Below are 57536 nucleotides of genomic sequence, written 5' to 3' on the forward strand. Positions count from 1 at the left end.
GCAACGCTTGCGATCCACACGCTGAACGATCCCGCGAAGGGGACGACCATCAACGTCGACGTCGTTGCGGGCGGTACGGTTCGCAATACGATTCCGCCGTACGCGCGCGGTGAGATCGACATGCGCGTCGCGACGAATGCGGAGGCCGAGCGCATCGAAAAAGCCATGCGGGCCTTGCATCCGCATCATCCGGAGGCGAAATTCACGATAACGGGAGGACTCAACCGTCCGCCGATGGAGCGCACGCCAAAGATTGCCGCGCTCTACACACGCGCACGCGAAGTCGCTTCACGCCTGGGTTTCACGCTCGGCGAAGCCTCGGTCGGCGGTGGAAGCGACGGCAATTTCGCGGCCGCAGTCGGCGCGGCCGTCCTCGACGGCATCGGTGCGCTCGGAGAAGGCTCGCACGCCGAGCACGAGCACGTCATCGTCGATGGGCTGGCCGAACGTACGGCACTGGTCGTCGAGCTGCTGCGCTCGTTACCCTAAGCTGATCGCCGGCGTCAGACTTTGTACGAGTGCAACCCGCTGATCCAGATGTTCACGCCGAGATAGCAAAACATAATTGTCGCGAATCCGAACACGGACAGCCACGCCGAGCGCATGCCGCGCCACGCGATACGCGTGTGCAAGTGCATGTACGACGCGTAGACGATCCAGGAGACGAGAGCGGCCGTCTCTTTTGGATCCCACTGCCAATAGGCGCCCCACGATTCTTTCGCCCACATCGCGCCGGTGATGATTCCGATCGTGAGCAGCGGCAAGCCGACGCCGACGACCCGATAGATCATCACGTCGAGCTTGGCGAGACTCGGCAATGTCGCGAGCCACATTGCAACGGCGTCGCCGTTTTCTGCGGCGGCTGCGATCGCCGGCGTATCGCCGCGCGGCGTACCAATCACAATCTCATCATCCGCAAGCGCCGAGTACGTACTTTGCACCGTCACCGGGATCGAACCCGCCGGTGTTGCGGCGGCAGCTTTCACGGAAGAACCGCTGGCGAAGCGCCGTTCGCCATAATATTTGATCAGATACAGTACCGAGACGACAAACGAAAGCATGAACGACGCATACGACGAGACGACCAGCGGAACGTGAATTTTGATCCAGTAGGATTGTAGCGCCGGAACCGGCGGCATGAAGCCTTCATTCCAGGTCGTCGCGTAGCCCAGTGCGATCGCCGCGATCAACAACACAAATCCGCCCGCAAACCACAACCGGTAGCGGAAGGCGAAGATCAGGAAAATGAGGACGCCCATCGCCGAGAAGAGCGACAGCGAGCCGTACAGGTTGGTGAGCGGCCAAATGCCCGAGATGGCCCAACGCGTGCCGAGCTCGGCAAATTGTGCGAGGCATCCCACGATTGCGAGCGGCATTCCAAAGCGCTGCATCAGCTCGCTTCGAGAGAGGAAGTACGCGATCAACACGAGTGCGCCGGTCACGTACGCGGCGAGCGCGATCGCGAGCAAAATTTGATCTAACTGCATGCGTTCGTTTCTCCTCGAATGGCCGCGCGGCGTAATGCCACAACGAGCTCACGGAACTGATCTTCGAAAACTTCGTAACCCTTGACCGTCGTAGCCGCGATGCCGAGCGTCCATTTGCGGCCGCTGCCGTTTAGTTTGACGTACAAGCGTGCGGGCAGAAAATAGAACGCGGTGCACAAGCCGGTCAACAGCACGAATGCACCGATCCCTACCAGACCCATCCCCGGATCGTAGCGATACTGAAAGCCGCTATAGATTTTGTAACGCGGAACGGAAAGCCGGTAACCGCCGCCGAGATCGATCGACGAACCGACCGGAATCAAACCCGACGCCATCGCCGTATCGCCGGCAATCATTCGCACGACCACAGCCGGATTGTTGGGACGCGGATCGGCGGTCGGACGTCCGGTTTTGGGATTGAGGGTTCCGATGAACTGATCGTACTCGAGCGCGCGGTCGCCGCCCACTGAGAACGAGTCGCCTTCCTTTAAAAGGTCCGTCGGCGAGTTCGGCGTGACATGACCGTCCTTCGTGAGAACGAACTGCGCGCCGAATCCGTAGGCCGCCTGATAGTAGAGCGTCCCATCGATATCGAGGGGATGATTGACGCGGATCGTCGCCGAGCGCGCGATGCCGTCCTTACCGACGTATTCCACCTGCGAGACGTAATCGATCGGCTGATACACGAGGCCGGCTTTGGTTTGAATCGGATCGAAGCGATAATTGAAGCGGTCGAGCTTGATCTGCGCACCGGTCTGCGCGATCTTCGCGGTCGAACCGGTGAGGATTGCCGTCTCACCACTGAACCCACGCGCCCAATACCAGGTTGTGCCGGCTGCGATAATGACGAACCCTATGTGGGCGACGAGCACGCCGCGCCGCGCCCAGTTGTGCCGATCCGCAAACGTCCATTCCTCGCCCCCCAGCTCGCGTTTGCGCACGAACCATCCCGTTGAACGGAAGAACCCTTCGATCCGCTGGCGAATCTCGCGTTCGTCGCCCTCTAGCGGAATCGTAGCGTGAAGCGGGATTCGATCGATTGATACTGCGCGCAAAGGTGGAAGCCGCGCCGGAATGACGCGCTTGAACGTGCAGACGGCAAGCGAAGTGAGTATGAGCGCAATGATTCCGACGTATGCCGCACTGTGATAGATGTTGTCGAGGTCGAGCCGCAGGATCAAGCGCGCGAGCGGTGGGGCATAGTTCGCCCAATAGAAATCTTGCGTCTTGCCTTGCTCGACGATCACGCCGATCAGCGTGAGAAAACCCCACACCGCGAACAGCGAGACGGCGAAATAGACGCTCGCGAACAAGCGTAAGAAATCTTGCGCGGTCTCCCGCAGTCCGGCCCGCAGATGCTCGGCGGCTGTCGCCATCGATATTAGCCTACGTGAGAGCGCTCTCGCGCTGCCACGACCGTTCCAGCAAGATGATGATCCAAATGCTGACTTCGTAGAGGATGAAGAGCGGCGCCGCCATCAGCATCATCGTCGTCGGCTGGCCGTCGGGTGCGGCGACCCCGCCCGCGAGGAGCGAGCCCATGATCGCGTAGCGCCGGAAGGTGCGCAGCGATTTCGAGCTGACGAGGCCGATGCGGGCCAACATGATCAGGATCATCGGTAATTGGAAGATCAACGCGAATGCGAGGAAGAGTAGCAGCACGAGATTCAGCGTCGAGCCGATTCCGTACGTCTCCGTCGCGATCAAGCTCGTCAAGAGCGTCGTCCCTTTGATCACAACCGGGATGACGACGAAGTGCGCAAACAAAATCCCGACGATGGCGAGGCCGATCGACGGTACGATCAGCTTGTAAACCATGTTCCGGGTCTTCGGATGAATCGCCGGTACGATGAACATCCAGATCTGATGCATGATTACCGGCAGACCGATGATGATTGCGCTGTAGAGAGAGAATCGAAACATGGTGCCGACCGCGTCGACGGGTCCGAACGCGTGCAACGTAACGTTCGGATAGTATTGGTGCTTCATCCAGTTGATCACATAGATCGACGGATAGAACATCCCGATCCCGATCACGGTTATCGTGATCGCGCAAACCATAAGACGAGTACGGAGCTCCCGCAGGTGCTCCGTGAACGTCATCTCCTTTTGGTCCCACTCGGATGGTTCGCCGTCGCCCGCGGGACGGCGGCGTTCAAGCAACAAGCTCGACTACGGGGTCGTCGTGGTAGTGGTCGTCGTGCCCGCGGTCTTTTCATCGGATTGCTTCCGCGCTTCTTCACGAGCGCGTTCGGCAGCGACGTCGGCTTCAGCCTGACCGACCACGAATTCTTTTTTCGCGTTTCCGAGACTGCGCGCAAGCTTCGGCAACTTGTCGGCTCCGAAGAGCAGAACCGCCGCGCCGACTACGAGCGCAATCTCCATTGGACTCCCAAACATGTTTTAAAAAACCTCCGGTTTCACGGCGCTTTCGGTCTTAAAGGGCGCTCCGCCCCCGGCTGCGCGCCCCCCACGCTTCGCGTGGGGCCCCCGAGCCGACCTCGCAACGACGCCGGTGTCACAGCACGATACCACTGTGCTCGGTCCATGACCATTACTCTAAAAGGGATTTAAGAGTTCCGAGAAAGGCGATCGGCGAGCGAGGCAAGCTGGTCGCGGGCGTCGTTTTGGTCGGTTCCCAAGCCGCCGAGGGCCAGCTTTGCCCGCTCGACATACGTGTGGATCGCGTCGTGGGTAGCCTCGAAGGCGCCGATGCGACCCATGCGCGCGATCAAGTCGGCAATCGCAGCGGACTCCGCCTGCTCGTCGACCTCCGCGTCGAAAAACTCCTCGACGCGCGCGCGAAACTCGGCGTCCCCCTTTTTCAGTGCACAGATGAGCGGAATCGTGACTTTCCGCTCGCGCAGGTCGTTGCCGACGGGTTTGCCGAGGGCCGCCTCGTCCGAGGTGACGTCAAGCAGATCGTCCATCATTTGGAACGCGATCCCGTAGTGAATGCCGAACTCGCGCAACGCGCGCACGCCCGCGCCCTGACCGCCGCAGATCGCACCGCACTCGGCCGACGCGCCGAATAGCGTCGCAGTCTTTTTTTCGACGATCTCGACGTAATCGTCGAACGGCAAATCCAAATTCCCCATCGCGCGCAGCTGGAGCACTTCGCCGTCGCAGATCGCCGCGAGCGTCGCGGAGAGAATGTGAGGAATCGGTGCATCGTAACCGGCGGTGACATTCTTGAAAATCCAGGCGAACAGGTAATCGCCGGCCAGGACGCTGATGCGATTGCCGAAGTCGACGGCAGTCGCGTTGACGCCGCGACGCGTCTGTGCGCCGTCGACGACGTCGTCGTGAATCAACGTCGCAACATGGATCAGCTCCATGTACGCCGCAAGCGCAAGATGGTCGGCCGCATTTCCGCCCATCGCTTCGGCCGCGAGCAACGTGATGCGCGGACGCAAGCGCTTTCCGCCGGCGGCCAGCATGCGACGCACTGCTTCCGTGATTAACGGATTGTCGGTTTGAAAACGGTGCCTGAAGAAATCCTCGACGAGCGCGTAGAGATCGCGCTCGCTCGCACTACGGGGTTCGATCACGGTGCGACCCCGACGTGGATTGCAATCGCGCCCATTCCAAGACGGATAATGCGCACGTCGCGGAACCCGGCGTCGCGGTAGCGCGCGGCTAACCCCTCGGCGTCCGGATAGTTGGTGAGCGACTGCGGCAGATAGCTGTATGCCGCGCGCGATCCGCCAACGAGTCCGCCGATGAGCGGAACGAGCCGGTAGAAGTAGATATCGAACAGTTTCTTGATCAGCGGGTTGCCGGCTTTGGAAACGTCGAGATTCACGAAACGCGCGCCGGGACGTAGCACGCGGCGGATTTCGCGAAGGGTGGCCGTAATGTCGACCACGTTACGCATCGAGAAACCCATCGTCGCGCCGTCGAAGGATACATCTTCAAACGGCAACTCCAGCACGTCGCCGCAAACGAACGTCGTGCGATGCTGCTGATCTTCACTCAGGGCGCGTTCGCGCGCAGCGGAAAGCATCGGCTCGCAAAAGTCGATGCCGGTCACGTGCATCGCTTTGTCTCTGCGAAGCAGATGAAAAGCCAGATCGCCGGTGCCGGTGCACAAATCGAGGATGGTTCCTCCCGGCGGCGCTGCAAGCTCGCGCACGGCTCGGCGCCGCCACGACTCGTCAACGCCGGCGGTGAGAATGCGGTTCGCGGTGTCGTAGCGGGGTGCGATCGCCGCGAACATCTCGCGGACCGCGGTGCCTTTTTGCAAGGCGACCTGCTTAGTCATAGGGAGAGCAATTCCCGCGCGTTTCTGCTGGTAACGCCGAGCAGCTCGATACGATCGTAGACCAGTACTTCGCACAAGCGGTCGAGCGTGTAGCTCATGAACGACGGTTCGTTGCGCTCGCCGCGCTTCGGTTGCGGAGCCAGATAGGGGCAATCCGTTTCGAGTACGATGTGCTCGACGCCGACCGTTCTCACCGCTTCACGCAATCGATCCGCGTTTTTGAACGTGACCACGCCGCCGATTCCGAGAAAAAAACCAAACTCGCTCGTGAGCGTTCGCGCCTCGGCGGCCGTCCCGCTGAAGCAGTGCACGATTCCGCGCATGCCGTCGAACTTGTGCTTGCGCAGTGTTTCAACGAAGGTCGGAAATGCTTCGCGTTGATGAAAGACAAGCGGCATGTCCCGGACGCGCGCATACGCGAGCTGTGCTTCCATGATTTTCACCTGTACGTCACGCGGACTATGATCGTAGTGAAAATCGAGGCCGGTCTCACCGATTGCCCGCGGCTGGACCGGAGCCCGTGCCAATAGCGCGTCAAACGCCTCCGTAAGGTTGGCCGGAGCATCCTTTGCTTCGTGTGGATGGACGCCCATGGTCCATGCCAGGCCGGCCTGGTCGGCAAGCTGCATAGCTCGCTCGCTGTCGTCCAGATCGCAGCCGATCGTGACGATGGTTTCGACGCCCGCGTCGCGCGCGCGCCTGAGCACGTCGTCGCGGTCTTCGTCGAACTGAGGATCGTGGATGTGTGCGTGCGTGTCGATCACTCAGAGCCGCTTCGCAACAATCCGTGCCCATTCCCAGGTTCTTTTAAGGCAAAGGCCGCTTGTTTATCGGAGGCGCTTCGGCGCGAGGGTGCCGAACCACGCTAAAGTTCAGATGATTTCCCGCTCCGACATCAAGAAGCGCAGCTACCGTCTCCTCGAGATCGCAGTCGTGGTCTCGTTTGTATTGCATTTGCTGTTCGGTGGCCTTGCGATGTTTCATCGCACCACGATCGCCAAGCTGTTGCAACAGGTGGAGAAGAAGGAAGAAAAAGACGTCGCGCTTTCAACCTCGATCACGATCGAGAAGCGAACGGCGCCTCAGCCGAAGCCGAAACCGGAGCCGAAACCGGAGCCGATGAAGCCGCAGCCCGTGACGCGACTGGTTCCACGCACCGTTCCGGTCCCGCGCTCGGCGCCGCAGGAGATTTCGAAAGTCGTTCCGCGTGCAAAAGAGCACATCGCCGTCAACAAGCCGCAGGTTGTGGCGCGCATCGCCGTACCCAAGACGAATCCGAACAGGTTGACGCAAGCGCAGCTCAACGAAATGACCGAGCGTTTCACGGAAACGATCGATGCGGCGCGCGCCGCCAACGATCCCACGCACGTCACGTCGACGGCGCCTCCAGCAACGATGAAGCATGCCCATCTCGACATCTCAGGTATCAACTATTTGCTGACGCACGGCGAAGGGATACTCTCGCCGCAAAGCTATTTTGCAGTTGCCGGCGGCGAGTGCTATTACGTCAACTATCAGATCAATTTCGGCGACGGCGGCTTCGATACGGGTCCCGTATATTGGCCCATCTGTTACACGCGGCGAAACGACCCGTTTGCTAATAACTGGTCGCATTTTCCGTTACCGCCCCCGCAGCCGGGCTGGTCGCCGACACCGGCCCAGTGGGCGGTTATCAGCTCACACCGATTGCTGCGTACGTATTTTCCGGGTCGATTCCCGGACTCAGACAACGGAAACTAGGCGCCGGCTTCGGGCGTCTCGATTCGCGGAAACAGCGCATCGCCCGGACGCGTGACCGTCCCAGCTGCAAGCCGTCCCCATGTCAGCTCGTCGCTCCACGAGCCTTCTGGCTTGCCTTCGAGTCCAAGCTGCGACCACATCGCTTCGGATTTTTCCGGGATGAACGGATGCAGTAAAAGCGCGAGCCAGCGTAAGCCTTCGCACAGTTCGTAGAGCAAGGCATCGAGATCGACGTCGCGGCCTTCCTTAAAAAGAACCCATGGCTTGTGCTCTTCGATCGCGCGATTCAGCTCGGTGACCAGTTCCCAAATACGATCGAGCGCACCGCGAAAATCTAGCTCGAAGATGCGGGCTTGTACGTCGTCGCCGAGCCCGGCGAAACGTTCCGCCAGCGTCGACTCGACCGCGGCCGGGACGATGCTCTCGCGATAACGCGCCAGCATCGCGAGCGAACGGCGCAAGAGATTGCCGAGATCGTTGCCGAGGTCGCCGTTGTGCCGATGACGGAATTTATCGCGCGAGATCGAGAAGTCGTTTCCGAATGGTGCTTCGCGCATCAGAAAGTACCGGATCGAATCGGCGCCCAGCTCGGTGGCAACCTCGAACGGATCGATGACGTTGCCCTTGCTCTTACTCATCTTCTCGCCTTCGACCGTGATCCAGCCGTGTGCGTAGACGAGTCGCGGCTCTTCGAGTCCAAGCGCCCATAACGTTGCCGGCCAGATGATCGTGTGAAAGCGCGCGATCTCGCGGCCGATCAATTGAACGTTTGCGGGCCAGAACGTTTTGAAGCGTGCACCGTCATGTTCCCAATCGAGCGCCGTGATGTAGTTCAAAAGCGCATCGAACCACACGTACATGACGCCGCCCGACGGCAAGGGAATTCCCCACGCAAGATTTGCACGCGAGATCGAGAGATCGTGCAAGCCCTCTTCGAGTAGCGAGACCATCTCGTTGTAAACACGCTGCGGCCGCACCCAATTCGGGTTGGCGCGAAAGTGCGCGAGCAAACGGTCGCGATAATGCGAAAGGCGGAAGAACCAATTTTCTTCCGCGACCCATTGCACTTCACGGCGGCATTCGGGATTCGGACAACGGCCGTCGATCAGCTCGGATTCGAGCCAGAACGTCTCGTCGTTGGTGCAATACCAACCTTCGTACGTGCCAAGATAAACGTCACCGCTTTCCTTGAGTTTCTCGAAGACTTTGATGCATGCCGAAATGTGGCGCGGCTCGGTCGTGCGGATGAAATCGTCATACGAGATCTCGTACGTCGATGCCAGGCTTTGCCACCGCTCGATCAACTGATCGGTCCACGCTTTGGGACTCAAGCCGGCTTGCGCCGCAGCATTCGCGACCTTGCCGCCGTGCTCGTCGGTGCCGGTCAGAAAGAACGTCTGGCGGCACGTGCGCGCGGTCCGGGCCATCACGTCGGCCGCAACTTCGGTATAGGCGTGCCCGATGTGCGGATTGCCGCTGATGTAGTAGATGGGGGTCGTGACATAAAACGGCGGGCGCGCTTTGGGGTCGGTCATCGCGCGCTCAGTTCGCTTGCTTTCGTCGCGAGGCCCGCGCATAGAGGTCGCGCCGCTCGCCGAGGCCCCTCGCCGCGAGATCCTTCGCGATGTCCGTGACCGAGTGGCCGGCTGAGAGCGCCTTGTCGATCGCGCGATCGATTTCGTCGTCGGACGGAGCAGCCGGCGTCGCGTCGATGCTCACCGGACCGACCACGAGGACGATCTCACCGCGGACGGGCTTCTCGAGGGCCGCGAGCACTTCGGCGGCCGTGCCGCGCAAGTGCTGCTCGTGCAGTTTCGTCAGCTCGCGCGCAACAAAGATCGGCGTGCGCGGCGCGAGCTCGGCCAGCGCTTCGAGCGTAGCCGCGATGCGATGCGGCGCGTCGTACCAGACCGTCGTAAGCGACGAAGCGAGCGCGCGTGAAAACGCGTCGCGACGGCTGCGTTGCGTCCGCGGTACGAAACCTTCGAATGAAAACCGTCCGAGATCGAATCCCGAAAGCACCGCGGCTACGACGAATGCGCTCGGTCCCGGCAGGACTTCAACGCTGATGCCGCTGGAACGCGCATGGCGCACCAGCTCGATTCCCGGATCCGAGACGCCGGGCATCCCGGCATCGGTTACGACTGCTACCTTTTCAGTTCGCGCCCGTTCAACGATCGCTTCGAGCGTACTGCGCGCCGAATGTTCGTCGTAGTGCAAGAGTTTCGGAGCGGAAATGTCGAGTGCGCTCAAAAGCCGTCGCGCGACCCGTGTATCCTCGGCGACGATCGCGTCGGCTTCGCGCAGCACGTCGAGCGCGCGTAGCGTGATGTCGCGCAAATTGCCAAGCGGGGTCGGCACGAGAATGAGGCTCATGCGATTGCGTGCCGCCGTTGCGTTACGCCGATCGCAATTGCGACCAGCCCGCACATGACCGGAAGGATGCCGACGTAATGCACGTTGATCGTGAGGATGCTCGTCGAGACGAGCGGTCCGAGGATAAACGCGAACGAGTTCAGCGAGTCGTTCACGCCCATGATCGTTCCGCGCCGGTCGGCCGGTGCGCAATCGGAAACGAGCGCACTGAGCGTCGGCCGGACGAATGAATTCGCGAGTGCCCATAAGACGAGTGTAATAAAAAACGTCGGCAAATCGTGGACGAACCCGACGTACGACATTGCGATCACGCCGAGAGTTAGCCCCGTGAGCAAGATGTTCCGTGGACCGAACCGGTCGGTAAGCCGGCCGATCAGGAAGAGTTGCACGCTGACGCCGATCACGGCAAATGCGGCGTAGAGCAGGCTCGTTTGCGATGGTCCGAAACCGAGTACGCGTTCCGAGAACAGCGCGAAAACGGTTACCCACATTGTAAAGAACAGCGCGAAAAAGAGCACCTGTAAGAGCAACGTACGTAACGCAGGCTCCGCTAGCGACGTGAAAATGTCACGCAGCGTCGGCGGGTGTTCGGGAGGTTGGTGCGACTCGGGCAAAATCACGACCGTCAGCACGATCGTGACGACTTGCAGCGCGGCCGCACAGAAGAACGGAACGGGATATCCGTAGCGTACGAGCAGACCACCGATGACCGGCCCGAACAAGAATCCCAGACCGAATGTTGCGCCGACGAGACCGAACGCGCGTGGCCGGTCCTTCGGTTCAGTGAGATCCGCAACATAGGATCCCGTGACGCCCATCGTCGCCCCCGCGATTCCCTCGATCGCGCGCGCGATGAAGATCATCGCCAGCGAGCCTCCGATTCCGAGCAGGACGTACGACAATACGGAGATACACTGCGCAGCGATCAAGACGACGCGCCGGCCGGCGCGATCGCTGATTCGTCCCCATACCGGAGAGGCCAGAAAACCGAACACCGCGACCGTCGCGACGATGGCGCCGACCACAAAAGGCGTCGCGCCGTAATGCTCCGCGTAATACGGAAGCAGCGGGATCAACAACGTGAATCCCAATACGTCGACGAACGTGATGGCGAGGATCGGAAAGAGCTTGGTCACGGACTACGTCCGCAACACGGTCCAAATCTGTGAAAGTTTCGGTGGGCGGCCATACAGGAGCAACCCTACACGGTACAGCCTTCCGGCAAAAGGCACGATCACGGCAAGCGCAGCGATGTTGAGCAGCACCGCTATCCCGACTTGCCAGAGCGGAATCGTCGCGACCATATAACGCGTGAACATCACGAACGGTGAGAGCAGCGGGATAAAGCTCGTCACCACGACCGTTTGCGAGTTCGGAGCTTCGAGTGCGAACTGCGCGATGAAAAACGCCGCGATCACCGGTAACACCAGTGGAAACGTGAACGAACCCAGATCTTCGGTGCGGCTGATGAGCGACGCCGCGGCGGCGTATAGCAGCGAATATTCCAAGAAGCCGATCACGAAGAAGATCAGGAAAACAATGACCAGCTCGGGTGTAATCGCGCTGGTAAAGGCTTGGAAGTTTTCGATTGCGCCGGCTTTCGTGCCGACGATGATCTCCGTTAGCGACCAGATCACGAGTTGCAATATTCCCGCAAGACCGGTCGCGAGCACCTTGCCGCCCAGCAGTGCGGCGGGCGAGATTGCAGCGACCAGCAGCTCTGCGATGCGGCTCGTTTTCTCTTCCGCGACGGAAGCCATCAGCATCTGACTGTTGAGCAGCGTGATGAGATAGAGGACGAAAACGAGAAACATCGTTACGCCGCGGGTTGCTTCGGCCCGCGTCGCATTGTCGAATCGGCCGCCGACTCCTCGCACGTCGATCCGGATCGATCTGAATTTCTCGACGAGTTGGGCCGGGATACCGGTTCCCAGCGCGATGTTGAGTGGCGCAAGATTGCGCGTGATGCGCGCTGCCGGAAACGTTCCGGGATCGTCCGCATAGACGACGGCACGCAAGCCGGCTTGATCCTTCTCGACATCAACGAGCGCTGCGATGTCGCTGTGCTCGTGAAGAAACGCACGCGTCACCTGTGCCGGCGCGGTGTCGACGTCTACGATCGTGAAGTTGTCGGCGCCCAAGAGGTCCTCGGCTTGCGAACGTACGGAGGACGTCCCGGTGACGCCGATATGTTTGCCTGAGTTCGAGACGCCACGCTCCATGAGCGCCGGCAAAACCGAAAAGACCGCGATCATGACCACGCCGATCCCGGTGCCGATCAGGAACGGCCGCGAGCGAATGCGCCAGATGAATTCGGCGGAAAAGACGAGTCCGAAATCTGCGAACATGCTACGCCGTCTCCGTAACCGCGCGGCGGTAGATTTCTTCGAGCGATGGCTCGAGCGGCTCGAAGCGCGTCACTGGTGCGGCCGCAACGAGATTGCGAAGCACTGCGGCGAAATCTGTACCGCTCGGTACGCGGGCGCGCAGCTCGCCGTCCGCAGACGGCAAAATCTCCGCATCGTTCATCATCTCGAAAACGTGACGAAGGCGCGAGTCATCAGGTTGAATGACGATCGTGCGTGTCGGCCAAGTGGACCGCAACGACGCGAGCGTACCGGCGGCGCGTGCAGTTCCGTCCGCGATGATGCAAAAGCTGTCGCACAGCGTTTCGAGCTGCCACATTTGATGACTCGAGAGCACGAGCGTCGTCCCGTTCTTGCGCAACGTTTCAAGCAGTTCGTAGACCGTCTGCGCATTGACGGGATCGAGTCCGGAAAACGGTTCGTCGAGGATGAGCAAGTCGGGACCGTGCGCCGCAGCGCACGCCACTTGGACTTTTTGCTGGTTGCCCTTGGAGAGCTCGCCGCAGGGTCGCTGGGTGTACTCGGCTAGCCCCAGATCCGCGATCCAGCGATCGGCCTTTTCGGCCGCTTCGGACGCGCGCAAACCGTGCAGCCGCGCAAAGTAGATAATCTGTTCCTTAACCTTCAGCTTCCCGTACAGTCCGCGTTCTTCGGGCAGATAGCCGAAGTGCCGCCGGCTGCCGCGATCGATCGGCGCTCCGCGCCAACGCACGCTGCCTCCGTCGGGGACGAGGATGCCGAGGATCATACGCATCGTCGTCGTTTTACCGGCGCCGTTGGGTCCGAGCAGCCCGAACGTCGTCCCGGACGTCACCGAAAAGTTAACGTCTCTTACTGCCGGGACGGAGCCGAAAGAACGGCGGACGTGGTCGACCTCAAGAGCCATAAGGAGCCATTACCTGATTAGCGAAGGTGCGCCCTATGAGGCTAGTAACACGAGCCGATCTAGACGGCTTGACTTGTGCGATTTTGCTCTCCGAAGTCGAACAGATCGACGAGGTTGATTTCGCGCATCCCAAAGACGTACAAGACGGCAAAACTACGCTCACGAAAAACGACATCCTGGCGAACTTGCCGTTCGACGAACGTGCCGGATTGTGGTTCGATCACCACATCAGTCAAGCCGATGCATCATGGAATGATTTTGCGGGTGCATACGACGTGGCACCGAGTGCAGCGCGCGTGATCGCGAATCACTATAAGTCGCCGAAGTTTGCGCGCTACGAGAATTTGCTCGAAGCGACCGATCGCATGGACGCAGCCGAGCTGACGCGTGACGACATCGTTTCGCCCAAGGGCTGGATTCTCGTCGGTTACACGCTCGATCCGCGCACCGGTCTCTCCGATTTCCGTCCGTACTTCCGGCACGTGATGGAGCTGGTCAAGCACAAGAACGCAGACGACGTGCTCAAGGATTCTCAAGTCCAGGAACGCGTCGTAAAGCTGCGAGCCGAAGAAGCCGCTTTTCTCGAATCGCTCAAAGAGAACTCGAAAGCCGACGGCAACGTCGTGGTCACCGATTTTCGTGGTAAAGGCGAATTACCGCACGGAAATCGCTTTCTGATATACACGCTCTTTCCCGAACAGAACGTGTCGATACGTGTCGCCGACGGTTTCAACAAACAGTTCACGAGCATTCAAGTCGGGCACAGCATTTTGAATCGCACGTGCAAGACGAACGTCGGCGAGCTGTTGCTCGAGCACGGCGGCGGCGGTCATTTCGGCGCGGGGACATGCCAACCCAAATCCGAAGAGGCCAGCGATGTCCTCGCCTCAATCATCAGCGTCCTCAAAGAGAACGGCTAGCAGCTTTATAACGCTCGATGGCCGCGTCAGCGTCGTAACAGGCGCGAGTCGTGGCATCGGTGCGGCCGCATCGCTCGAGCTGGCAAAAGCCGGCTCTGCGATTGCGTTGCTCGACATCGACGAGAAGCTCGCATCCGAGACCGCGCGCTCGGTTGCCGAGCAGACCGGCGTCGTCACCCGCGCGTACGCATTGAACGTCACCGATCGCCCGGCAATTACGCGTGTCATCGCAAAGGTCGCTGAAGATTTCGGTGCGATCGATCATCTGATCAACAACGCCGGCATTCAATTTATTAGTCCTATAGAATCGTTTCCGGACGACAAGTGGGACCTCGTACGCGGGATCGATTTGGACGGCGTGTTCAACATGACGAAGGCGGTCTGGCCGCATTTAAAGGCGCGCGGCCGCGGACGCATCGTCAACCTCGCGAGCGTGCAAGGCATCATCGCAACGGAATACAAGCCCGCGTACGTCGCATCGAAGCATGGTGTCATCGGGCTCACGCAAGCGACGGCGCTCGAAGGCGCACCGATCGGGACGACGGCGAATGCAGTTTGCCCCGGTGCGGTGCTTACCGATCTCGTGAAGAGTCAGGCGGCCGATCTCGCGCGCTCCTACGGCGGAATCACGGAAGAGGAAGCGCTCAAGCGTGCATTTCTCGTCAACATGCCGACGCAGCGTTTCATCATGCCCGACGAAATTGCGCAGCTCATTACGTACTTGTGCACGGACGCAGCAAAATCAATTACCGGCTCCGCTATCGCCATCGACGGCGGCTGGACGGCGCACTAGTCCGGGTTGACTTTACGCACTCGCTCTGATAGCCTGATACGCACACCAAGAAAGGAGGTAACATACGATGTCGACTTGTCTCAATTACGGCGTTCCGTTCGGCACGAATCTTCTTTCGCGGGTGCTTTCCGCAGTCTATTAGCTCAAATTTAGACTGACGATGGGCCTCCGCGAAAAGCTGGAGGCTTTTTCATGAGCGCATAGCGCTCACGGCTCTTGCCTTCAGCAGAGTATTTCTTACTGCGTTCTCATGAAAGGCACGGAGATGTTTTCGCATTCCCTCTCCGCACTTGGCGAAGAGCGTCGCGAAGCGTTGCTCGACGAAGCACGTCGCGCGCGACTCGCCCGTGCGGCAAATTCCGGCGTTCGAAAACGACGACATCGTCTCGCAGGCGTACTCGTTGCACTCGGGCGTGCAATAATCGCGATCGGCGCACGGCTCGAAGCCGAGGAAGAAATCGCGATTTAGCTTGCGGTCCCCCTGGCTTTGTGCTACAAAGCTAGGGTGGATCGCCAGCAAGCAGCGGCAGATTTGGCCGAAGTCCGTCTGCGCCTCGCGAGCGTACAGCGCTTTCCCGGGTTTTCGGGTGCCGCCGCAATTGCCAGCGGAATCGTCTGCCTCGTGGCCGGCGCTTTCCAGGGCCTCGTGGCCCCGCACCCTACGACGGCTCAGGAGCTGCGCGTATACGAGACGATTTGGTTCTCGACGCTGGCCGTCGCGCTCGCGTTCAACTATGGCGCGGTCGGTTTTTGGCTCTTGCGCAATCACGGCCGCCACGCGGTCGAGCAGAGCCGTATCGCCGCGGTAGCGATTCTGCCGTCGCTCCTCTTTGGTGGGACGCTTACGCTCGCGCTTGCATCCGGCAACGCCTGGAATCTTCTGCCCGGCATTTGGTACGGCGCCTACGCGGTCGGTTTGTTTGCGTCGCGTACGCTGGTTCCGGCGAGCGTAATGACGGTCGCCGGCGGGTTCGGTGTTATCTCGATCGCGCTGCTCTTACCGTTTTCGGTGTTTTCACTCGCGTGGTGGGTCATGCCGCTCGGCTTCGGTTTCGGGCAGATCATCATCGGATGGTGCTTGGCGCGCGATCGCGCGGAGTTCTGGGTATGAGGGAAGCGCCGTTTGCCTATACTGGGCTCGAGCGCATCTTTCACGAGCGCGGACGGCTCGCGGTCTGCACGTGCCTGGTTGCAAACGCGGATGGTCTTTCGTTCGCAGATTTGCAAGCCGCGTGCGGACTGACCGATGGAAACCTGAATCGCCATCTTTTTGCCCTCCGTGAACTGGGAGTCGTCGATGCGCGCCGAGTGCGCGGCGACCGTGGCCGTCCACAAACGATTTATCGCATCACTCGCACCGGCCGTGCGCGCTTCCTCGCATACGTCGATGAGCTCGAATCACTCGTCAATGACGTACACGAACACGCCGCGGCGACTCTTCGGAAGGCTTCAGCTACATGACAACGACCGTACCGCGCCACGTCGCGATCATCATGGACGGCAATCGCCGCTGGGCGCAGTCCAAGGGTCTTCCCGTCAGCGACGGCTACCGGCTCGGCGTCGACGCGCTGCGTCGCACGGTTGAGGCCGCTGCGCGCGCGGGCATCGAGGTGCTGACCGTCTTTGCGTTCTCGGAAGAGAATTGGTCGCGGCCGGCCGATCAGACGCGCGGCATCATGGAACTGTGCCGGCTTGCGGCAATCGGACAGGTGCACGATCTCATTCGCGACGGCGTGCGTGTTCGGCTGTGCGGCAGACTTGCGGCGCTTCCGCTTGCAACGCGCGAAGCGCTCGAACGTCTGTGCGCCTCGACGTCGACCAACTCAGGGATTACGCTCAACCTTGCGATCGATTACGGCGGACGGCGTGAAATCGCAGACGCAGTACGCGCGCTGGCGCGCGAGGTCGAGCGCGGCGTGCGAACAGCAGCCTCGATTGACGACGAGACGATCGCAACGCGTCTCTATACGGCCGGGCTTCCCGATCCGGATCTCGTCATTCGGACCGGTGGCGAACGCCGAATCTCCAACTTCTTGCTGTATCAGTCGGCTTACGCAGAGTTTTCTTGGACCGAGACCTTGTGGCCGGATTTTGGTGAAGCTGACCTTATGGCCGCGCTCGCAGATTTCGAACGGCGTCAGCGCCGCTACGGGACCTAAGAAAACCTAACCTCGGCCGGGAAGGGCTGAGGTAATGGCAGACGTCCTAATCGTAGGCGCGGGGCCTACCGGACTCACGCTCGCGATTCAGCTTGCGCGCTACGGCGTACCCGTTCGCATCGTCGACTGGGTGCCGGAGCCGATGCGCGAGTCGCGTGCCCTCGCGATTCAGCGTCGGAGCATGCAGCTTTTCGAACGCATCGAGGTTGCTGCGCTCTTGGTCGAGCGCGGCTTGCATTATCGCGAAGTGTTCGTGCATACGCCGCAAAAGGCGATCGTGCAACAGGAGCTCGACTTGCTCGCCGTACCGCAGAGCGAGACCGAGCGCATTCTCGGTGAGTGGTTGACGGTCCGCACCGGCACCCAAATCGAGCGTGGCGTGCGGCTCGTGCATCTCGAACAAGAGCCAGGCAAAGTCCGCGTGCATTTTCGCGGGCCTAGCGGCGAGACATCGGGCGAATACTCGTACGTGGTCGGATGCGACGGTGCGAACAGTACCGTTCGACATTTGCTCGACGTGCAGTTTTCCGGCGAGCAAGTCTCGGAGAGCTTCGCGCTCGGCGATCTGCAGATCGACGCGGATTTTCCGCGCGACGCCGTATCGATTCATCAAACGAGTGTGAACCTCGTCGCGATCTTTCCGTTGCCGAACGATCTCACGCGCGTGATCATCGAACGCGCCGCAGGGTTTGAATCCCTGCCGACACTCGATGATTTCCGCTCGGCGTTGTATCTGGCCGGAATTCAAGCGCGCAGCTACGGAGATCCGGTCTGGATCTCACAGCTCGTCACGAATCAGCGGCGCACGTTGACGATGGCAAAGGGACGCGTGTTCCTCGCCGGTGATGCAGCCCACACGCATTCACCACTCGGTGCGCAAGGGATGAACGCCGGCATCCAAGATGCGGAAAATCTCGCATGGAAGATCGCGCTCACGTATCGGCACGGAGCCTTCGCAACGGTCCTCAATTCATACGCGACCGAACGTGAAGCAATCGCAGCCAAGCTCGTTCGCAAAGTGCGTTCGCCTCGGGATCGCATCGCAGCGTTCGTCGAGCAGCCGGTCATCTACGATCGCAGCCCGATTGTGATGCGCGCAGCGACGCCGAAACCTGGTCCGGGCTCGCACGCTCCCGACGGGGCGTTGATTCGAACGCTCGACGGAACGGAAACAACAGTCTCCGCGATGTTCTCGACGCTGCGTCACCTCATGCTCGTGTTCACATACCGGCGCGATCAGTTCACTCACGAGATGCTCCTTGCGATGCAAGTCCACGCCGATCTCGTCGACGTACAAATCGTTGCGCGTGATGATTCGGTAGCGGGCGCGCAGCTGCTGGACGCGGCTGGAAGCGTCTTTCGCGCATTCGGCGCGGACGGTGAACCGCAATATGTGTTGATTCGTCCGGACGGCTACATCGCGGCACGTGGGGCACTACGCGACCACCGTATCGTCACGACGTATCTCTCGGACACTTTCGGGGTAATAACCGCCCAAGCTCCGTGAAATTTCCCAGAATAAGCCGCAAACGGTTCATCGTTCGTGCCGCTGTTCCAACGCTGGCGGCGAGCGCCGGAGTACGTCCCGACTTCGCGCCGGCAGCCGAGCAGCCGCTGGAAGAGCGGGGCCCCGGCCCGATTCCCGTTAGCCTGAAAATCAACGGCGAGACACACACGCTCGCTCTCGAGCCGCGCGTCACGTTGCTCGATGCGCTGCGCGAACGCCTCGGATTGACCGGCACCAAGAAGGGCTGCGATCAAGGCACGTGCGGCGCGTGCACGGTCCTGGTCGACGGCCGCCGCGTCAACGCGTGCCTGACGCTCGCCGTGATGGCCGAGGGAAAAGCCGTTACGACGATCGAGGGTCTCGGCTCGCCGGAGTCGTTGCATCCGATGCAGGCGGCGTTTCTTTCCAGCGACGGCTTCCAATGCGGCTATTGCACGCCGGGGCAGATTGTTTCTGCGGTCGGTCTCGTGTCTGAACGTCGCCCCACGAGCGACGATTCGTCGATTCGCATGTGGATGAGCGGCAACATCTGCCGCTGCGGCGCATATCCCAATATCGTTGACGCGATTCGCAAAGCGGGGCGTCACGCGTGAATCTTTTCCGATTTGCGCGCGCCGGTACGGCCGGCGCTGCGATCGCGACGGTTGAGGGCGATCCGCGCGCTTCGTACATTGCAGGCGGAACGAATATCGTCGACCTGATGAAAGACGACGCGGTCATGCCGTCCCTGCTCGTCGACATCACGATGCTGCCATTCGCGCACATCGACGCCGATGATTCGACCGTTCGCATCGGCGCGCTCTCGCGAATGAGCGATGTTGCAGACGCGAAAGCCGTGGTGCATGGCCTTCCCGCCGTCTCGCAAGCCTTGCTCGAGAGCGCATCACCGCAACTTCGCAATATGGCGACGATCGGCGGCAATATCATGCAGCGCACGCGCTGCGCATACTTCCGCGATGTCGCGACCGCGTGCAACAAGCGTTCCGACGGGACAGGGTGTTCGGCACTTGGAGGCGTCAATCGCATGCACGCAATCATGGGTGGCAGCGACCGCTGCATCTGCGTGCACGCCTCGGACCTCGCGGTTGCACTGGTCGCGTTCGACGCGATGCTGCACTTGCGTGGTTCGGCCGGTGAGCGGACGATGCCGCTATCTGATTTCTATCTGTTGCCGGGTTCGACGCCCGCGCGCGAGACGGCGCTTGCGCACGGTGAGCTGATCGCCGCGGTCGAGGTTCCCCTCGCCGCGTACACCCGTAATTCGACATATTTGAAAGCGCGCGATCGCAGCCAGTACGAATTTGCGCTTGTGTCGGTGGCGGCGGGTCTCGACATCTCCGGCGGACAGATCCGCGCCGCACGGATTGCGCTCGGCGGCGTCGCGCCCGTCCCGTGGCGCGCGCGTGAAGCCGAACGCGCACTGCAAGGTCAAACTCCGTCGCGAGCCGTTTTCACTGCAGCCGCGCAGAGCGCGCTTCGCGGCGCGCGCGGTTACGGTCAAAATGACTACAAGATACCGCTCGCGCAGCGCGCGATCGTCCGCGCATTGCAAACGGTATCCGGGAGCGCCGCATGAGCAAACTCGTCGGCGACCCCATCGCACGCGTCGACGGCGCGCTCAAGGTAACTGGCCGGGCGAAATACACGGCGGAAGTTCCGATCGCAGGTCTTACGTACGCGGTGATGGTGACGAGCACGATCGGCAACGGCAAGATCGTCTCGATCGATCAGTCGCAAGCACGCAAAGAACCTGGTGTGATCGTGATTCTGACGCACGGAAATGCTCCGCGCGTTCACATTGCCGAGCCAAACGGACAAGCGCGCGTTTTGCGCGTGCTCCAGGATGACATCGTCTACTATGACCGCCAACCCGTCGCAGTTGTCGTAGCCGACACGTTTGAGCGCGCCACTCATGCCGCCTCTCTGCTGCGAATCGAGTATACGGCGCAACCCGTAGCAACGCGCATCGAAGCCGGAACTCCTTACGCGCCCAAAGCCATCCAAGGCCATGCGGCGGATTTGAAACGCGGCGACGCGGACACCGCCTTCGCGTCGGCCGCCGTCAAGCTCGATCGGACGTATCGCACGCCGATCTATCATCATAATCCCATGGAACCACACGCGTCGACCGCGACATGGGATGGAGACAAGCTCACGGTCTACAACGCGTCGCAGGGCGTCGATGGTGACCGGCGTGTCTTGGCGAGCACGTTTGGACTTCCGGTTCAAAGCGTGCGCGTGATCTCGTCGTACATCGGCGGCGGTTTCGGCTGCAAGGGCACGCCGTGGTCGCACGTCGTTCTGGCCGCGATGGCAGCGAAGGTTACGAATCGTCCGGTCAAGCTCGTTCTGACGCGACCGCAGATGTTCAGCTCGGTCGGACACCGGCCGGAAACGATTCAACGTGTCGCATTGGGCGCCGACCGTAACGGCAAGATTGCGGCGCAAATCCACGAGGTCACGTCGCACACGTCAACGTTCGATGAGTTCACCGAGCCTTCGGGACGCTTTAGCGTCATGCTCTACAACGTTCCGAACTCGCGCATCACTCAGAGGCTCGTTCGCTTGAACACCGCGACGCCGACCTTTACACGAGCACCCGGCGAGACAAGCGGGTCCTTTGCGTTTGAATCGGCGATGGATGAGCTCGCGTACCAACTCGGGATCGATCCGCTCGAGCTGCGTTTGCGTAATTACGCGGAAACCGACCCGGATTCGCGATTGCCTTATTCGAGCAAATCGCTGCGTGCGTGCTACGAGCAAGGCGCCCAGCGCTTCGGTTGGAGCCGCCGCAATCCAAGAGTCCGCAGTATGCGCGACCGCAACCTGCTGGTCGGCATGGGCGTCGCGACCGCCGTCTATCCGTCAAATCGGAGCGAAGCCGGTGGACTCGTGCGCATCTTCCGTGACGGAACGGCGCTCGTGAACAGCGCGGGCGTCGACATCGGAACGGGTGCTTATACCGTGTTCACGCAGGTGGCTGCCGAAACGTTAGGATTCCCCGTCGAGCGTGTTCGGATCGGACTTGGCGATACGGCGATGCCCATCGCGCCGAATGCCGGCGGCTCGCAGCTGACGGCGAGCGTCGGGACCGCGATCAAGCTCGCGGCGGATGACGCGCGCACAAGGGTCGCGGCGCTCGGCAACGTCTCTCCGGATAGGTTGACGTCGCCGGAAGCCTACGCGGCGATCTTGCGCAAGGCCGGCGTTGCGAGCGTTGACGGAACTTCGGATGCAAAGAAGCCGGATGATTCGCAGAAAAAATTCGCGACGCTCGCGTTTGGTGCGCACTTTGCGGAAGTGCATGTCGATCCGGATCTCGGCCAGGTGCGCGTCGCGCGCTTCGTCGGCGCGTTTGCATCCGGGCGCATCCTGAACGCGCAGACGGCGCGCAATCAATACATGGGCGGCATCGTGTGGGGCATCGGTAACGCGCTGACGGAGATCACGCGCACGGATTTGCGCAGCGGCCGCATCATGACGGCAAACCTTGCCGAATATCTCGTTCCGACGAACGCCGACGTTCCGGCCATCGAGGTCGTAATCGTACCGGAGGAAGATCCGCACATCAATCCGATCGGCGTCAAAGGCATTGGTGAGATCGGCATCGTCGGCGCGGCACCCGCGATCGCAAACGCGGTCTATCACGCGACGGGTGTGCGTGTGCGCGAATTGCCGATTACGCCCGACAAGCTATTGACCTAGCTGCGCCGAAGCCGCAGGCCATGCCGTTCTACGTTCGAGAGGGCAAGCTGCCCGCGCAGCGCCATACGCAGTTCCGCAAGCCAAACGGAGGATTGTATGCCGAAGAGCTGATCTCGACCAAAGGCTTCGAAAGCATCTACTCGCTCGCATACCATGTACGGCCACCGACCGCAACGCTCGACGTGCGCGCTTGGGAACGTCCGTTCGTGCGCTACATGCCCAACGATCCGCTCAAGAACCGTCACTGGTTCACGGCGCGCGTGAAAGCCGAAGGGGACGCCGTCGAGGGCCGCGTCCCGCTCGCCGGCAACGACGACATTGTGATCTCGACTGCGACGGTCTCGAAACCGATGGACTATTTTTTCCGCAACGCCGGCGGCGACGAGCTGCTTTTCGTCCAAGCCGGCAACGGTGTTCTGGAATCGCCGCTGGGCGAAATCGCGTATCGCGCGCACGACTATCTCATCATCCCGTGCGGCGTTGCGTATCGTTTGCAGCCGGGCAACAAGACCGAGCTGTTCGTCGCCGAGTGTAGTGGGCCGATCGAGATCCCCTCAAAATTCCGGAATCCGTTCGGTCAGCTCAAAGAGCATGCACCATACTACGAACGCGATTTTCGCGCGCCGGTCTTACGCGAGCCGCACGACGAACAAGGTGAATTCGAAGTACGCATCAGTGCGCGCGGACGCACCGCGATTCACGTCGTCCAGAATCATCCTTTCGACGTCGTCGGCTGGGACGGATACTGCTATCCGGTCGCCTTCAATGCCGACGACTATGCGCCCGTGACGGGCAAGCTGCATCAACCGCCGTCGACGCACGTCATTTTCGAAGCCGCCGGTGCAGCGTTTATTCTTTTCGCGCCACGGCTATTCGACTATCATCCGCAAGCAGTCCCGGCTCCGTACAATCACGCTAGCGTCGATTGCGACGAGATCATCTACTATGCGAGCGGCAACTTTATGAGCCGCCGCGGCATCGAAGAGCGTTCGATCACGCTGCACGCAGCGGGCGCAATCCACGGTCCGCAACCGGGTGCAGTTGAAGCCTCGCTCGGAAAACAGGCGACGGACGAGCTGGCCGTTGCCGTCGATTGCTTTGCGCCGCTGCGAATCGCGGAGCCGGCGTTCTCAATCGAGGATGCCGGCTACTTCCGCTCGTGGGTCGCGGTTTCGAAACCGTAGCCTACGTCAGAATCCTGTAGATCGAGTCCGCAATCCCAAACAGCGCTTCGTCGTTGCTGCGTCGCGCGATGATTTGTGCGCCGATCGGTAAATTTGAGGGCCCACGAAACACCGGTATCGTGACGACGGGGACCTGAAGAGCCGTCCACATTCCGCAGAGCGATGAATTTCCGGTGTCGCCGAAGCCGACGGGAGCTTCGCCTACGACGGGCGACGTGAGCAAGACGTCGTAGTCGTTAAAGATCGCATCGAGCATCCCGCGCGTTTGCTCGACGTGAAGCTTCGCTTGCGAATAGCGCTCGAACGTGCAGCTTAGGCCGTTCTTGAGTCGTCCTTTCCGCAACGTCTCGCTAATCTGATCCCAGTGATTCTCGATCTCCCAGGTGTAGTTGCGTGTAAACTCATAGCTGGAGATCCATTTGTGCGCTTCTTCCATCTCGTTGAATGCTGTGGGAAGCGTGACGTCGCGCACGTCGATACCTGCCTGCTGCAACCGAAGCACAGCCTCCTCGAACAGCGCGCGCGTCGAGGGCTCGACCTCGTCCCATTTGTGCGTTCGGCAAAAAGCGATGCGAGGCTTGAGTACTTTACTTAACTCGCTTTCACGCTCACGTCCGAGCAGCGCATCTCGATAACGCGAAATGTCCTCGACCGATCGCGCATAAATACCGAGTGTGTCAAGGGACCAAGCGGATTGTTTGACGCCGGAACAGGTGAGCGTGCCAAACGTCGGGCGATAAGCGAACACTCCGCAAAACGAACCGGGTTTAATGGTCGAACCTGTCGTTTGCGTTCCGAGGGCGACGGGAACCATCATGTCGGCCACAGCCGCGGCCGAGCCACTCGATGAGCCGCCTGACGTTCGGGCAGGGTCAAGTGGATGCCGCGTTCGTGCCGGGTGACGATTCGCGAATTCCGTCGTGACCGTCTTACCTAGGAGGACGGCATCTGCCTTACGGCTCAGTGCGACGCACGCTGCGTCCGTTTTCGGCTGATGGCCGGCGTAGATCGGTGAACCGTATTGGCTCGGGATATCCGCGGTATCGATGATGTCCTTTACGCCGAACGGGACTCCCGAAAGAATGCCGCGTGCTCCGCGGACGTCGAGAGATCGCGCAGTCCGCATAACAGCCTCGCGATCGATGTATTCCCAAGCTTGCACCGCATCTTCACGTTCATCGATTCGCTCGATACAGGCTCGTGCTATCGATTCGCAGGTGACCTCGCCGCGACGTACGGCTCGAACGATGTCGGATGCGGTCAGCTCATTGAGGCGAATGCTCAGCATGCTAGCTCAGTGGAATGTTCGCGGCCTTGGCGACTTTCGCCCATTTTGCGACGTCGTTTCGTACAAACTCCGCGAAGCTTTGCGGCGAGCCCCCAACCGGAATCAAGATGGCGTCGCGCAGAGGTCCCTCGAGATCAGGAGCGCGCAGGGCTTTGGTGAAAATTGCGTTGAGCGAATCGACGGCGGCCTTTGGCGTCTTTGCGGGCGCGACGATTCCGTACCACTGATTCACATCGAAGCCCGGGACGCCCGATTCGGCGACCGTCGGCACATCCGGTAACGATTTGAGCCGCTCCGTGCTTGATACCGCGAGCGCTTTGAGCTTGCCGGATTTTACGTAGGGCAGAATGGCGGGAGCCGGTGCCATGACGATCGCGACATCACCACGCAATGCTCCGAGGATCGCGGCGGCGGTGCCGTTGTACGGTACGTTCATGAGATTGATTCCGGTATCGCTGGCGAGCAGCTCAACGCCGAGACGCAGCGGGCCGCCTTGATCGCTCGAATAGTTGATTTTTCCGGGCGACGCCTTCGCAAGCGCTTCCAAGTCCCTCAGCGTCTTGGCCGGGAACGAAGGATTGAGCGCGATGATGTTCGGCGTGCGTGCGAGATACGCGACCGGTGCAAAATCGCTAATAACGTTGAACGGAAGGCTTTTGTAAATGCTTTCGCTGATCGTCCAGTTTGCTGTCGCAAGCAAAACGGTATATCCGTCCGGATTGGCTCGTGCGACCAATTCCGCGCCGATATTTCCGTTCGCTCCACCGTGATTCTCGATTACGAAGTCCTGACCGGCGATCTGGCTTACCTTCGGGCCGATGATGCGCGCCATCGCGTCCGCACCGCCGCCGGGCGGGAAGGGAACGATGAGGCGAACAGGGCCGCTCGGAAAGGAATCTGCATATGCTGGTGATGCCACGATGAGGGATGCTGCGCCGCCGATAAGACCTAAAGCGGTGCTTCGGTTCAATCGCTTCTCGGACATATATTTCTCCGATGTGGGGGAATCGGTTAGTGTGTCTGTGCGATGACCTTTGTAACGGGGACATGGGGAATCTGCTCGTGCGAAAATCCGGGAAGATACACGGTATGAATTCCCGTTCCACCTAGGACGCCGAGATAAATATCCTCGGGTGTATCAACCAGCGACACCTTGCCGTCTTTGATCCGTCCCTTCTTTTCCAAGAACGGGATGTCGCTACTACGGAAGAACGACGTCGGTAACAGCGTGTACTCGTAGATCATCTCTTTCGCTTTCGTCTTAGAGATGCCGGCGTCAGCCAAGAGCTGCACGCGTTCCGGATTGAAGAGCAAGACGGCGGACAAGCTTCCTGCGTAAAGTGCGGTGTTACCCAACGAGACCATTGAGAGCGCAGTGTGCTGCAAGAGACCTTCAGGTGATTGATCCCAATCCAGCGGTGCGAGAAGCCCGATGTACGACGTCACGCGAAAGACGGAGATCGTGCTTTGGTCGGCCTTGAACCCGCGCTCGACGTGGAATGGTTCCCAGGCTGAACTTTCTTCGTCTTCGCCCGTGCAGAACGTGTATTGGAGGGGCGACGCGAAGCACGTGCGAGCGTAGCCTCCCGGTGAAAAGCCGCCGATGTTGATCATCACGAGCCGCATGGCCCGTCCGATCGTCGCATTCGAGCGCCATCCCGGTCCAAGCGCCCCGCGTGCGCAGTTGAGATCGATCTCCTTGCGCACCGGTCCGTTGATCATGAAGAAAGGCGTTTCGGGGCGAAGACCGACTAGCGTTCCGAGCGGAAAAAGCGGATCAGCAATCGCTTCCACGGCCGCAACGACCGTCGGAAAATACTCCGGCAAACATCCTGCCATCACCGCGTTTGCTGCGATGCCACGCACCGTGCACGGACCTTTACGCGGCGGCATGATGTAAAAAACCTCGTCCGGATCCCGGTCAACGGTCGCCAGGAAGCGTTCGATACGGTCGGCTGTCGGTGGTATTACCGGGAGGCCGTCGGTCCAATGGTTGTCGACGGCGTATTGAAAGAAATCCTCATACGGATTTTCCGCGGAGCTAACCGGTACGTCGACCGTTTTGGTCACTTTTGCGCCTCGAACGACGCGACCAATTCCGGCAGAAGCGTATCGATACGCTCGTGGATTCCCGGATCATCGAGGTAGATTACCGGGTTGGCCGTTACGAGCACCGGGATGTGCGGATATCCCAGCGAGGTTAGTAGTTGGTGGGCTCTTGTCTCAAAGACATCCGTGACGATGACCGTCGCGGGGATGCCCCTCTTTTCGAACTCGACACATGCGTGGCAACTCCACAGCGTGCATCCGCCTCAATCGGCGACACCGGATGTCATCAAATCTATGCCGTGTGCGAGCTGATCGATCTCCGGACCAATCTTGGCAACACGCTCGGGATGCGTGAACTGCCAATCAGGATTATGGAATATCGCTTCCTTCACATCGGTATCCGAGTTGAGACGCTTTGCAAACGCCTCCATAAAGGGCGGTGATATTGCCTTCCAGTTAGGCAGGCAAATCACGGTTTTTCCCTTGATGCTGGCAGGCCGTTTCGGCGGCATCGCAGCTGGAGTCTGAACGAGATCTTGATAGTCTGCGACGGGAACGACGACGCTCAACGTATTCATGGCCATGTTACTCGCCTTTCGGGCGCGCAAGGTTCCATCAATTTTACATCGCTTTTCGTCCAAAAAGGAATGAGGAAAATCCTGAGAGAACGCCCTGACTGTCGGTTCAGGGAAAGATCTGTGATCGACGGCGTTGCGCATCACGAACCGCTACGAAGATTTGCGAGACGATGAGCGCGGCGCACAAAATCACAAAGCATTCGCTAATCGGATGCTGCAAGAATATTCGAAGATCGCCGTGCGAAAGCAGCAACGCACGGCGTCCGTTCTCTTCGACGAGCGGGCCGAGAATATAACCGAGTAAAATCGGCGCTGGCGGAAAATCGAGTGCTAACAAGATTGCGCCGGCGATCCCGAAAAATAGCAACTCGTATACGTTAAATAACGAATTGTTCGTCGTGTACACGCCGACACACATGAAGAACAACGCGGAAGGGAACATGAAGCGGTAGGGTACCTGAAGCAGCTTCACCCACACGCGAATCAACGGTATATTGAGCACCACCAGCAAGATGTTGCCGATCCAAAAGCTCGCTACGAGTCCCCAAAAAATGTCGGCGTGGTCGGTAATGAGCTGGGGGCCGGGCTGAATACCTTGGATTAGCAGCGCGCCGAGGATAAGCGCCATCACGGCATCGCCTGGAATCCCCAGCGTCATCGTCGGGATGAAGTCCACCTGCGTCTTCGAGTGTGCCGCAGCTTCCGGTGCGGCTACGCCTTCAATTGCGCCGCTTCCGAAGCGTTCGGGCGTGCGTGAGATACGGCGCTCCACCGAATATGCCACAAAAGTTGTGATATCAGGGCCTGTTCCGGGCATCGCACCGAACATCGTCCCGATCAATGTGCCTCGGAGCATTGGTAAGAATGCTTGTTTTAACTCCGCGAGCGACGGCCGGAGATCGCGCAACCGAACCGCGACTCTAGAGGCGGAAACAACCGTTCGATTTATGCCTCTTAGAAAATTACCGATTCCGAACAATCCGAGCGCCAGCGCGACGAGGTCGGCGCGGTCGCTGAGATCGATGAAGCCGAAGGTAAATCGCTGCGTTCCGCTATTGATGTCCGTGCCGATCAGACCGATGATCATGCCGAGGATCGTCATCGCGATTCCTTTGAGCGGGGATTTGCCTGCCATCGTCCCGCCGGTGAGAAGACCGAACATCATGATCGAAAAGATTTCCGCCGGCCCGAACTTGTACGCGAGCTTCACGAGAAGCGGTGATGCAAAAATCATGACCGTGATGCCGGCCGACGCTGCAAAAAATGAAGAGATGACCGCGATTCCGAGAGCCTTTCCGCCCTTGCCGTTCCTGGTCATCTGATATCCATCGATGCAAGTTACCGCGTGCGCAGCGTGCGATGGAATGTTTAGCAGAATTGCTCCGATCGCACCGCCGTATTGGGATCCGTAGAAAATGCCGGCCAGCATCAGTATTGCCGGTACGGCGTGCATCGTGTGGGTGAGCGGCAGCAAGAGGGACATCGCGGAGAGCGCGCCCATACCGGGCAAAACGCCGATCAAGTTGCCCATCAGGACGCCAAAAAGCGACCAGACTAGATTATGTGGTTCGAGTGCGACACTAAACCCGTAGAGCAGATCGGTGAGGGCTTGGTGCATTGTCGCCTACTGCCAACTGAAAAGCGGGAACTCGACCTTCAATGCAACGGCGAAGAGAAGTATGCAAACGACGACGATCGCCAGCGCGAGGAGGAGTGCATCCTTGAGCGTGTTCTGACGATCGCCGAGTGCGGAAATCAGGACGACCGAAAAGCTGCCGCCCGCAAGTCCAAGATGCTTTCCGACGATCGCGAAGGCGAGGACGCCGCCGATAATTGCGATCCAGCCGCGCCATTCCGGGCGTTCCATCGTTCCGGGTGACGTACGCGTACGCAGCCCATTGATCGCAATTGCGGCACCGACGAGCGCAAGCGCGACTCCAAGAGTCACGGGAAAGAAGCCGGGCCCCATGATCTCGAGCGTTCCGACTTGATACGAAGTGCCTTGATAAGCAGCCCCGGTGCCGATCAAAAACATAAGCGCGCCGCCGATGATATCAGTCGTGCCCCTTGTTCTCAAGGCTTGCATCCAAGTATGATTCAGGCTGCGCTGAGCCTCTCCTCGGGAGAAATGTTGTGCTTGACCTGATCGTACGCAGCGATACAGTCGTGACACCAGGCGGAGTCGGTGACTACGAAGTCGCCATACACCAGGAAAAAATTGTTGCAGTTGGCGCGCGTGGCACGTTTAGAAATGATCAAGCGCATGCCGTGATCGAGGCAACCGGCAAAATCGTCATCCCCGGTGGAATCGATCCGCACATCCACTGCAAGTGGGGCACACCGGTAGGGACGGTCAGCGCGGGATCAGAGGTCGTCAGCCGAGCGGCACTTTACGGTGGTACCACAACGATTATTGATTTCGCCGTTTGGGATGAGGGGCTAACGCTACAGGACGCGATCGAACGAAGAGAGGGTGACTTTCGCGGGCAGTGCCATTGCGACTATGCCTTTCACGTCACGCTTCACGGTGCCGTTCCCGAGAACGTCATCGCACAAATTCCGGAAACAATTAGCGCGGGATATCCTACTATAAAGATCTACACGACGGACGTCCGGCCGGCGCGTAAGAACTGGAAGCTGCACTTCGGTGACATCTGGGAAGTGCTTCAGCAGCTCGCCGGCAATGGTGGCCTCGCGTGCATCCATTCCGAAGACGACGATCTCGTCATGCATATGTACAAGAAGCTCTTTGCGCAAGGGCGCGGCCATTTCTCCAATATGGCTGAAGTGCACAGCGCGCTCTCCGAAGATTTGTCCTTCCGGCGCGTGATACGGCTTGCCGAAAATGTGGAAGGCGCCGCGCTCTATCTCATGCACGTCAGCGCAGCCGCGGGCGTGAATGCGATCGAGGAATCGCGGGCTAAAGGGTTTCCAATATATGGGGAGACGCTCCACCAATTCGCCCTATTCACGAGTGAGGATTACAAGCGTCCGAACGGACAGATCTATCACACGTATCCGTCTCTTAAGACAGGTGCGGATCAAGTAGCGCTCTGGGACGCGATAACGAGGTCGGGAGCGCTTAGTACGATGTCGACCGACGGCGTGTGCACGCCCTATTCGGTGAAGATTGCGCGCGAACAAATTGACGACACGACCGGAGGTAATGTCGGTGTCGAACCGCGCGTAAGCGTCGTCTACACCGAGATGGTTACGAAACGAAAATGTACGCTTGAGCATTTCGTCGACGTGATCGCAGCGAATGCAGCGCGCATAATGGGGCTTTATCCTCGCAAGGGGGCTATCACGGCCGGGAGCGACGCGGATATAACGATTCTAGATCCGCGTTCCTCGCGAAAGATTCAGAAAGAGAACCTCCACGAATCGGACTACACACCGTGGGAAGGTTACGAAACAGCGGTCTGGCCTTCAACGACGATCCTGCGTGGAAAAAGAGTCGTCGAAGACGCTGTGTTCTTGGGTACGCCGGGCGGCGGCCAGAACGTGCCGCGTAAGATTGCGTCCGATATTCTATCCGGAGCCGCCTTGAGCCGTAAAACCTAGCGGAAGGTTTGTGAGTTCTCCGGCGGCGGCGCGTTCGGCGGAGGCGGCGGAGCGTTTTGCGGCTGCGGCTCGGCCGGCGGATAGCCGTTGCCGCGTTCTTGTTCTTGCGGACGCGCCGGGACGAGACGCACGTTCACGCTCGAGTTGGCCGGGATACTGACGTCTTCGCGATTGTTTTTCGCAATGAGAAAGCCGCCCGCAGCGCCAAGAAATCCGCCGGCGTTCGTGCCGATCCACTTACCGAGAATGTTTCCGACGATCATGCCGCCGAGCGCGCCAAGGGCTTCCTTCGCGCCGTTGTTCGTCGTTTTGACGTTCACGCGCGTCACCTCGCCGGCGATCGGATAGATCGCACCGTTCGAGAGCTGCAACGTATCAAAAGAAAGATAGACCTGTCCGCTCTGTCCTTGACCCGCGTGCTGCGCGGCAGCAACGCGTCCGAACATGCGAGCGCCCGTTATCGAGCCGTCGACTGAGTCCACGTTGACGAGCACGACTTGATCGCCGACGTGTGCGGTTTTCGAGCTAATGCTTTGCAGCATCGTTCCATTGAACTGCGACCCGGGTTCGGGCGCATACATCGGCGCACGTTGGGGCGCCATACCGTCGGGCGGCGCTACCTGCGCGAGCGCTATCGTCGGCAGACAAATGAACGCCGCCAGGGCGGCCAACAAGCGAACAGCCATACTAAGTTCCTAACAGAGATTTCTGGGGCTGGGCTTGTTCCGTACCCGAAATTTAACCGCGGCTCAACCGAAGTCGTCGTAGCCGGTTGCTTCGAAGCTCTCGGCAGCCAGGCGCCAGCCGTATGCCAGCAGCGGCAAGCAGCGCTCGACGAATCGAACGGAGCGCTCAACGAGTGCGCGCGAGCTGAGCATCTTGACCGGCAGGTCGTCGTGGATAAGAAAGTTCCGCAAGCGAAAATATGGTCCGAGCGGCGTATCGTTCAGATGTGTGAAGCCGCGCGGCATGCGTTGCAACGAATCGTCTTCGTCGTCGGGATGAATGAGCTCCAGCTTCGTGCGTTTCAGCGCGCGAATCACCTTGGTGAAGTCTTTCGGATCCTCGGACATCGCTATGCGCCAACGCTGCAACAGTTTGGGATGCATGTCGTAGAAAGCGAGTGAGAGGAACGGTTCCTTCGGCGTGACGTGGATGTAAAGTCCGCCCGGCGTATGTCGTCCGCCGTCGGGTGAAAGATACGCGGCAAAGTGCGTCTTGTACGGAAGCTTGTTCTTACTGAATCGCACGTCGCGATAGATTCGGAAAATCGAGCGGCGCAAATCACCGTATACCGGGATGCGCTTACGCTCGAAGCGATTGGAGAGCTCGTTGACGAGCCTCTGCATCGGGAGTAGCAAATCTTCTTCGTAGATGTGCTTGCGGGCCAAAAACCACGCGCGATCGTTGTTTTTGGCTAAATCGCGTAGAAAACGGAGCCCCCGTGGGGGGAAGCCTTCAAATCTCTCCATGCGGGTATAAGCGACCCATGCTTCTTACTGTACTTTTGGGCACCTTGCTTCTCGCGCAAAACACGGCATGCAGCGGGGCCGATCCGGCAATCATCTCCGTCCGGATTGCGAGCAGCTCGGTGCAAGCCGGAAACACCATCTATCATCTCAGCGGCATCGTCCAGAACGTCGGTAAAGCCAAACAGGCTTCAAACGTACTGCAGTTCGTCGACATCGATCTCGGTGGGACGGGTAAGGTCGACAATCGCGGCATCCCGCCGCTCGCACCCGGACAGCAATATACGTTCGGCTACGACTTCAAACGCTCGTCGGACGCGGGCGCCGGCTCATCGCGCTTGCACTTCAAGCTCGATTTTCGCCGACCGTCACCGCCGGGCTCGCAAGATTGCAACGCCGGTGACGACGGGTTCACGCTGAGAGTGTAGCGAGTTCGAGGGAACAGGCGGGGCATCGCGCCACCACCGCGTCGCAATCTAGGCTGATGCAGTGGCGTTCGGCAGCCAGCGGACGTCGCTGGGTGCGAGCTCGGCTGGAACGCCGTCGATCAAACGAACGCGGCCCGCTGCAGCAGCGTCGCCGCGTGAGCCTGGGAGAATCACGCCGATCAAATTCAGCGGATCGCTCGGTGCGAGCGTGATCTCTTCGCCGCTCGGCGCGCTGCGACGAACCGCGCGGACCGCATCGAGCGCTTCGGGCAGTGCGAACTGTTCGCCGACGTAGCCTGCGACGAATCGTCCGCCGCGGATCTCGCCTTGCGCTTCCATGCGCCGTAGCTGCCAGAGGATCTCGCGCCACGGCGGCAAGTTGATCTCGCGCGCCACGATGTCGCGGAAGATGATCCCCCAGCGCGCGAGCAGCATGTGCGCAGCGCTTTCGGCTTCGAGCGTATGCGATTCGCCGGTGAGGACCGGCAGCCGCGTCCAGCGTCCGCCCGCAGAACGCGGCCGTTGACGTAAGCCCTTTTCGCCGAGACGGCGTTTGCTGTCGATCAGTGAACGCAACGCATCGAAGCGATCGGCGCTGACGAGTCCCGCAGCTGCAAGCTCCCAGAGCGCTTCCTCGACTTCAGCCGGCAGACGTCCCGTTTCGCGAACGATATCGTTGAAGAACGGTGCGCGCCAGCGGTCGATCGCGGCTAGCACTTCGCGTGCGCCTCCCGAAAGCGGTGCGCGTTCACCGTCGCCGCCGACGATCAGGTCTTCGGCACGTTCGCGCAAGAAAAATGCAATCGGCGCAAGTCGCGTTGGACGGATGCGCTTCTTGCGTCCTTCCTGATCGACGGCGTCGACAGAGGGATGCGCGGAGAGCCGTCCCCACATCACCTCGCCCGTGTGACAAAGTTCGTCCAAGAATTCCGGTTTGTAGCCGGCGACGCGGCGCGGCAAAATTTGCGTCTCCCACCAGATTGCCGGAATCTCGTAGCCTTCCAGCTGCCGGATGACGTTCAGCGTCCCCTCGACGCCGTGCAGGCGTGTCCCCAGCGCAACGTGTTGCCAACGCACGAGAAAGCGCATGAACTCGGCCGACGTCACCGGTTCAATTTCGCGCCGCAGCTTGCCGAGCGTCATCCGATGGATGCGCGCGAGCAGCCGCCGATTGCACCACTCGTCTTCTTCCTGTGATCTAAAGCGTCCGGGCAGAACCTGACCTTCGCCGACGAGCTGTGCGATCGCAATCTCGACGACGTCGTCCGGACGACCGAATTTTGCCGCAAGCTCTGCGATCGTGACTGGTCCGAGTACTTCGAGCCAGCCGCGAATGAGTTCCGCAAACGCCGCTTCGCTCGTTTCGGGAAGCGGACGCGACGACGGCACGGCGTCGATTATCGGATCGAGGTTGGCTTCTGGATAGATGCGCTGTGCGATGTCGAGGCGTTCCGCGCTCGTCCAGAACGCGCGCTCGCCGAACCACAGCGTTGCTGCGCGCCGCTGCGCGACCAGTTCGTCGTAGAACGCGCACCACGCAGCGTGCGGCGGAACCGCGATCAGTGAGAGCAGTGCGTCGTGCAGCTCGTCGGCGTTGCGGACGACCGGCCACGATTCCCCAATGACTTCGGCGATTGCAGCCGGGTCGAGGATGCCGACGCCGTCGCTGCCGTCAACTGCCGTACGCATGGTGCGGCGCAGGGTGACGGCGCGGGCGCGACGTTCCTCGAGTGGTGCATCGTCGAGATATGCGTACGGATTCGAATTGAGAATCTCGTGACAGAACGCCGAGGGCTCGGGAGTGTCGATCGCAACCGTGCGTAGCTCGCCACGTTCGAGCCGGCCGAGAATCTCAACCCAACCGTCGAGATCCATCGCTTCGTGCAAACAGTTGTCGATCGTTTCGCGGACCAGCGGATGATCCGGGATGCGAATCGGTCCGTCGAGATTTTCCGGACATGCGGCCTGATCCGGGAACACCGCCGCCATCAGGTCTTCCGAGCGCATGCGCAGCAGCTGCGGCGGCACCTTGCGTCCGCCCGTGAATCGCAGAATCGCAAGCGCACGCATCGCGTTCCATCGCCAGCGTGACGCGAACATCGGCGCGGGCAACATTGCTTGCGTCAGCACTTCCTTCGCACTCGCCGTCTTGAGAAATTCGAAGACGGCATCGAGCGGGAAGGCGTGCGAGTCGCTGAGTGAGAGAACGATACCGTTGTCGGTCGCAGCCGCCTGCAACTCGAGATTGAACGAACGGCAGAAGCGCTTGCGTAGCGCGAGTCCCCATGCGCGGTTGATCCGCGCTCCGAACGGAGCGTGCAGGATCAACTGCATCCCGCCGCCTTCATCGAAGAATCGCTCGGCGACGATCGTGTCTTGGGATGGAACGACGCCAAGAATCGCTTTGCCGGCTTGCACGTACGCAATCGCTTGCGCCGCGCCGCCTTCATCGAGCGAGCACTGTTCCATCAGCATCGCGTGCGCCGCCGTCATGTCGCTTGCCGACAGCCGCGCAATCTCTTCGCGCAAATTCGAGACTTCACGCGAAAGCTCGACCGTGCGTCCTAAACCCTCACCGTTCCAGAACGGAATCGACGGGGGCGCGCCTTGCGCGTCCTCGACGCGCACGACACCCTGTTCGACACGCTTGATCCGCCACGACGTCGTCCCTAACAGGAAGATGTCACCGGCCATGCTCTCGACGGCGAAATCTTCATCGAGCGAGCCGATCGTCGTGCCGTCGGGCTCGGCGATCACCGCGTAGGATGCAACGTCGGGGATGGCGCCGCCGGACGTGATGGCGGCAAGTCGCGCACCGCGCCGTCCGCGCATGATCTTGTTGACGCGGTCGTGATGGAGGAATGCGCCGCTGCGGCCGCGCGACGTCGCAATGCCGTCGGCCAGCATCGCGACGATCTCGTCGAACTCTGCCCGCGAAAGATCGCGGTACGGATAAGCTCTGCGAACGAGCGCGAAAAGCGCGTCTTCGTTCCATTCGTCGGTTGCACACGCAGCAACGATTTGCTGGGCGAGAATGTCGAGCGGCTGCGGTGGAATGCACAGCGCATCGATCTCACCGATGCGAATCGAGCGCACGAGCGCTGCACATTCGATCAGCTCATCGCGCGTGAGGGCGAAGAGTACGCCCTTCGGTGTTGCGCCGACCCAGTGACCGGAACGTCCGATGCGTTGCAGTGCGGTCGCGATCGAGCGCGGCGAGCCGAGCTGAACGACGAGATCGATCGTTCCGATGTCGATGCCGAGCTCGAGCGACGCCGTTGCAACGACTGCCCGAATCTCTCCGGCCTTCAGACGCTGCTCGGCGACGAAACGTGCCGGTCGCGAAAGACTGCCGTGATGCGGCAAGACGACATCCGGCCCGAGACGCTTCGTAAGCGCGAAGGTGACCCGCTCGGCCATGCGCCGCGTCGGAACGAAGATGAGCGTCGTGCGATTGGCCCCGATCAGCTCGCAGATGCGATCGTAGACGTCGTCCCACATCTCGTTGCTCGCGACATGGCCGAGCTCGTCGCCCGGAATCTCGACTGCGAGCTCCATCTTGCGGCGGTGACCGATATCGATGACGGTCGCATTCGGGCTGAGATATTCAGCCACGCTCTCGAGCGGCTTTACCGTCGCAGAGAGCCCGATGCGCTGTGGTTTACTTCCGCCGCTCGACATGACGAGATGATCGAGACGGGCCAATGTCAGTGCGAGATGCGAGCCACGCTTGTCGTCGGCGAGCGCGTGAATTTCGTCGACGATGATCGTTCCGACGGAGCGCAGCAGATTGCGCGAACGTTCGGCCGTCAAGAAGATGAACAACGATTCCGGCGTCGTCACCAAGATATGTGGCGGCGTGCGCAGCATCTTGGCGCGCTCGCTTTCGCTCGTGTCGCCGGTGCGTACCGCGGTGCGGATCGGCGCGAGCCCGATACCTCGCTCGCTCGCAAGCGCATTCAGCTCGCCGAGCGGCGTCTCGAGATTGCGGCGGACGTCGTTGGTCAGCGCGCGCAAGGGAGAAACGTACAGGACCAGGGTCTGATCGGGGAGGCCGGCCGGCGTCTGCGCGCGCCGCACCAGCTCGTCCAGGCACAATAGGAAGGCAGCCAGCGTCTTACCTGAGCCGGTCGGGGCCGTGATGAGCACATCGCGGCCAGAGCGAATCTCGGGCCAGCCTAAGCGCTGCGGCTCAGTCGGCTCGCCGAAGCGCTGCGCGAACCAGTCGCGGACGATCGGGTCGAACTCAATCACGGTGCATCCTAGAAATAGCGAGAGCGGAAAGGAGTTTCATCCTTCCCGCCCTCGATGCCACCAGTAGGGCACTGAGCTTCTACTTGGGCTGGGGCGTCATCCGTAGGTACGGCTTGATGGTCCGGTAGCCCGGGAAGCGTTTGTCCGCATCTTCGTTGCTGATGGCCGTTGTGATGATGACGTCGTCGCCTTGCTTCCAATTCACCGGCGTTGCGACCGAGTGTTTGTCGGTGAGCTGAAGCGAATCAATCACGCGCAGTATCTCATCGAAATTGCGTCCGCACGTTTGCGGATACGTGATCATGAGCCGAACTTTCTTTTTCGGATCGATCACGAAAACCGTCCGAACCGTGAACACCTCATCGTGCGCAGGATGCATCATGCCGTACATGCCGGCGACTTTGCGCTCCGGATCCGCAATGATTGGATAATCGACTTTTGTGTTTTGCGTTTCTTCGATGTCTTTCACCCAGCCGCTGTGCGAATCGACGGGATCGACCGACAGACCGATCACTTTGACGTTGCGCTTCTTGAACTCCGGGAGCAGTTTGCCAACGTAGCCGAGTTCGGTGGTACAGACCGGCGTGAAATCTTTCGGATGTGAGAATAGGATCGCCCAACTGTCGCCGATCCAATCGTGAAAGCGAATCTTACCTTGCGTGGTATCCGCTTCGAAATCCGGCGCGGTGTCGCCGAGCCGCGGCATCGAGGCCGCGATCGTGGTACTCATGGCTATTTAGCTCCTCGCTGTTTTGTAGGGTGCGGTTTATGACCGCGACAGTAACTTTTTGAGGAAGGTTTCGTGCTTCCACGAGTTGCTCTGGCCGAAATGCACGACGACTGTGTCAAAGGCAAACAAAACGTAAAGCGCCTGCCCGCCTGATCCGCTGGCGTAAACGATCCCCGGAACGTCGGGAAACGGAGTGAGCCAAAAACCGAGTCCGTAGCGCGGGTTCGCGCGCGAGCCTTCGAAACACGCCGTGACGGAGGCTTCGCTTAGAATGTTCTTTCCTTTATAGGTGCCGCGCCCCAGCAAGAATTGCCCGAACTTGAGCCATTCGAGCGGCCCGAGCGACGCCCCGGTCGGGAGCGGATGCGTTCCGTCTTTGAGCTTGCGCCACGCCTGGATCTCGAGGCCGATCGGGTCGAGAATACGTTCGCGCAAATAGTCGTGCGGCTCGATAGTGCGTGGTGCAAGTTTGCGGCGCAGCACTTCACCGAAGATCTGCAGAGCGATTCCGCCGTATGTAAACGTAGCGCCCGGCATCGTTTGCAGCGGCAATGCTATCGCTGCCGCAGCCCCGGGGACCGCGTTGCCCAATCCGCCGAATCCGAATCCGGCCGTGAGATTCAGCAAATCGCGTATTGTCACGAGCTCTTTGCGCGGATTCTCTTCCCACTCGGGAATCGTTCGCGCAACTTGCTCGTCGAGGCGCAGCAAACCGTCTTCCTGGGCTGCCGCCGCTGTGATTCCCCAGAAGCTTTTCGTCCCGCTGTAGATCGCGTGAGGACGATCCGACGCGTACATCGGCCCGTAACACTCGAAGCTGACCTTGCCGCCGCGCGCGACGACGAGCGCGTGCAGCTTGTGCCGTTCCGCATATGCGAGCGCCGCATCGTAGTCGAGCTTGGGAGCCGGTGTGACGGCCATGCCGGGGCATACTCGGCCACACGATATTGGGCCTCGTGGGGATAGGGAACGGCGCGACCTTCGGCGCATGGGGCGGCCATGCGAATTGTGAGTTATCGAGTAGGCGGCGGCTCCTGGCGCGCCGGCGCGGAGCGCGATGGTTCGGTTATCGACATCGCCGGTGAGGGCAATCTTTCGGTCAAGGCGTTGCTTGCCGGTGGAAAGGCTGCGCTCGACGCGGCGGCCACGCGCGAGAAAAGCAGTAAGCCTGTCAGCGGAAACGTCGAGATCGGCCCCGTCATTCCTGATCCCGACAAAGTTATTTGCATCGGGTTGAACTACCGCAAGCACGCCGAAGAAACGGGACAACCGCTTCCCACAGTCCCGACGATGTTCCCGAAATATCGCAATTCGCTCATTGCGAACGGCGCGCAGATCGTGTTGCCGCGCAACAATCCGGGCAACGTCGATTACGAGAACGAGCTAACGATCGTGATCGGCAAGAGCTGCAAGTACGTGACCGAAGCCGAAGCGCTCGAGTATGTTGCCGGTTATACGATCATGAACGACGTCAGCGCGCGCGATCTGCAAATGCAGACGAGTCAATGGGGCGCCGGCAAAGCGGTCGACACGTTCGCACCGCTCGGACCTGCGCTCGTTCCGGCATCCGAGATCGGCAATCCGCAGAAGCTTGCGATCAAAACGCGGCTCAACGGACGTGTCGTGCAAGATTCCAATACCTCGGACATGGTGTTTAGCTGCGCGCAAATCATCGCGTTTCTGAGCAACTTCATGACGCTCGAACCGGGTGACGTTATTGCGACGGGGACGCCGGAAGGCGTCGGCTTCAAGCGCCAACCGCCGCTCTTTCTCAAAGATGGCGACATCATCGAACTCGAGATCGAGAAGCTCGGCATCCTGCAAAATCCTGTCGTTTCAAAGGTGCCCGCAACGGTCTAACCGCGTGTAGAAAAACATGAACGACGACACGCTTGCGATTCTGGTCGGAGGGGGACCGGCACCGGGTATCAATGGCGTCATTGCTTCGGCGACGATCGAAGCGATCAATAGCGGTTTGCGTGTCATCGGCTTATACGACGGTTACCTGCACATTGCGCACGGTGATATCTCCCACGTCCGCGAGCTGACAATCGAAAACGTCTCGCGGCTTCATTTTACCGGCGGCTCGTATCTGCGCACGTCGCGAACGAACCCAGCCAAAGACGACGCGACGCTGCAGCGCTGTATTCGCTCGCTCTTCGAGCTTGGCGTCCGCTATGTCATCGCAATCGGCGGCGACGACACGACGTACGGCGCCGCGCGAATTGCAGCGCAGACGAAGGGCCGCCTCGGAATCGTAACGGTCCCGAAGACGATCGACAACGATCTGCCGCTTCCAGACAACGCGCCGACGTTCGGGTTCGAAACGGCGCGCACGGTCGGAACCGGCATCCTCGAAAATTTGATGGAAGATGCGCGGACCGCATCGCGCTGGTATTTGGCCGTCACGATGGGACGCAAGTCGGGTGCGCTCGCACTTGGAATCTGCAAGGCCGCGGGCGCGACGCTCGCTGTGATTCCAGAAGAGTTCGGGAGTGAGATTCTTTTCGACGATGTCGTCGATACGATATGCGGCTCGATCATCAAACGCAAACAGCTTGGCGCCGATCACGGCGTCGCGGTGATCGCCGAAGGGATCGCCGAGCGCATGGACATTCAGAAGCTCGAGTCCGAACACGTTACGCGCGATGCATACGGTCACACACGCCTCGCCGACATCCCGCTCGGCATGATGCTGCGCGATGCCGTCCGCGATCGGCTCTCGCAGCTGGGTCTCGACAACACGGTCGTCACGAAGGACATCGGTTACGAGCTGCGCTGCGCAAAGCCGGTGCCGTTCGACGTCGAGTACACGCGCACGCTCGGCTACGGCGCGGTACGGCATCTGTTAGCCGGCGGCAGTGGTGCATTGATCGCGCTTTCGGGCGGACACATGGTTCCGGTAACGCTTGAGGAGCTGACCGACCCTAATACCGGTCGCATACGGGTCCGGCTGGTCGACGTCACGACCGAATCGTACGAGGTCGCGCGCAAATACATGATCCGCCTCGAGCCGAGCGATCTTGAAGAGCCACGGCTATCGCGCCTTGCCGTTCAGACCTCGCTCTCACCGCAGGAGTTCGCGAGCCGGTTCGGCAGAGTCGTCGGGGAGCCGGCACCGGCTCGATAGGAGCGGATTGGGCGAATACAAGGACGTCGTCGCGGACGCGGTCGAGCACCACGATAGGCACGGCGTCTCGCGGATTACGCCGATTGCCGCTGCGGTTATCGCCGTGATGGCGGCGCTCGTTACGCTGCTCGTCCATCAGCGTTCGAATCAAGCGCTTACCGCCAAGAACAATGCGATCTTGGCGTTCACGCACGCGAGCGACGCGTACGGTTACTATCAAGCGAAATCGATCAAAGAAGATGTTTACACCGTCGCGCTCACGACGAGCGCGCACCCAACGGCGGCGTTGCGCAAAGTCGTCCAGCACGAGCATCAATCTAAAGCAACGGTGCTTGCCCAAGCGCGAGACTACGAGCAACAAGCCGACGCCTATGATTCCAAGAGCGAGCGCTTCGTGCACTCGTACGAAATACTGGAGATCTCCGCCACGTTTCTTGAAGTCGCAATCGTGATTCTCTCGATCTCCACGATTGCCGGCACGATCATTCTTCCGGTGATCGCCTCGGTGTCGACCCTCGTCGGCGTCGGCTTTGCGATCGCCGGCATACCAGTTTAGGGTGCGCAGATGTACGATCTAATTATCAAAGATGCACGCGTCGTCGACGGTACCGGCCGAGCGGAATATCGTGCAGACGTCGGGGTCGAAGGCGATCGCATTGCCCAGATCGGTGCGATCACCGGGCCGGCGCGCGAAGTGATCGACGCGGATGACCGCGTCCTCTCACCGGGGTTTGTCGATGTGCACACGCACTACGACGCGCAGATTACGTGGGATCCGGGTGCATCGCCGTCGCCGTCGCTCGGCGCGACGACGGTCGTGATGGGAAACTGCGGCTTTACGATTGCTCCCGCACCGCCGGCGCTGCGTTCGCTGATCGCACGCAATCTTGCCGTTGTCGAAGGCATGTCGCTCAAAGCACTCGAGCACGGGATCGATTGGAGCTTCGAGAGCATACCGGAATATTTAGCGATGCTGCGCAGCAAAGGCTTCGTTCCAAACGTGGCCGTGTTCGCCGGTCACTCGACGCTGCGCACTGCGGTGATGGGAGAAGCTGCTTCGCAGCGCGCCGCAAACGATGACGAGCTCGCAGAGATGCGCGCGTTGCTCAGTGAAGCGCTCGACGCCGGGGTGATCGGTCTCGCTTCGACCCAAAGTCATAGCCATTTCGGCGATGGCGGCGCGCCGATGCCGTCGCGCCTGGCCGACGAACGTGAATTTCGAACGCTCATCGGCACGCTTGGCGAAGTTGGGCGCGGCGTTTTCATGATTACCGGCGGTCCGGGCACGTCGGGAGAATTTCTGGAAGAGATGGCGGCAACGACGCGCCGTCCGGTGATTTGGGCCGCAGCTTTGCACAGCACCGCCGATCCCGAACGTTGCTACGGCCTCCTGCGCCGCTGCACCGAGGCAACGGACCGCGGCCATCCGATGTACGCGCAAGTCTCGTGCCAGCCGTTGACCATGGAGTTCACGCTCTGCAATGCGTATCCGTTCGGAAGTTACGAATTGTGGAGCGAGCTGCGCGGCGGTAAACCCGAAATCGTTCGCCGGAAAGTCTCCGACCCGCAATTTCGCGCGACACTACGTGACGCATTCGCGCAGCGGCAGCGCGGGAAACTCTTCTATGGGGATTGGAATCGCGTTTGGATCTCAGCGGTCGCCGAGACGCGCAATGGTTCGGTCGAGGGTTTCACGGTCGCTGAGGTTGCGGAGAGCCAGCGCAAAGATCCGCTCGATGTCTTTTTCGATTTGGCGCTGGACGAGAACTTGGCAACGATGTACTCGGCGCACGTGCTCAATTACGATGAAGACGCAGTCGAGCAGCTTCTCAAGGACGATGTCAGCATCATCGCGCTCTCGGATGCGGGCGCGCACCTTACATTCCTCTGCGATGCGGGTTACGGACTGCACTTGCTGGGTCACTGGGTGCGCGAGCGGAAGAGCTTAACGCTCGAAGATGCAATCCGGCGCATCACGTCGTGGCCGGCTGACATTTATGGAATTCGGGATCGCGGACGGATCGCGGTCGGCGCGCACGCGGATCTCTTGCTCTTCGACCCGGAGACGATCGGCGTCTCACGCCCGCGCCGCGTACACGATCTTCCGGGTGGTGACAGCCGTCTGATTCGCGATGGCCGCGGTATCGCAGGCGTGTGGGTGAACGGAACGCGTGTCGTCACCGACAACGTCCCGATACACAACGGTCAGCGTCCGGGCTTGTTGCTCGACAACTTCGCGAAGACGGCGGCTATCTAGCCGGCTGCAGCTGCCTCTGAAACCGCGTCGATCGCCATGACGGCGAGATCGCGGTCTCCTAAACCGACGGCGATCAGGTCGTCAATACGCTCGGCAATTGCCGGCAAGACGTGCAGCTCGACGTCGGCGGCATCCGCCATCTCGCGCATCAGGCGCACGTCCTTGCGTGCCATCGTCAGCTCGAACGACGGCCTGAAATCTCCGGCGGCCATTTTCTTTCCGCGAATGTCGATCGAGTTCGTGGCCTTGAAGTGCGAGAAAAGTGCGTGCGCGCTACTTGGCTCGACGCCGACGCTGCGAGCCATCCCGTAGACGTCGGAAAGCCCGCTGACGATCGTTACGATCATCGCATTTCCGAACAGCTTGAATGCGGCTGCGTGGCGCGGATCCTCGCCCACGTTCCAGACCTCGCCCGTCATTTTCCTCAGATGGTCTTCGGCTTTCTTCACGCGCGCTGCCGGACCGCAAACCAGCATCAAACCCGTACCTTCGCGTACGGTTGCCGGCGACATGAACACGGGAGCGTGCAAGAACGCGACGCCGGCCTTATCGCCGCGCGCGGCGCGCTCCGCCGCACCGGCAGGTGACGTCGTCGTGTGGTCGATGACGAGCGTACCTTTTGGAATGCGCTCGAGAATGCGATCGAGCAAGCCGTCGACCGCCGCATCGTCGGAAAGAATAATATGCACGATCTCGACGCCGTCGAGTGCTGCGAGCGGATCTTCGAAGGCTTTGGCTCCGAACGATTCGAGCGCGCGTGCTTTGTCTGCGGTGCGATTCCAAACGTGAACGGTGTTGCCGCTTTTCAACCACCGCTCTGCCATTCCACTTCCGAGTCTTCCGGTTCCGAACAGGGCGATTTTCATGCGGCTATCTTGGGGTCGAAAGTACCAAATCCTCGGTTAGCGATCTCACTTTTTGAAGGTCCGCATTGCGCGCTGCAACGTCGATTGCGTCCACCGCCATGCGTCGATACGTCGTCCATTTGCCGCCGAGGACGCTCACCAAGCCTTGTGTGTCGCTTTCGATCAGATGCTCGCGCGAAAGCGCGGCTGACCTGCCGCCGCCCGCGTGAATCAGCGGCCGAAGACCAGCGTACGTGTCGACGATCTGCGCGCGTGTGACCTGACGCTCGATGTAGCGATTGAGATGCGCGATTAGGTAATCGATCTCGGCATCGGAGGCTTTGGGGTCATCGTCGAGGGGCGCATCTGCGACTTCAGTCGTGCCGACAAGCGTCTTCCCTTTCCACGGCAACGCGAAGATGACGCGTTTGTCGTCGGTCTTCGGAATGATAAAGCCGTCGCTACCGCCGAGGACGTCCGGCGGGAAGACGAGGTGCGATCCGCGGCTGGGTGCCAGCATCTGCTTGGCATTCGGATCCGAGAGGCGGCGGATGATATCCGACCGTGGTCCGGTAGCGTTCACAACCACACGCGCCGAGACGATTCGTTCCTCGCCGCCCTCTGCGCGTGCGATCACGCCGTTAAGGCGAGCGTTCGTGGAAATGAGTCGCACGATTCGCTCGTGTTCGTGGAGCTCGGCACCGAGGTTGCGTGCCGTCTGTGCGAGCGCCGCGAGCAAACCCATCTCGTCGAACTGCGCGTCAACGTAGCGGACTCCGCCGGCAATCTTCTGGTGCCGCAAGTTCGGCAGATGCTCGAAGGTCTCGCTCGCGGAGAGCGTCCGGCTCGGTTCGAGATTCGCGCGTCCGGCCAGTGCGTCGTAAATCCGCAACCCGGTCGCGTAGTAAGCGCGCTCGAACACGGTGCGGACGGGGACGATGATGCCGATCGGTTTGACGAGGTCAGGCGCATTGCGCCGGAGGATCGCGCGCTCCGCAAGCGCTTCGCGGACGAGGCCGATCCGGAATTGTTCGAGGTAACGAACGCCGCCGTGAATCAGCTTCGTCGAGCGGCTTGACGTGCCGGTGCCGAAAGCCCCGGCCTCAAAAAGCGCCGTGCGATAGCCGCGCGAGGCCGCGTCGACCGCGCAGCCCAGACCCGTCGCGCCGCCGCCGATGATTACGACGTCGAAGCGGTCGTTGCTGCTCGGATCGCGCGTTGCCATGCTGCGAGCCTTTCGTCACGAATGCTCGCAATGATCTTTGAGTGAAAGCGCTTGCCGACGCGCCAGTGCTGCGCCACCTCATCGAAGTCGCGCCAAACGCCGGCCTCCACGCCGGCGATGTACGCGGCGCCAAGCGCCGTCGTCTCAAGCGTCGCCGGCCGGACGACGTCGCACCCGAGTATGTCGGCCTGCAGCGCAAGCAGTAAATCGTTTGCAGCCGCCCCGCCGTCGACACGCAGCTCACCGAGCGCCGTTCCGGCGTCGCGCGTCATCGCGCTTACGACTTCCGCGGTCTGCAACACGATCGCATCGAGCACCGCCCGTGCGATGTGCGCGCGCGTTGTTCCGCGCGTGAGGCCCACGATCGTTCCACGTGCGTATGGATTCCAATACGGTGCTCCAAGACCCGTAAACGCCGGGACGAAAACGACGCCGTCACTGTCGTCGACTTGCGCGGCAAGCGTTTCGATCTCGGCCGCCGATGTAATGATGCCGAGTCCGTCACGCAGCCACTGCACGGCCGCGCCGGTCACGAAGATCGAACCCTCGAGCGCATATGTCGCATGACCGGGTTCCGTTCCGAGCGCGACGGTCGCCAGAAGGCCGTGCTTGCTGCGCACGATGCGCTCGCCGGTGTGCAGGACGACGAACGATCCGGTTCCGTACGTGTTCTTTGCGAGACCCGGCGCGAAGCCGGCTTGACCCGCAAGCGCCGCCTGTTGATCGCCGGCGATCCCCGTGATCGGAATCGACGTGCCGAACAGCTGCGGATCGGTTGCTCCGAACGTTGCAAGCGAGGGCAGCGCTTCCGGCAATAGCGCCCGTGGAATGTCGAAGATCGCAAGCAGCTCGTCGCTCCAGGCGAGTTTTTCGAGATCGAAGAGCAGCGTGCGCGAGGCGTTCGTGTAGTCGGTGGCGTGTGACTCACCGCCGGTGAGCTTCCATAAGAGCCACGCGTCGACCGTACCGAATGCAAGCTCGCCGCGTTCGGCGCGCGCCCGCAATCCCGGAATGTTGCGCAACAGCCACTCGATCTTCGTGGCTGAGAAATACGGATCGAGACGCAAGCCGGTCGCGCGTGCGACGCGCGGTGCGTGCCCCGCAGCTTCGAGCTCCGAGCAACGCTCGGCGGTGCGGCGATCTTGCCATACGATCGCGCGATGAACCGCGTTGCCCGTGTCGCGCTCCCATACGATCGTCGTCTCGCGTTGGTTGGTGATGCCGATCGTCGCAATTTCACTCGGCGAAATACCGGCGTCGGCGATTGCGCCACGCGCCGTTGCGAGCTGCGTCGACCAAATCTCTTCGGGATCGTGCTCGACCCAGCCCGGTTGCGGAAAATGCTGCGTGAATTCTTGCTGCGCCAAGCCACGCGCACTGCCGGTGGCGTCGAAGACGATCGCGCGTGAGCTCGTTGTCCCCTGATCGAGGGCGAGGACGTATTTACTCACAGATCCGGCAAGAAACGTTCGAGCTCTTCAGCTTCCGTGTCGAGCACGACGGCGCCGATTTGAATTGGCCCGGTTGCGAGCCTAAACCCCGGCTCGAGCTTGCCGCGCATTCGACGGACGTACCATTCGGGCGCCATGCCGACGACTCCGAGACTCGGCCCGCACATCCCCGCATCACCGCAGAAAAATGTACCCTTCGGAAACTGTTCCAGGCGCAGCGTCGGTTCGTGCGTGTGCGTCCCGACGACGAGTGCAGCGCGTCCGTCGATCGCATGCGCAAACGTTCGCTTTTCGAGAACGCGCTCGCCGTGGAAATCAACGATCACGACTGCATCCTTCGGGAATGTCAGCTCCTCGAAAACGTCGAGCGCTTTTCGCGCCTTGAGCGGCGGGTAGAGGGCGCTCGTGCCGATCAGATTGACGACGACCAGTGGCCGGCCGTCGACGTCGATCTTGAGCACGCCGCGTCCCGGCGCCGGTTCGGTCATGTTGTGCGGACGCAAGACGTTGTCGCGTTCGTAGACGTTTTGCGATGAGAGCTTGTCCCAAGAATGGTTGCCGCCGGTTAGCACGTCGACGCCGGCATTAAGCAAAATGTCGGCCAGCTTTTCGTCCAACCCGTACGCGACGTTTGGGTCTTCCAACTGGGTGACGAGCGCGTTCTCGACGTTCGCGACGATCACGTCGGCCGTCGTCTCCGCGCGCCACTTGTGCATGTGATGTGCGAGCAGCTGTGTTGCTTCCATACCGACGATGTCACCAAAGAAAAGAATCCGCATTAGTTTAACAACATTAGCCTTTGACGGCGCCTTCCATCAACGTGTTCAATATCTGCTTGCGAGCGAAAAAGAAGACAATCAACGTGGGCAACGTCGCCAGCGCTGCGCCGGCCATGAGTGTGCCCCAGTGGTTTCCGCCTTCGCCCGCCACGACGAAGAGCGGCGCGCCCCACTTCACGTGAGGTCGTTCCAGGCCGGCCCGATCTTGTCGATGCGATCAGTGCAGATCGCGTCCACACCCCATTCCGCGAGACTGCGCGCGCGCGAGAGATCGTTTACGGTATAAGCCATCACGAAGAGGCCGGCATCCTTGAACGCGCGTACGACTTCGGCATCGAGGTGCGTATGCGCAACGTGAATCGCTTCGCATTCCAAGCGCCGCGTACGGTCGCGCCAATCCGGCGGAACCTTCGTGACGAGCAATCCGCGTGGAAGGTCCGGAACGGCATTACGCGCCGCACCGAGCGCGTCTTCCGAAAACGACGAGAGGAGCGGCGGCGTTCGTCCAAGCCAGAGTCGCGCGGCTTCGATCGCGACGCTGGTTCCGGTTTGCGCGTCGTGTCCCAGCGACGGCTTGATTTCGAGGTTCACGCCCATATCGAGCCGCTTCAGCGTCTGCGCGAGATCGGTGAGCGTCGGCATTCGCTCGCCTGCGAACTTCGCATCAAGCCAGGAGCCTGCGTCGAAGCCGGCGATTTCGTTGTAGGGAAGATTTGCGGCCGCGCCGTGACCGTTGCTCGTGCGATCGATCGTGTCATCATGTAGCAAGAAGAGCACGCCGTCACCGCTCAGCTTGACATCGCATTCCGCGAGCTTGAAACCAAAGCGTGCGCCAGTTTCAAACGCTGCGAGCGTGTTCTCCGGGGCTAACGATCCGCCGCCGCGGTGTGCTACGACGCCCGCGTACGGCCAGGTTCCCCTCACGCCTCTATTCGCTTACCATCGCTGGGATCGAAAAAATGGAAAAGTCTCGGCCGGATTGCAAGCGCGAAATTCTGACCGGACGCCGGCAACGTTTCGTTCGGCAAGCGCGCGACGACGTTTTGAGCGCCCCAATGGCCGTAGGCAAGATTCTCCGCTCCGAGGCGCTCGCAATAATCGACCTTCAGCTCGGCGCGCGCGCTCCCGTCGGCGAGATTCTCGGTTGCGGCTTGCAGATGCTCGGGACGAATGCCGAGGATAATCTCCCGTCCGGCGATCTCCGCCGAGCGCTTCGGCAACGGCAGCGTCGGTCCACCGTCGATGACGAAGTCCTCACCGCCCGGAGTGATGCGGCCTTGCAGCAGATTCATCGGAGGCGAACCGATGAAGCTCGCGACGAACAGCGTTGCGGGCTGCTCGTAGATTTCGGTCGGTGTACCAACTTGCTGGACGTCGCCCTTATTCATCACGATTGCGCGGTGTGCGAGCGTCATCGCTTCGACCTGGTCGTGCGTGACGTACAAGCTCGTCGTGCGCAAGCGTCCGTGCAGGCTCTGGATCTCAGAGCGCATCTGGACGCGCAGCTTCGCATCGAGGTTCGAGAGCGGCTCGTCGAATAAAAATACCGCGGGTTCACGAACGATTGCGCGTCCCATTGCCACGCGCTGCCGCTGTCCACCCGAAAGCTCGCGTGGCTTGCGGGTTAAGTAGTCGTTGAGCTCGAGGATGTTCGCTGCCTTTTCGACCCGCGTGCGAATGTCGGCTTTACTCATCTTGCGAATCTTCAGACCGTACGCCATGTTGTCGTAGACCGTCATGTGCGGATACAGTGCGTAGTTCTGAAAGACCATTGCGATGTCGCGATCCTTCGGTTCCAGCCGGTTGACGACGTTGCCGTTGATGCGGATTTCTCCGGACGTGACGCTTTCCAGACCGGCAACCATGCGTAACAAGGTCGATTTGCCACAGCCCGACGGCCCGACGATGACGATGAACTCGCCGTCACCGATATCGACATTGACGTCCCGCAAGACGAACGTCTTGCTGTTGTAGGACTTTGCGACGCTATCAAACGTGAGACTTGCCACGCTATTTCTCCGACTCGACGAGGCCGCGCACGAACCAGCGCTGCATGAAGAGCACGACCAGCAGCGGCGGCAACATCGTGAGCAGCGTTGCGGCCATCACGAGCTGCCAGGCCGTTGCGACGTCGCCGTTCCCCATCATGCTCTTCACGCCGACGACGGCCGTAATCATCTGCGGAACGTTCGTAGCGAGAATTGGCCACAGATATTGGTTCCAGCCGTAGATGAAATCGATCACGAAGAGCGCGGCGATTACGGTTTTCGTCAGCGGAACGGCGATGTCGAAGAAAAACCGCATCGCGCCCGCACCGTCGACCCGCGCGGCTTCGACCAGCTCATCCGGCAGCGCAAGGAAAAATTGACGGAACAGAAACGTCGACGTTGCCGAGGCGATGAGTGGAATGATTAATCCCGAGTAGCTGTTGATCAGATGTAAGTGCGATACGACTTCGACCGTCGGAAAGATGCGAACTTCGACGGGGAGCATCAACGTCACGAAGATCGCCCAGAAGACAAGAGTGCGTAACGGAAAACGGAAGTACACGATCGCGAAGGCCGACACGATGGAGATCACGAGCTTGCCGACCGTGATGCCGATTGCCATGATGAAACTGTTTGCCATCATGCTGCGGAAGGGGTAGGCGGCGTTGCCCGTACCGTGCTGCCAAACGTCGGTGATGTTTGCCCATAGGTGCGTTCCGGGCGTGAGAGGCAGCGGTACGTGCACCGCTTGTTCCGCGGTCAGCGTCGCTGCGACCAGCGCGATGTAGAGCGGAAAGGCAACGAAGAGCACGCCCAAGATCAGTACGGCGTGGCAGAGCACGTTTGTGAGCGGACGGTTTTCGATCATCCGTACTGAACCTTGCGTTCGATGTAACGGAACTGGATGACCGTAAGTCCGATCACGATCGCCATCAAAACGACCGATTGCGCACCCGATTTACCAAGATCGAAGCTCTGGAAGCCTTCGAAGAAGATCTTGTAGACGAGCGTGGTCGTCGCCTGAACGGGGCCGCCGCCCGTTGCGGCGTCGATGATCGGGAACGTGTAGAAGAACGCGTACACGATGTTGACGACGAGCAAGAAAAATGTGGTCGGCGAGAGCAGCGGCATCACGACGTCAAAAAAACGTCGCAGTGGTCCCGCACCGTCGATCGCAGCCGCCTCAGTGAGCGATTTCGGAATCCCTTGCAGTCCTGCGCTGAAAAAGACGAAGTTGTAGCTGATCTGCTGCCACACCGAAGCCACGACGACGAGAAACATGGCTTGTCCCGGATTGATCGCGTGGTTCCAGACAATGCCGAATCGCGCGAGTGCGTACGTGATCACGCCTAGGCTAGGGTTGAACAAGAACGACCAAAGCACGGCCGCAATTGCAGGCGGTACGGCGTACGGCCAAATCAGCAGTGTCTGATAGATAACCTTGCTTCTGCCGGCGCGGTTAGCCGTCGCGGCGAGGACGAGTGAGATAACGAGACCGCTGATCGTCACCCAGGCGCTGAAGACGATCGTCGTTCGAAAGCTTGCGAGATAACGCGGATCGGAAAAGAGCGCGCGGAAATTTTCGAGTCCGACGAAGTGCGTCGAGAATCCGAATGCGTCTTGGGCCTGCACGGACTGGACCAACGCCTGTCCGGCAGGCCACAAGAAGAATAGGATCGTTACAATGACCTGTGGAGCGACCAACACATATGGAAGCCAGGGACTTCCAAAGTTCGATCGCTTCACTTATCCGCCGTTTGCTGTTTGGAAACTCCGCAAGAGGTCGTTGCCGCGCGCAACGGCATCGTCTAGGGCTTGCTTCGCGGACTTCTTTTGGCTCCAGACGTTCTCGAGTTCTTCGTCGACGACGGTGCGGATCTGTGGCATGTTTCCGAGCCGCACGCCACGCGTCCACGCGAGCGGAGGATGCAACAGCATCTGCTGGATTGGGACCTCGGGATGATCCTTATAGAAGCCCTTGAGCTGAAGGTTTGCGTACGCAAATTTGGTTATTGGGAGGTAGCCCGTCTCCGCGCTCCAGAGTCCCGCAATGTCGGGCGAGGCGAGGAAGTTGAAAAACTTCGCGACGCCCTTGTAGACTTCCGGAGACTTTCCGTTCAATACCCAGAGACTAGCGCCGCCGATGATCGCGTTTTGCGGCGCACCTTTGGCGGGATCGTACGGCATCATCGCTTCGCCGTATTTAAATTTCGAATACTTGATGATGTCACCCAGTGATCCGGACGACTCCATCAACATGCCGCAATCGCCGCTGTAGAATTTCGGCGTCGGTTCGTCTTTGCGCCCGACGTACGTGAACGTTCCATCCTTCGCCATCTTCTGCAAGAGTGCAATGTGCTTCACTTGCAGCGGTCCGTTGAACACAAGCTTCGTACCCAGCCCGCCGAAGCCGTTGTCTTCGGTCGCGTACGGCAGCCCTTCCCACGCGCTGTATTGTTCGAGCTGGATCCAGCCTTGCCAACCGGTCGTAAATCCACACGCCATTCCCGACGCTTTGAGCTTTGCAGCGTCGGAGGCTACTTCGTCCCACGTTTTCGGCGGCTTGTTCGGATCGAGACCCGCCTTTTGGAAGGCATCCTTATTATAGTAGAGCACCGCAGTCGAGCTGTTGAACGGCATCGATACCAGGCGCGCGGGATTGCCTTGGCTGTAGTAGCCTGCAATCGTCGGGATGAACGCGCTCGTGTTGAGCGAGACTCCCGCTTTCTGAAACACTTCCCACGTTGGGATTACGGCCTGCTTCGCGGCCATCATCGTTGCGGTCCCGACCTCGAAGACTTGCAAGATCGCCGGTGCGTCGCCCGCGCGATACGCGGCGATCCCGGCAGCCATGCTCTGGTCGTACGTCCCCTTGTAAAGGGCGACGATCTTGTAGTCGCTCTGCGATGCATTGAATTTATCGACGATATCGTTCAGGTAGATTCCGAGCTGCGATCCCATCGAGTGCCAGAATTGGATTTCGATGGGAGCGGCCTTCGCGGGCTGCGGCGTTCCTAGCGTAAGAAACGCGGCCGTTAACGCGAGGCAGAGGATTCGTCTGATCATCCTGTCTCCATAGCAAATGGCGGCCCGGTTTTTGGGCGCTGTGCGGCCAAACCAACTGCGCCGGTTCCGCAAGTGCTCCCTCTTTAAGATGACTTAAGGTGCGCTCGCGCGAAGCCCGGCGGGCCTACGTGGCGTGGGCGCTTTCGCATTTGAGGAGGAGGCTGGTCTTGGGAGTCAAGCGGACAGATTTCTTGAAAACGGCCCTTGGCGCGTCAGCCGGTCTGTCGGTTGCGGCGACTGCGACACCATGGTCGAGCGCGGCGGATGAGGCGGTTGGAAATTACCCAGCAGGCACGAGCGGCAGCGAGATATTCGTCGGGCTGCTTTGTCCGACGACGGGCTCGTATTCGGCGGACGGCGAGGATGAGCGTAAGGGCTACATCCTTGCGATGGAAGACCTGAATAACGGCACAGGCGTCATGGGGAAAATCCCGTCACTTGCCGGCAAAAAAGGGCTGCTCGGCAAGAAGGTCACGTACAAGGTCGCGGACACCGAGACAAAGCCGGATACGGCGATTCAGCGCGCGACCGAGTTCATGACGCAGAACAAAGCGATCATGATATCAGGTGGAGTCAGTAGTGCGGTAGACATCGCGTTGCAAAAGCTGGCGCAGCAACAGAAAGTTCTCTATATGGTAGGTGCGAGCGGCTCCAACGATACGACGGGGAAGGATTGCCAACGCTACGGCTTCCGTTCGCAGCTTGACGCCTATATGGTTGCAAAAGCGATCGATCCGTATCTGGTCAAAGCCTACGGACCGAAGAAAAAGATGATCTTCCTTACGCCCGACTACAGCTACGGTCACTCGCTGACAAACTCGATGCGAGCCGATCTCGAAAAGCTGGGCTGGACTACGGTCGCCGACGTCGTCGCGCCGTTCCCAACGAGCGACTACAGCTCGTATCTCACCAACATCGCGAACTCGGACGCCGATGTATTCATTAACATCGAGTTCGGCAACGACGGTATATCGTCCACGAAGCAAGCCGTGCAGTTCGGCATCACCAAAAAGATGAAGCTCGTGATCCCGAACATCTCGACGTATCTGCCGGACGGTTTAGGCCCGGACATCATGCAAGGCGTGTACGGCACGCAAGATTGGTACTACGCCTTTGCGGACCGCTTCCCGCTCTCGAAGCTATTCCTCGAGAGCTTCCAAAAGCGGTTCCCGGGCGTAATTCCGCGCTGGACGGCGCACATCGCCTATGCGCAAACCGCGATTTGGGCCGATGCCGTCACGCGTGCGAAGACGTTCAATCCTCCGGTCCTCATTAAGACACTCGAGGAAGGAAAGCCGATCGAGCTGATGCTCGGCAAAGTGTACTACCGCGCCGCCGATCATCAGCAGGTTCGGCCGTGCCCGGTCCTGCGTGGCAAAGCCGGAAGCGCGATGAAGAACAAGGACGACTTCTTCGATATCGTTGCGCTCGTGCCGGGCGAACAATGCATGCAGCCGTTGGACGAGACCAACTGCCACATGGGTTCTTACACCTAAAGCACACCACGTCCTAAATGCATCTCATCGAAGCGCAAGCCCTCAACGGGCTTGCGCTTGGTGCGATTCTCGCTCTCGTTGCGCTCGGCTTGACGATCGTGTTCGGTTTGCTGGGTTTCGTCAATTTCGCCCACGGCGCGCTCTTGATGGTCGGCGCGTACGCGGGTTGGATCGTCTACTCGCAAACCAATCACTTCTTTCTGGCGATGCTCGGTGCGCTCGTCATTACCTTTATCGTGGGGATCGTAATCGAACGTGTCTTGATACGCCTTTATTACGCACGCCCAAAACAGGATCAAATTCTCGTCACGTACGGTTTGGCGATCATTCTGGTCGAAGTCGTGCGCGCAATCTTCACCGGGCAGACGCGTCTGCTTTCAACGCCTGCTTGGGCGAGCGGTATCGTCAATATTGCCGGAATCTACTATCCGCAGTATCGCGTCATCGTGATTGCGATCGCGGCAATCACGCTGGCAATCATTTACCTCATCTTGTTCCGCACGCGCATCGGACTGATCGTTCGCGCGGGTATCGACGACGTCGTCATCGTCAATATCCTCGGCATCAACGTCAAACGAACGTTCATGCTCGTCTTTGCGCTCGGAGCGGCGATCGCAGGTCTGGCTGGAATCGTTGACGGGCCGTTGCTGGCCATTAATCCCGACATGGGTACCGATGTTTTGGTTCAGTGCTTTGTCGTGATCGTGATCGGCGGTGTCGGGTCGTTCTTCGGCGCGATCCTCGGAGGCATCGTCGCCGGCGAGATCATCAGCCTTACGACAGCATTTGCGCCCGACTACGCGTCGGTGATGCTTTACGTTGCGATGGCGGTCGTGCTCATCGTGCGGCCGCAAGGTTTGCTCGGTGTCGAGGGGCGCGCGTAGATGCGTATGAGCACGCAGCGAATGCTGCTCGGCCTTCTTGGACTGGCCGTGTTCCTCGTGCTCTTCCCAATCGTATTGCAGGCGGGCGGCGGCGGAATCGCTCTTGCATCGCGCATTCTCGTGCTGGCGCTTTTTGGGCTCGGCGTCGACCTGATCTTTGGTTTTGCCGGCTTACTCTCGTTCGGGCAAGCGGCATTCTACGGCGTAGGCGGCTTCGTTTCCGGCTATCTGCTGATTTCGGGGACGGTGCACAGCACGCTTCTGGCGCTTGCGATTGGTACGGCTGCGGCAGCGTTCGCCGGTATTTTGATCGGTGCGCTGAGCATGCGGCAAGTCGGCGTCTATCTCGCGATGCTCACGCTGGCATTCGCGCAGATGTTTTACTTTCTGGACATCTCGGCGCTCCGTAACTACACCGGCGGCGAAAACGGATTGCCGGGCGTCCCGCGCGCATCGGTGCTCGGCCTTCATTTCACGTCGAACCACGAAGCCTACGCGTTCATCGCGATCGTCTACTTCATCGCATTTGCGATCATGTGGCTGATTGTACGCTCGTCATTCGGACACGTGTTGCGCGCGATCTTGGAAAATCCCGAACGTGCGGCAGCGGCCGGCCACGACGTCTACCTTTATAAGGTCGTCGCTTTCACGATTGCGGCTGCGTACGCAGGTCTCGCGGGCGGTTTGCTCGGCATGTTCCAAGGCTATCTCCCGCCCGACATGTTTACGATCGACACGTCAGGACAGATCGTCGTCATCGAGGTGATCGGCGGTCCGGGAACTCTTGTTGGTCCACTAATCGGCTCGATCGTGTGGATTTATCTCTCGCAGGTGTTCCAGGACTTCAGCGCGGTCGCGGGCTTGTGGCGGCTTATGCTCGGCATCGTGTTCGTGCTGCTCATCACCGGCTTCCGCAGCGGCATTGCCGGTGGAATTATTTTGTGGATTCGGGGCATGGCACGCCGGCGCTCCGCCGTCGCAACCGGTGGCGACTGATGCCGCTGCTTGAAGCGCGTTCGCTGACGCGCCGCTTCGGCGGCTTGGTCGCGGTCGATTCCGTCTCGCTTGCGATCGAGCCCCTGACGGTGACCGCGTTGATTGGTCCGAACGGTGCGGGCAAAACGACATTCTTCAAGATGCTCGCAGGCGAGATAGCGCCGAGCGCAGGCGAAGTCTACTTCAAAGACAAGCGCATCAGCGACCTCGGCATGACACGCGTCGTACAGCTTGGCGTCGCGAAGAGCTTTCAAATCACGCAAATCTTTCCGCGCCTGAGCGTCGAGGAAAACGTCCTCGTTCCGGCACTTGCGGCGACGCGTGGAAAGTTCAAGCTCGACGCACTTGTCCCGTTGTCGGGCGCGAAGAAGGCCCACGAGATTGCGGTGCGGGTGCTGCGGGAAGTCGATTTGCTCGAACGCCGCAGAGTCCGCGCAAGCGATCTCTCATACGGCGAGAAGCGGCGTCTCGAAGTCGCGCTCGCGCTTGCCACGCAACCGGAAGTGTTGCTTCTTGACGAACCGGCGGCGGGTATGAGTCCGACCGAACGTACCTCGATGATCGAGCTGATTCAAACCTTGCGCAAGAGTGTGACGATCGTGATCGTCGAGCACGATATGGACGTCGTCTTTGGTCTTGCCGATCGCATCGTCGTGCTACAGGACGGTAAGCAAATCGCCGAAGGCTCCCCTTCGGAGATTCGCGGTAACCCGCGCGTGCAAGAAGCGTATCTCGGAACAGGCGGCGTCGAGTGAGTTTACTCGAAGTTGATGCGATCAACACCTACTACGATGAGTCGCACGTGCTCTTCGACGTGTCGCTGCGCGTTGAGGAGGGTGAAGTCGTCGCGCTGCTTGGCCGCAACGGTTCGGGCAAGACGACGACGATGCTTACGATCATGGGTATTCTCGCGCCGCGCACGGGAACGATTCGTTTTGCAGGGACGACGATCAGCGGCAAACAGCCTTACGAGATTGCGAAGCTCGGCGTCCAGCTCGTGCCCGACACGCGCCGCATCGTCAAAACGATCACGGTCGAGGAAAATCTGCAGCTCGCAGCGCTAACCGCGAAATCACGCTGGACGCTCAAACGGATCTACGAAACGTTTCCGCGCCTGGAACAGCGCAAGAATTTCATGGGCCGCTCGCTCTCAGGCGGCGAGCAGCAAATGCTCGCAATCGCGCGCGCGCTGATCCGCGATGCACGTATGCTCTTGCTCGACGAGCCCTTCGAGGGACTCGCGCCGATCATCGTCCGCGATCTGCTCGAAACGACGAAGCGCCTCGCAGCCGAAGGGCGCACGATTGTGATCGTCGAGCAAAACGTTCGCGCTGCGCTCGTTTTGGCGCATCGCACGTACGTCCTCAATCGCGGACACGTCGAGCTCGAAGCCACTCCTGCCGAGCTTCAATCAAAGCCCGACGTCATGCACCAGTATCTCGGGGTCTAGCGGTCCCTCGACTACGGCGCCTCGCGCTTACGCTCGGGATGACAAGGGCAGTTTCCAAGCGCCGATGGCGGGTTTCGGCATACCCAAGTGCTCGCGCAACGTCGAACCGGTATATTCTCTGCGGAATAGACCGCGCTTTTGCAACTGCGGGACGACGAGGCGCACGAAATCCTCGTAGGCGCCCGGAATGTGCGTCGCCGCGATGACGAATCCGTCGCAACC

At 60.3% G+C, this 57536-nt stretch carries 58 protein-coding genes (2 of these 58 only partly in view); 24 read left to right on the forward strand and 34 right to left on the reverse strand.

The window, feature by feature from the left end; all coding sequences use genetic code 11:
- A protein-coding gene (locus VGG22_09815) for a M20 family metallopeptidase (GenBank protein ID HEY1728658.1) crosses the window boundary here: on the forward strand, positions 1 to 489 show its 3' end. 633 nt of this gene lie to the left of the window's left edge; only the last 489 of its 1122 coding nucleotides appear in the window; its start codon lies beyond the left edge, outside the window; its stop codon occupies positions 487 to 489.
- A gap of 14 nt (positions 490 to 503) precedes the next feature.
- Here VGG22_09815 and ccsB read toward each other — a convergent pair whose 3' ends face one another.
- From ccsB to VGG22_09850, 7 genes are all read right to left on the reverse strand, one after another.
- The gene (ccsB, locus tag VGG22_09820; protein ID HEY1728659.1) at positions 504 to 1487 is read right to left on the reverse strand and encodes a c-type cytochrome biogenesis protein CcsB; all 984 of its coding nucleotides are present in this window, start codon (positions 1485 to 1487) and stop codon (positions 504 to 506) included.
- Positions 1478 to 2863, reverse strand: coding sequence for a cytochrome c biogenesis protein ResB (locus VGG22_09825; GenBank protein ID HEY1728660.1), 1386 nt, complete (start codon positions 2861 to 2863; stop codon positions 1478 to 1480). Before VGG22_09825 ends, ccsB begins: the two co-directional genes overlap by 10 nt.
- Positions 2864 to 2873: 10 nt before the next feature.
- Positions 2874 to 3650, reverse strand: coding sequence for a twin-arginine translocase subunit TatC (gene tatC / locus VGG22_09830; protein HEY1728661.1), 777 nt, complete (start codon positions 3648 to 3650; stop codon positions 2874 to 2876).
- 9 nt (positions 3651 to 3659) lie between these two features.
- Positions 3660 to 3887, reverse strand: a complete 228-nt coding sequence (locus tag VGG22_09835; GenBank protein ID HEY1728662.1) for a twin-arginine translocase TatA/TatE family subunit — start codon at positions 3885 to 3887, stop codon at positions 3660 to 3662.
- Between the two features lie 170 nt (positions 3888 to 4057).
- Positions 4058 to 5038, reverse strand: a complete 981-nt coding sequence (locus tag VGG22_09840; GenBank protein HEY1728663.1) for a polyprenyl synthetase family protein — start codon at positions 5036 to 5038, stop codon at positions 4058 to 4060.
- Complete coding sequence (gene ubiE / locus VGG22_09845; protein HEY1728664.1) at positions 5035 to 5751, reverse strand: bifunctional demethylmenaquinone methyltransferase/2-methoxy-6-polyprenyl-1,4-benzoquinol methylase UbiE; 717 nt, start codon at positions 5749 to 5751, stop codon at positions 5035 to 5037. The genes VGG22_09840 and ubiE overlap by 4 nt, the downstream gene beginning before the upstream one ends.
- Positions 5748 to 6515: a TatD family hydrolase gene (locus tag VGG22_09850; GenBank protein HEY1728665.1), complete on the reverse strand. Its 768-nt coding sequence runs from the start codon at positions 6513 to 6515 to the stop codon at positions 5748 to 5750. Before VGG22_09850 ends, ubiE begins: the two co-directional genes overlap by 4 nt.
- Before the next feature lie 112 nt (positions 6516 to 6627).
- Between VGG22_09850 and VGG22_09855 the strand changes: the two genes are divergently transcribed.
- Positions 6628 to 7491, forward strand: a complete 864-nt coding sequence (locus VGG22_09855) for a hypothetical protein (GenBank protein HEY1728666.1) — start codon at positions 6628 to 6630, stop codon at positions 7489 to 7491.
- Here VGG22_09855 and metG read toward each other — a convergent pair.
- From metG to VGG22_09880, 5 genes are read right to left on the reverse strand one after another with little or no spacing between them, the layout of a single operon-like run.
- Positions 7488 to 9026, reverse strand: coding sequence for a methionine--tRNA ligase (metG, locus tag VGG22_09860; protein ID HEY1728667.1), 1539 nt, complete (start codon positions 9024 to 9026; stop codon positions 7488 to 7490). The genes VGG22_09855 and metG overlap by 4 nt on opposite strands.
- Positions 9027 to 9033: 7 nt before the next feature.
- Positions 9034 to 9867 (reverse strand): 16S rRNA (cytidine(1402)-2'-O)-methyltransferase, encoded by an 834-nt coding sequence (rsmI, locus tag VGG22_09865; GenBank protein HEY1728668.1) that lies wholly within the window; start codon positions 9865 to 9867, stop codon positions 9034 to 9036.
- Positions 9864 to 11003: an MFS transporter gene (locus VGG22_09870; GenBank protein HEY1728669.1), complete on the reverse strand. Its 1140-nt coding sequence runs from the start codon at positions 11001 to 11003 to the stop codon at positions 9864 to 9866. Before VGG22_09870 ends, rsmI begins: the two co-directional genes overlap by 4 nt.
- A 3-nt stretch (positions 11004 to 11006) precedes the next feature.
- Positions 11007 to 12215, reverse strand: coding sequence for an ABC transporter permease (locus VGG22_09875; GenBank protein HEY1728670.1), 1209 nt, complete (start codon positions 12213 to 12215; stop codon positions 11007 to 11009).
- Between the two features lies 1 nt (position 12216).
- Positions 12217 to 13119: an ATP-binding cassette domain-containing protein gene (locus tag VGG22_09880; protein ID HEY1728671.1), complete on the reverse strand. Its 903-nt coding sequence runs from the start codon at positions 13117 to 13119 to the stop codon at positions 12217 to 12219.
- A gap of 35 nt (positions 13120 to 13154) precedes the next feature.
- Here VGG22_09880 and VGG22_09885 point away from each other — a divergent pair, with 35 nt between their 5' ends.
- From VGG22_09885 to VGG22_09935, 11 genes are all read left to right on the forward strand, one after another.
- Entirely contained in the window at positions 13155 to 14039 is an 885-nt protein-coding gene (locus VGG22_09885) for an exopolyphosphatase (protein ID HEY1728672.1), read from the forward strand.
- The gene (locus tag VGG22_09890) at positions 13996 to 14832 is read left to right on the forward strand and encodes a 3-hydroxybutyrate dehydrogenase (GenBank protein ID HEY1728673.1); all 837 of its coding nucleotides are present in this window, start codon (positions 13996 to 13998) and stop codon (positions 14830 to 14832) included. Before VGG22_09885 ends, VGG22_09890 begins: the two co-directional genes overlap by 44 nt.
- Before the next feature lie 265 nt (positions 14833 to 15097).
- Complete coding sequence (locus VGG22_09895) at positions 15098 to 15301, forward strand: hypothetical protein (protein ID HEY1728674.1); 204 nt, start codon at positions 15098 to 15100, stop codon at positions 15299 to 15301.
- 36 nt (positions 15302 to 15337) lie between these two features.
- Complete coding sequence (locus VGG22_09900; GenBank protein ID HEY1728675.1) at positions 15338 to 15943, forward strand: hypothetical protein; 606 nt, start codon at positions 15338 to 15340, stop codon at positions 15941 to 15943.
- Positions 15940 to 16293 (forward strand): transcriptional regulator, encoded by a 354-nt coding sequence (locus VGG22_09905; GenBank protein ID HEY1728676.1) that lies wholly within the window; start codon positions 15940 to 15942, stop codon positions 16291 to 16293. Before VGG22_09900 ends, VGG22_09905 begins: the two co-directional genes overlap by 4 nt.
- Positions 16290 to 16991: a polyprenyl diphosphate synthase gene (gene uppS / locus VGG22_09910; GenBank protein ID HEY1728677.1), complete on the forward strand. Its 702-nt coding sequence runs from the start codon at positions 16290 to 16292 to the stop codon at positions 16989 to 16991. Before VGG22_09905 ends, uppS begins: the two co-directional genes overlap by 4 nt.
- Positions 16992 to 17025: 34 nt before the next feature.
- Positions 17026 to 18498 (forward strand): FAD-dependent monooxygenase, encoded by a 1473-nt coding sequence (locus VGG22_09915; protein HEY1728678.1) that lies wholly within the window; start codon positions 17026 to 17028, stop codon positions 18496 to 18498.
- Entirely contained in the window at positions 18495 to 19091 is a 597-nt protein-coding gene (locus VGG22_09920) for a 2Fe-2S iron-sulfur cluster-binding protein (protein ID HEY1728679.1), read from the forward strand. Before VGG22_09915 ends, VGG22_09920 begins: the two co-directional genes overlap by 4 nt.
- Positions 19088 to 20074, forward strand: a complete 987-nt coding sequence (locus VGG22_09925) for a xanthine dehydrogenase family protein subunit M (GenBank protein ID HEY1728680.1) — start codon at positions 19088 to 19090, stop codon at positions 20072 to 20074. Before VGG22_09920 ends, VGG22_09925 begins: the two co-directional genes overlap by 4 nt.
- Entirely contained in the window at positions 20071 to 22203 is a 2133-nt protein-coding gene (locus VGG22_09930) for a xanthine dehydrogenase family protein molybdopterin-binding subunit (GenBank protein ID HEY1728681.1), read from the forward strand. Before VGG22_09925 ends, VGG22_09930 begins: the two co-directional genes overlap by 4 nt.
- A gap of 20 nt (positions 22204 to 22223) precedes the next feature.
- Positions 22224 to 23387 carry a homogentisate 1,2-dioxygenase gene (locus tag VGG22_09935; protein HEY1728682.1) on the forward strand — a complete coding sequence of 388 codons (1164 nt, stop codon included), beginning with the start codon at positions 22224 to 22226 and terminating at the stop codon, positions 23385 to 23387.
- Between the two features lies 1 nt (position 23388).
- Here VGG22_09935 and VGG22_09940 read toward each other — a convergent pair whose 3' ends face one another.
- From VGG22_09940 to VGG22_09965, 6 genes are all read right to left on the reverse strand, one after another.
- On the reverse strand, positions 23389 to 24675 hold the full coding sequence (locus VGG22_09940) for an amidase (GenBank protein ID HEY1728683.1): 1287 nt from the start codon (positions 24673 to 24675) through the stop codon (positions 23389 to 23391).
- Position 24676: 1 nt separating this feature from the next.
- On the reverse strand, positions 24677 to 25594 hold the full coding sequence (locus VGG22_09945; protein HEY1728684.1) for a tripartite tricarboxylate transporter substrate binding protein: 918 nt from the start codon (positions 25592 to 25594) through the stop codon (positions 24677 to 24679).
- A gap of 92 nt (positions 25595 to 25686) precedes the next feature.
- Positions 25687 to 26745 carry a hypothetical protein gene (locus VGG22_09950; GenBank protein HEY1728685.1) on the reverse strand — a complete coding sequence of 353 codons (1059 nt, stop codon included), beginning with the start codon at positions 26743 to 26745 and terminating at the stop codon, positions 25687 to 25689.
- Positions 26746 to 26987: 242 nt separating this feature from the next.
- On the reverse strand, positions 26988 to 27443 hold the full coding sequence (locus tag VGG22_09955; GenBank protein ID HEY1728686.1) for a hypothetical protein: 456 nt from the start codon (positions 27441 to 27443) through the stop codon (positions 26988 to 26990).
- On the reverse strand, positions 27409 to 28920 hold the full coding sequence (locus tag VGG22_09960; protein HEY1728687.1) for a tripartite tricarboxylate transporter permease: 1512 nt from the start codon (positions 28918 to 28920) through the stop codon (positions 27409 to 27411). Before VGG22_09960 ends, VGG22_09955 begins: the two co-directional genes overlap by 35 nt.
- Positions 28921 to 28926: 6 nt before the next feature.
- Entirely contained in the window at positions 28927 to 29388 is a 462-nt protein-coding gene (locus tag VGG22_09965; protein ID HEY1728688.1) for a tripartite tricarboxylate transporter TctB family protein, read from the reverse strand.
- 47 nt (positions 29389 to 29435) lie between these two features.
- On the opposite strand from VGG22_09965, the gene VGG22_09970 reads away from it, so the two are divergent.
- Positions 29436 to 30866, forward strand: a complete 1431-nt coding sequence (locus VGG22_09970) for an amidohydrolase family protein (protein HEY1728689.1) — start codon at positions 29436 to 29438, stop codon at positions 30864 to 30866.
- Here VGG22_09970 and VGG22_09975 read toward each other — a convergent pair.
- Together VGG22_09975 and VGG22_09980 are read right to left on the reverse strand one after the other, a co-directional pair.
- A complete protein-coding gene (locus VGG22_09975; protein HEY1728690.1) occupies positions 30863 to 31552 on the reverse strand; it encodes a hypothetical protein in 690 nt (229 codons plus the stop codon). The genes VGG22_09970 and VGG22_09975 overlap by 4 nt on opposite strands.
- A 63-nt stretch (positions 31553 to 31615) precedes the next feature.
- Positions 31616 to 32338, reverse strand: a complete 723-nt coding sequence (locus VGG22_09980) for a DUF2461 domain-containing protein (protein HEY1728691.1) — start codon at positions 32336 to 32338, stop codon at positions 31616 to 31618.
- Between the two features lie 17 nt (positions 32339 to 32355).
- On the opposite strand from VGG22_09980, the gene VGG22_09985 reads away from it, so the two are divergent.
- Positions 32356 to 32763: a hypothetical protein gene (locus VGG22_09985; protein ID HEY1728692.1), complete on the forward strand. Its 408-nt coding sequence runs from the start codon at positions 32356 to 32358 to the stop codon at positions 32761 to 32763.
- A gap of 48 nt (positions 32764 to 32811) precedes the next feature.
- Here the strand turns inward: VGG22_09985 and VGG22_09990 are convergent, their stop codons facing one another.
- The 3 genes from VGG22_09990 to VGG22_10000 all read right to left on the reverse strand — a co-directional run bounded on the left by VGG22_09990 (position 32812) and on the right by VGG22_10000 (position 38668).
- Positions 32812 to 37017 carry a DEAD/DEAH box helicase gene (locus VGG22_09990; GenBank protein ID HEY1728693.1) on the reverse strand — a complete coding sequence of 1402 codons (4206 nt, stop codon included), beginning with the start codon at positions 37015 to 37017 and terminating at the stop codon, positions 32812 to 32814.
- Between the two features lie 79 nt (positions 37018 to 37096).
- Positions 37097 to 37747 carry a peroxiredoxin gene (locus VGG22_09995; GenBank protein HEY1728694.1) on the reverse strand — a complete coding sequence of 217 codons (651 nt, stop codon included), beginning with the start codon at positions 37745 to 37747 and terminating at the stop codon, positions 37097 to 37099.
- A gap of 36 nt (positions 37748 to 37783) precedes the next feature.
- Positions 37784 to 38668, reverse strand: coding sequence for a serine hydrolase (locus tag VGG22_10000; GenBank protein HEY1728695.1), 885 nt, complete (start codon positions 38666 to 38668; stop codon positions 37784 to 37786).
- 87 nt (positions 38669 to 38755) lie between these two features.
- Here VGG22_10000 and VGG22_10005 point away from each other — a divergent pair, with 87 nt between their 5' ends.
- Genes VGG22_10005 through VGG22_10020 form a run of 4 tightly spaced genes read left to right on the forward strand, consistent with a single transcriptional unit; the run spans position 38756 to position 43134 of the window.
- Positions 38756 to 39607: a fumarylacetoacetate hydrolase family protein gene (locus tag VGG22_10005; protein ID HEY1728696.1), complete on the forward strand. Its 852-nt coding sequence runs from the start codon at positions 38756 to 38758 to the stop codon at positions 39605 to 39607.
- A gap of 16 nt (positions 39608 to 39623) precedes the next feature.
- Positions 39624 to 40877, forward strand: coding sequence for a diphosphate--fructose-6-phosphate 1-phosphotransferase (gene pfp / locus VGG22_10010; GenBank protein HEY1728697.1), 1254 nt, complete (start codon positions 39624 to 39626; stop codon positions 40875 to 40877).
- Positions 40878 to 40884: 7 nt separating this feature from the next.
- Positions 40885 to 41433: a DUF4337 family protein gene (locus VGG22_10015; protein HEY1728698.1), complete on the forward strand. Its 549-nt coding sequence runs from the start codon at positions 40885 to 40887 to the stop codon at positions 41431 to 41433.
- Positions 41434 to 41442: 9 nt separating this feature from the next.
- Positions 41443 to 43134, forward strand: coding sequence for an amidohydrolase family protein (locus VGG22_10020; GenBank protein ID HEY1728699.1), 1692 nt, complete (start codon positions 41443 to 41445; stop codon positions 43132 to 43134).
- On the opposite strand, the gene VGG22_10025 is transcribed toward VGG22_10020, so the two are convergent.
- The 10 genes from VGG22_10025 to ugpB are packed head-to-tail and all read right to left on the reverse strand — an operon-like array spanning position 43131 to position 52488.
- A complete protein-coding gene (locus VGG22_10025; GenBank protein HEY1728700.1) occupies positions 43131 to 44000 on the reverse strand; it encodes an NAD(P)-dependent oxidoreductase in 870 nt (289 codons plus the stop codon). The two genes, VGG22_10020 and VGG22_10025, sit on opposite strands and share 4 nt — an antisense overlap.
- 4 nt (positions 44001 to 44004) lie before the next feature.
- Positions 44005 to 45204 (reverse strand): glycerol-3-phosphate dehydrogenase/oxidase, encoded by a 1200-nt coding sequence (locus VGG22_10030; GenBank protein HEY1728701.1) that lies wholly within the window; start codon positions 45202 to 45204, stop codon positions 44005 to 44007.
- Positions 45159 to 46655: a glycerol kinase GlpK gene (gene glpK, locus VGG22_10035; GenBank protein HEY1728702.1), complete on the reverse strand. Its 1497-nt coding sequence runs from the start codon at positions 46653 to 46655 to the stop codon at positions 45159 to 45161. The genes VGG22_10030 and glpK overlap by 46 nt, the downstream gene beginning before the upstream one ends.
- A complete protein-coding gene (locus tag VGG22_10040) occupies positions 46652 to 47434 on the reverse strand; it encodes a YmdB family metallophosphoesterase (GenBank protein ID HEY1728703.1) in 783 nt (260 codons plus the stop codon). The genes glpK and VGG22_10040 overlap by 4 nt, the downstream gene beginning before the upstream one ends.
- A gap of 13 nt (positions 47435 to 47447) precedes the next feature.
- Positions 47448 to 47612, reverse strand: a complete 165-nt coding sequence (locus VGG22_10045) for a hypothetical protein (protein HEY1728704.1) — start codon at positions 47610 to 47612, stop codon at positions 47448 to 47450.
- A complete protein-coding gene (gene ugpQ / locus VGG22_10050) occupies positions 47609 to 48358 on the reverse strand; it encodes a glycerophosphodiester phosphodiesterase (GenBank protein HEY1728705.1) in 750 nt (249 codons plus the stop codon). The genes VGG22_10045 and ugpQ overlap by 4 nt, the downstream gene beginning before the upstream one ends.
- A complete protein-coding gene (locus tag VGG22_10055; protein ID HEY1728706.1) occupies positions 48355 to 49443 on the reverse strand; it encodes a sn-glycerol-3-phosphate import ATP-binding protein UgpC in 1089 nt (362 codons plus the stop codon). The genes ugpQ and VGG22_10055 overlap by 4 nt, the downstream gene beginning before the upstream one ends.
- A gap of 1 nt (position 49444) precedes the next feature.
- Entirely contained in the window at positions 49445 to 50290 is an 846-nt protein-coding gene (gene ugpE / locus VGG22_10060) for a sn-glycerol-3-phosphate ABC transporter permease UgpE (protein HEY1728707.1), read from the reverse strand.
- Complete coding sequence (gene ugpA / locus VGG22_10065; GenBank protein ID HEY1728708.1) at positions 50287 to 51168, reverse strand: sn-glycerol-3-phosphate ABC transporter permease UgpA; 882 nt, start codon at positions 51166 to 51168, stop codon at positions 50287 to 50289. Before ugpA ends, ugpE begins: the two co-directional genes overlap by 4 nt.
- Positions 51169 to 52488, reverse strand: coding sequence for a sn-glycerol-3-phosphate ABC transporter substrate-binding protein UgpB (ugpB, locus tag VGG22_10070; GenBank protein ID HEY1728709.1), 1320 nt, complete (start codon positions 52486 to 52488; stop codon positions 51169 to 51171).
- A gap of 191 nt (positions 52489 to 52679) precedes the next feature.
- On the opposite strand from ugpB, the gene VGG22_10075 reads away from it, so the two are divergent.
- The 5 genes from VGG22_10075 to VGG22_10095 are packed head-to-tail and all read left to right on the forward strand — an operon-like array spanning position 52680 to position 57314.
- Complete coding sequence (locus VGG22_10075; protein HEY1728710.1) at positions 52680 to 53984, forward strand: substrate-binding protein; 1305 nt, start codon at positions 52680 to 52682, stop codon at positions 53982 to 53984.
- Positions 53985 to 54001: 17 nt separating this feature from the next.
- Complete coding sequence (locus VGG22_10080; GenBank protein ID HEY1728711.1) at positions 54002 to 54868, forward strand: branched-chain amino acid ABC transporter permease; 867 nt, start codon at positions 54002 to 54004, stop codon at positions 54866 to 54868.
- Between the two features lie 6 nt (positions 54869 to 54874).
- Positions 54875 to 55864, forward strand: coding sequence for a branched-chain amino acid ABC transporter permease (locus VGG22_10085; GenBank protein HEY1728712.1), 990 nt, complete (start codon positions 54875 to 54877; stop codon positions 55862 to 55864).
- Entirely contained in the window at positions 55864 to 56619 is a 756-nt protein-coding gene (locus VGG22_10090) for an ABC transporter ATP-binding protein (protein HEY1728713.1), read from the forward strand. The genes VGG22_10085 and VGG22_10090 overlap by 1 nt, the downstream gene beginning before the upstream one ends.
- Positions 56616 to 57314 (forward strand): ABC transporter ATP-binding protein, encoded by a 699-nt coding sequence (locus VGG22_10095; protein HEY1728714.1) that lies wholly within the window; start codon positions 56616 to 56618, stop codon positions 57312 to 57314. Before VGG22_10090 ends, VGG22_10095 begins: the two co-directional genes overlap by 4 nt.
- Before the next feature lie 27 nt (positions 57315 to 57341).
- On the opposite strand, the gene VGG22_10100 is transcribed toward VGG22_10095, so the two are convergent.
- Positions 57342 to 57536, reverse strand: the 3' portion of a protein-coding gene (locus tag VGG22_10100; GenBank protein HEY1728715.1) for an LLM class flavin-dependent oxidoreductase. 1182 nt of this gene lie beyond the right edge of the window; 195 of the gene's 1377 nt are visible here — the last part of the coding sequence; its start codon lies off the right edge, out of view — the gene reads right to left on this strand; the stop codon is at positions 57342 to 57344.

It is taken from the genome of Candidatus Baltobacteraceae bacterium, from assembly GCA_036489885.1.
In the GTDB taxonomy this organism is placed as follows: domain Bacteria; phylum Vulcanimicrobiota; class Vulcanimicrobiia; order Vulcanimicrobiales; family Vulcanimicrobiaceae; genus JAFAMS01.

What these genes read in the sequence shown, in the direction of transcription:
- ubiE (HEY1728664.1), bottom strand. Translation starts at nt 5,751, where the DNA reads ATGACTAAGCAGGTCGCCTTGCAAAAAGGCACCGCGGTCCGCGAGATG.
- VGG22_09915 (HEY1728678.1), top strand. Translation starts at nt 17,026, where the DNA reads ATGGCAGACGTCCTAATCGTAGGCGCGGGGCCTACCGGACTCACGCTC.
- VGG22_09905 (HEY1728676.1), top strand. Translation starts at nt 15,940, where the DNA reads ATGAGGGAAGCGCCGTTTGCCTATACTGGGCTCGAGCGCATCTTTCAC.
- uppS (HEY1728677.1), top strand. Translation starts at nt 16,290, where the DNA reads ATGACAACGACCGTACCGCGCCACGTCGCGATCATCATGGACGGCAAT.
- VGG22_09955 (HEY1728686.1), bottom strand. Translation starts at nt 27,443, where the DNA reads ATGCGCAACGCCGTCGATCACAGATCTTTCCCTGAACCGACAGTCAGG.
- VGG22_09965 (HEY1728688.1), bottom strand. Translation starts at nt 29,388, where the DNA reads ATGCAAGCCTTGAGAACAAGGGGCACGACTGATATCATCGGCGGCGCG.
- VGG22_09880 (HEY1728671.1), bottom strand. Translation starts at nt 13,119, where the DNA reads ATGGCTCTTGAGGTCGACCACGTCCGCCGTTCTTTCGGCTCCGTCCCG.
- ugpE (HEY1728707.1), bottom strand. Translation starts at nt 50,290, where the DNA reads ATGATCGAAAACCGTCCGCTCACAAACGTGCTCTGCCACGCCGTACTG.
- VGG22_10030 (HEY1728701.1), bottom strand. Translation starts at nt 45,204, where the DNA reads ATGGCAACGCGCGATCCGAGCAGCAACGACCGCTTCGACGTCGTAATC.
- VGG22_09875 (HEY1728670.1), bottom strand. Translation starts at nt 12,215, where the DNA reads ATGTTCGCAGATTTCGGACTCGTCTTTTCCGCCGAATTCATCTGGCGC.
- VGG22_10085 (HEY1728712.1), top strand. Translation starts at nt 54,875, where the DNA reads ATGAGCACGCAGCGAATGCTGCTCGGCCTTCTTGGACTGGCCGTGTTC.
- pfp (HEY1728697.1), top strand. Translation starts at nt 39,624, where the DNA reads ATGAACGACGACACGCTTGCGATTCTGGTCGGAGGGGGACCGGCACCG.
- VGG22_09995 (HEY1728694.1), bottom strand. Translation starts at nt 37,747, where the DNA reads ATGAGTACCACGATCGCGGCCTCGATGCCGCGGCTCGGCGACACCGCG.
- metG (HEY1728667.1), bottom strand. Translation starts at nt 9,026, where the DNA reads ATGACCGACCCCAAAGCGCGCCCGCCGTTTTATGTCACGACCCCCATC.
- VGG22_09930 (HEY1728681.1), top strand. Translation starts at nt 20,071, where the DNA reads ATGAGCAAACTCGTCGGCGACCCCATCGCACGCGTCGACGGCGCGCTC.
- VGG22_09960 (HEY1728687.1), bottom strand. Translation starts at nt 28,920, where the DNA reads ATGCACCAAGCCCTCACCGATCTGCTCTACGGGTTTAGTGTCGCACTC.
- VGG22_09985 (HEY1728692.1), top strand. Translation starts at nt 32,356, where the DNA reads ATGCTTCTTACTGTACTTTTGGGCACCTTGCTTCTCGCGCAAAACACG.
- VGG22_09855 (HEY1728666.1), top strand. Translation starts at nt 6,628, where the DNA reads ATGATTTCCCGCTCCGACATCAAGAAGCGCAGCTACCGTCTCCTCGAG.
- VGG22_09835 (HEY1728662.1), bottom strand. Translation starts at nt 3,887, where the DNA reads ATGTTTGGGAGTCCAATGGAGATTGCGCTCGTAGTCGGCGCGGCGGTT.
- VGG22_09980 (HEY1728691.1), bottom strand. Translation starts at nt 32,338, where the DNA reads ATGGAGAGATTTGAAGGCTTCCCCCCACGGGGGCTCCGTTTTCTACGC.
- VGG22_09975 (HEY1728690.1), bottom strand. Translation starts at nt 31,552, where the DNA reads ATGGCTGTTCGCTTGTTGGCCGCCCTGGCGGCGTTCATTTGTCTGCCG.
- VGG22_09890 (HEY1728673.1), top strand. Translation starts at nt 13,996, where the DNA reads ATGTCCTCGCCTCAATCATCAGCGTCCTCAAAGAGAACGGCTAGCAGC.
- VGG22_09885 (HEY1728672.1), top strand. Translation starts at nt 13,155, where the DNA reads ATGAGGCTAGTAACACGAGCCGATCTAGACGGCTTGACTTGTGCGATT.
- VGG22_10040 (HEY1728703.1), bottom strand. Translation starts at nt 47,434, where the DNA reads ATGCGGATTCTTTTCTTTGGTGACATCGTCGGTATGGAAGCAACACAG.
- VGG22_10080 (HEY1728711.1), top strand. Translation starts at nt 54,002, where the DNA reads ATGCATCTCATCGAAGCGCAAGCCCTCAACGGGCTTGCGCTTGGTGCG.
- VGG22_10090 (HEY1728713.1), top strand. Translation starts at nt 55,864, where the DNA reads ATGCCGCTGCTTGAAGCGCGTTCGCTGACGCGCCGCTTCGGCGGCTTG.
- VGG22_09895 (HEY1728674.1), top strand. Translation starts at nt 15,098, where the DNA reads ATGTTTTCGCATTCCCTCTCCGCACTTGGCGAAGAGCGTCGCGAAGCG.
- VGG22_10020 (HEY1728699.1), top strand. Translation starts at nt 41,443, where the DNA reads ATGTACGATCTAATTATCAAAGATGCACGCGTCGTCGACGGTACCGGC.
- VGG22_10025 (HEY1728700.1), bottom strand. Translation starts at nt 44,000, where the DNA reads ATGAAAATCGCCCTGTTCGGAACCGGAAGACTCGGAAGTGGAATGGCA.
- VGG22_09935 (HEY1728682.1), top strand. Translation starts at nt 22,224, where the DNA reads ATGCCGTTCTACGTTCGAGAGGGCAAGCTGCCCGCGCAGCGCCATACG.
- VGG22_09825 (HEY1728660.1), bottom strand. Translation starts at nt 2,863, where the DNA reads ATGGCGACAGCCGCCGAGCATCTGCGGGCCGGACTGCGGGAGACCGCG.
- VGG22_09940 (HEY1728683.1), bottom strand. Translation starts at nt 24,675, where the DNA reads ATGCTGAGCATTCGCCTCAATGAGCTGACCGCATCCGACATCGTTCGA.
- ugpB (HEY1728709.1), bottom strand. Translation starts at nt 52,488, where the DNA reads ATGATCAGACGAATCCTCTGCCTCGCGTTAACGGCCGCGTTTCTTACG.
- VGG22_10000 (HEY1728695.1), bottom strand. Translation starts at nt 38,668, where the DNA reads ATGGCCGTCACACCGGCTCCCAAGCTCGACTACGATGCGGCGCTCGCA.
- ccsB (HEY1728659.1), bottom strand. Translation starts at nt 1,487, where the DNA reads ATGCAGTTAGATCAAATTTTGCTCGCGATCGCGCTCGCCGCGTACGTG.
- rsmI (HEY1728668.1), bottom strand. Translation starts at nt 9,867, where the DNA reads ATGAGCCTCATTCTCGTGCCGACCCCGCTTGGCAATTTGCGCGACATC.